General features: G+C 68.4%; 44 protein-coding genes, 2 tRNA genes and 1 pseudogene (1 of these 47 running past the window's edge). 29 read left to right on the forward strand and 18 right to left on the reverse strand.

Annotated features, from left to right (window positions below; all coding sequences use genetic code 11):
• The first annotated feature begins 139 nt into the window (after nt 1-139).
• Both EUC46_RS00005 and EUC46_RS00010 read left to right on the forward strand, forming a co-directional pair.
• Nucleotides 140-472: an HdeD family acid-resistance protein gene (locus tag EUC46_RS00005; protein ID WP_277750460.1), complete on the forward strand. Its 333-nt coding sequence runs from the start codon at nt 140-142 to the stop codon at nt 470-472.
• A 34-nt stretch (nt 473-506) separates the two neighbouring features.
• Nucleotides 507-1,364: a TrmH family RNA methyltransferase gene (locus tag EUC46_RS00010; RefSeq protein WP_128772162.1), complete on the forward strand. Its 858-nt coding sequence runs from the start codon at nt 507-509 to the stop codon at nt 1,362-1,364.
• 64 nt (nt 1,365-1,428) lie between these two features.
• Here the strand turns inward: EUC46_RS00010 and EUC46_RS00015 are convergent, their stop codons facing one another.
• Entirely contained in the window at nt 1,429-3,498 is a 2,070-nt protein-coding gene (locus tag EUC46_RS00015) for a glucose PTS transporter subunit IIA (protein WP_128772163.1), read from the reverse strand.
• A gap of 365 nt (nt 3,499-3,863) precedes the next feature.
• Between EUC46_RS00015 and EUC46_RS00020 the strand changes: the two genes are divergently transcribed.
• The 4 genes from EUC46_RS00020 (at nt 3,864) to EUC46_RS00035 (ending at nt 7,951) form a co-directional block, all read left to right on the forward strand.
• Complete coding sequence (locus EUC46_RS00020; protein ID WP_241655291.1) at nt 3,864-4,643, forward strand: hypothetical protein; 780 nt, start codon at nt 3,864-3,866, stop codon at nt 4,641-4,643.
• Between the two features lie 85 nt (nt 4,644-4,728).
• Nucleotides 4,729-6,387, forward strand: a complete 1,659-nt coding sequence (locus EUC46_RS00025; protein WP_206645839.1) for an ABC-F family ATP-binding cassette domain-containing protein — start codon at nt 4,729-4,731, stop codon at nt 6,385-6,387.
• A 156-nt stretch (nt 6,388-6,543) separates the two neighbouring features.
• Complete coding sequence (locus EUC46_RS00030; RefSeq protein ID WP_128772165.1) at nt 6,544-6,933, forward strand: HesB/IscA family protein; 390 nt, start codon at nt 6,544-6,546, stop codon at nt 6,931-6,933.
• Between the two features lie 43 nt (nt 6,934-6,976).
• On the forward strand, nt 6,977-7,951 hold the full coding sequence (locus EUC46_RS00035) for an FKBP-type peptidyl-prolyl cis-trans isomerase (protein ID WP_241655292.1): 975 nt from the start codon (nt 6,977-6,979) through the stop codon (nt 7,949-7,951).
• Nucleotides 7,952-8,091: 140 nt separating this feature from the next.
• Here the strand turns inward: EUC46_RS00035 and EUC46_RS00040 are convergent, their stop codons facing one another.
• The gene (locus EUC46_RS00040; protein WP_128772167.1) at nt 8,092-8,715 is read right to left on the reverse strand and encodes a superoxide dismutase; all 624 of its coding nucleotides are present in this window, start codon (nt 8,713-8,715) and stop codon (nt 8,092-8,094) included.
• A gap of 158 nt (nt 8,716-8,873) precedes the next feature.
• On the opposite strand from EUC46_RS00040, the gene EUC46_RS00045 reads away from it, so the two are divergent.
• Entirely contained in the window at nt 8,874-9,317 is a 444-nt protein-coding gene (locus tag EUC46_RS00045; protein ID WP_128772168.1) for a hypothetical protein, read from the forward strand.
• A 71-nt stretch (nt 9,318-9,388) separates the two neighbouring features.
• Here the strand turns inward: EUC46_RS00045 and EUC46_RS00050 are convergent, their stop codons facing one another.
• A complete protein-coding gene (locus EUC46_RS00050; RefSeq protein WP_241655322.1) occupies nt 9,389-10,999 on the reverse strand; it encodes a DEDD exonuclease domain-containing protein in 1,611 nt (536 codons plus the stop codon).
• 233 nt (nt 11,000-11,232) lie between these two features.
• On the opposite strand from EUC46_RS00050, the gene EUC46_RS00055 reads away from it, so the two are divergent.
• From EUC46_RS00055 to EUC46_RS00075, 5 genes are all read left to right on the forward strand, one after another.
• A complete protein-coding gene (locus tag EUC46_RS00055; protein WP_241655293.1) occupies nt 11,233-12,138 on the forward strand; it encodes a lysophospholipid acyltransferase family protein in 906 nt (301 codons plus the stop codon).
• An 81-nt stretch (nt 12,139-12,219) separates the two neighbouring features.
• Nucleotides 12,220-12,705 carry a hypothetical protein gene (locus EUC46_RS00060; protein WP_128772169.1) on the forward strand — a complete coding sequence of 162 codons (486 nt, stop codon included), beginning with the start codon at nt 12,220-12,222 and terminating at the stop codon, nt 12,703-12,705.
• A gap of 237 nt (nt 12,706-12,942) precedes the next feature.
• Nucleotides 12,943-14,172, forward strand: a complete 1,230-nt coding sequence (locus EUC46_RS00065; protein WP_128772170.1) for a pyrophosphate--fructose-6-phosphate 1-phosphotransferase — start codon at nt 12,943-12,945, stop codon at nt 14,170-14,172.
• 918 nt (nt 14,173-15,090) lie between these two features.
• On the forward strand, nt 15,091-16,983 hold the full coding sequence (locus EUC46_RS00070; protein WP_128772171.1) for a hypothetical protein: 1,893 nt from the start codon (nt 15,091-15,093) through the stop codon (nt 16,981-16,983).
• A gap of 86 nt (nt 16,984-17,069) precedes the next feature.
• Nucleotides 17,070-18,434 (forward strand): class II 3-deoxy-7-phosphoheptulonate synthase, encoded by a 1,365-nt coding sequence (locus tag EUC46_RS00075; RefSeq protein ID WP_128772172.1) that lies wholly within the window; start codon nt 17,070-17,072, stop codon nt 18,432-18,434.
• Nucleotides 18,435-18,498: 64 nt separating this feature from the next.
• Here EUC46_RS00075 and pknB read toward each other — a convergent pair whose 3' ends face one another.
• Nucleotides 18,499-20,493 (reverse strand): Stk1 family PASTA domain-containing Ser/Thr kinase, encoded by a 1,995-nt coding sequence (gene pknB / locus EUC46_RS00080; RefSeq protein ID WP_128772173.1) that lies wholly within the window; start codon nt 20,491-20,493, stop codon nt 18,499-18,501.
• 82 nt (nt 20,494-20,575) lie between these two features.
• Complete coding sequence (locus EUC46_RS00085; RefSeq protein WP_128772174.1) at nt 20,576-21,721, reverse strand: polyprenyl synthetase family protein; 1,146 nt, start codon at nt 21,719-21,721, stop codon at nt 20,576-20,578.
• A gap of 154 nt (nt 21,722-21,875) precedes the next feature.
• Between EUC46_RS00085 and EUC46_RS12800 the strand changes: the two genes are divergently transcribed.
• On the forward strand, nt 21,876-23,549 hold the full coding sequence (locus EUC46_RS12800) for an RNA polymerase sigma factor (RefSeq protein ID WP_128772400.1): 1,674 nt from the start codon (nt 21,876-21,878) through the stop codon (nt 23,547-23,549).
• Nucleotides 23,550-23,578: 29 nt separating this feature from the next.
• Here EUC46_RS12800 and EUC46_RS12805 read toward each other — a convergent pair whose 3' ends face one another.
• Nucleotides 23,579-23,731: a hypothetical protein gene (locus EUC46_RS12805; RefSeq protein WP_241655294.1), complete on the reverse strand. Its 153-nt coding sequence runs from the start codon at nt 23,729-23,731 to the stop codon at nt 23,579-23,581.
• Here EUC46_RS12805 and EUC46_RS00095 point away from each other — a divergent pair, their 5' ends adjacent.
• The gene (locus EUC46_RS00095; protein ID WP_241655295.1) at nt 23,732-23,944 is read left to right on the forward strand and encodes an arginase family protein; all 213 of its coding nucleotides are present in this window, start codon (nt 23,732-23,734) and stop codon (nt 23,942-23,944) included. It begins immediately after the preceding gene.
• On the opposite strand, the gene EUC46_RS00100 is transcribed toward EUC46_RS00095, so the two are convergent.
• Both EUC46_RS00100 and EUC46_RS00110 read right to left on the reverse strand, forming a co-directional pair.
• On the reverse strand, nt 23,939-24,391 hold the full coding sequence (locus EUC46_RS00100; protein WP_206645840.1) for a rhodanese-like domain-containing protein: 453 nt from the start codon (nt 24,389-24,391) through the stop codon (nt 23,939-23,941). The genes EUC46_RS00095 and EUC46_RS00100 overlap by 6 nt on opposite strands.
• 721 nt (nt 24,392-25,112) lie before the next feature.
• Nucleotides 25,113-26,177, reverse strand: a complete 1,065-nt coding sequence (locus EUC46_RS00110) for an IS630 family transposase (protein WP_128772176.1) — start codon at nt 26,175-26,177, stop codon at nt 25,113-25,115.
• Between the two features lie 158 nt (nt 26,178-26,335).
• On the opposite strand from EUC46_RS00110, the gene EUC46_RS00115 reads away from it, so the two are divergent.
• Nucleotides 26,336-26,620 carry an HAD family hydrolase gene (locus EUC46_RS00115; protein WP_241655296.1) on the forward strand — a complete coding sequence of 95 codons (285 nt, stop codon included), beginning with the start codon at nt 26,336-26,338 and terminating at the stop codon, nt 26,618-26,620.
• A gap of 161 nt (nt 26,621-26,781) precedes the next feature.
• Nucleotides 26,782-28,302: a xylulokinase gene (locus tag EUC46_RS00120; RefSeq protein ID WP_128772178.1), complete on the forward strand. Its 1,521-nt coding sequence runs from the start codon at nt 26,782-26,784 to the stop codon at nt 28,300-28,302.
• Here the strand turns inward: EUC46_RS00120 and EUC46_RS00125 are convergent.
• The 3 genes from EUC46_RS00125 to EUC46_RS00135 all read right to left on the reverse strand — a co-directional run bounded on the left by EUC46_RS00125 (nt 28,299) and on the right by EUC46_RS00135 (nt 29,698).
• Nucleotides 28,299-28,832 carry a type III secretion system chaperone family protein gene (locus EUC46_RS00125; RefSeq protein ID WP_128772179.1) on the reverse strand — a complete coding sequence of 178 codons (534 nt, stop codon included), beginning with the start codon at nt 28,830-28,832 and terminating at the stop codon, nt 28,299-28,301. The two genes, EUC46_RS00120 and EUC46_RS00125, sit on opposite strands and share 4 nt — an antisense overlap.
• A gap of 11 nt (nt 28,833-28,843) precedes the next feature.
• Nucleotides 28,844-29,323, reverse strand: coding sequence for a type III secretion system chaperone family protein (locus tag EUC46_RS00130; RefSeq protein WP_128772180.1), 480 nt, complete (start codon nt 29,321-29,323; stop codon nt 28,844-28,846).
• A gap of 120 nt (nt 29,324-29,443) precedes the next feature.
• Nucleotides 29,444-29,698: a DUF7455 domain-containing protein gene (locus EUC46_RS00135; RefSeq protein WP_128772181.1), complete on the reverse strand. Its 255-nt coding sequence runs from the start codon at nt 29,696-29,698 to the stop codon at nt 29,444-29,446.
• Between the two features lie 163 nt (nt 29,699-29,861).
• Here EUC46_RS00135 and EUC46_RS00140 point away from each other — a divergent pair, with 163 nt between their 5' ends.
• Both EUC46_RS00140 and EUC46_RS00145 read left to right on the forward strand, forming a co-directional pair.
• Entirely contained in the window at nt 29,862-32,072 is a 2,211-nt protein-coding gene (locus tag EUC46_RS00140; protein ID WP_128772182.1) for a DNA gyrase/topoisomerase IV subunit B, read from the forward strand.
• A gap of 143 nt (nt 32,073-32,215) precedes the next feature.
• Nucleotides 32,216-33,268 carry a GNAT family N-acetyltransferase gene (locus tag EUC46_RS00145; RefSeq protein WP_128772183.1) on the forward strand — a complete coding sequence of 351 codons (1,053 nt, stop codon included), beginning with the start codon at nt 32,216-32,218 and terminating at the stop codon, nt 33,266-33,268.
• 98 nt (nt 33,269-33,366) lie between these two features.
• Here the strand turns inward: EUC46_RS00145 and EUC46_RS00150 are convergent, their stop codons facing one another.
• Nucleotides 33,367-34,908 (reverse strand): leucyl aminopeptidase, encoded by a 1,542-nt coding sequence (locus EUC46_RS00150; protein ID WP_128772184.1) that lies wholly within the window; start codon nt 34,906-34,908, stop codon nt 33,367-33,369.
• A 119-nt stretch (nt 34,909-35,027) separates the two neighbouring features.
• On the opposite strand from EUC46_RS00150, the gene EUC46_RS00155 reads away from it, so the two are divergent.
• Nucleotides 35,028-35,549, forward strand: a complete 522-nt coding sequence (locus EUC46_RS00155) for a hypothetical protein (RefSeq protein WP_128772185.1) — start codon at nt 35,028-35,030, stop codon at nt 35,547-35,549.
• A gap of 92 nt (nt 35,550-35,641) precedes the next feature.
• On the opposite strand, the gene EUC46_RS00160 is transcribed toward EUC46_RS00155, so the two are convergent.
• Together EUC46_RS00160 and EUC46_RS00165 are read right to left on the reverse strand one after the other, a co-directional pair.
• Nucleotides 35,642-37,558 (reverse strand): chloride channel protein, encoded by a 1,917-nt coding sequence (locus tag EUC46_RS00160; RefSeq protein ID WP_241655297.1) that lies wholly within the window; start codon nt 37,556-37,558, stop codon nt 35,642-35,644.
• A 62-nt stretch (nt 37,559-37,620) separates the two neighbouring features.
• The gene (locus EUC46_RS00165) at nt 37,621-39,627 is read right to left on the reverse strand and encodes an alpha/beta hydrolase family protein (RefSeq protein ID WP_128772187.1); all 2,007 of its coding nucleotides are present in this window, start codon (nt 39,625-39,627) and stop codon (nt 37,621-37,623) included.
• 215 nt (nt 39,628-39,842) lie between these two features.
• Here EUC46_RS00165 and dxs point away from each other — a divergent pair, with 215 nt between their 5' ends.
• From dxs to pflA, 4 genes are all read left to right on the forward strand, one after another.
• Nucleotides 39,843-41,837 carry a 1-deoxy-D-xylulose-5-phosphate synthase gene (gene dxs, locus EUC46_RS00170; RefSeq protein ID WP_128772188.1) on the forward strand — a complete coding sequence of 665 codons (1,995 nt, stop codon included), beginning with the start codon at nt 39,843-39,845 and terminating at the stop codon, nt 41,835-41,837.
• A gap of 384 nt (nt 41,838-42,221) precedes the next feature.
• Nucleotides 42,222-44,339, forward strand: a complete 2,118-nt coding sequence (locus EUC46_RS00175) for a pyruvate formate lyase family protein (protein WP_128772189.1) — start codon at nt 42,222-42,224, stop codon at nt 44,337-44,339.
• A gap of 63 nt (nt 44,340-44,402) precedes the next feature.
• On the forward strand, nt 44,403-44,648 hold the full coding sequence (grcA2, locus tag EUC46_RS00180) for an autonomous glycyl radical cofactor GrcA2 (protein WP_128772190.1): 246 nt from the start codon (nt 44,403-44,405) through the stop codon (nt 44,646-44,648).
• 23 nt (nt 44,649-44,671) lie between these two features.
• Entirely contained in the window at nt 44,672-45,550 is an 879-nt protein-coding gene (pflA, locus tag EUC46_RS00185; protein ID WP_128772191.1) for a pyruvate formate-lyase-activating protein, read from the forward strand.
• A gap of 128 nt (nt 45,551-45,678) precedes the next feature.
• Here pflA and EUC46_RS00190 read toward each other — a convergent pair whose 3' ends face one another.
• The 4 genes and pseudogenes from EUC46_RS00190 to glgX all read right to left on the reverse strand — a co-directional run.
• Entirely contained in the window at nt 45,679-46,896 is a 1,218-nt protein-coding gene (locus EUC46_RS00190) for an HRDC domain-containing protein (RefSeq protein ID WP_128772192.1), read from the reverse strand.
• 62 nt (nt 46,897-46,958) lie between these two features.
• Nucleotides 46,959-47,564 carry a DUF3000 domain-containing protein gene (locus EUC46_RS00195; protein ID WP_128772193.1) on the reverse strand — a complete coding sequence of 202 codons (606 nt, stop codon included), beginning with the start codon at nt 47,562-47,564 and terminating at the stop codon, nt 46,959-46,961.
• A gap of 80 nt (nt 47,565-47,644) precedes the next feature.
• Nucleotides 47,645-50,191, reverse strand: a complete 2,547-nt coding sequence (gene treY / locus EUC46_RS00200; protein ID WP_128772194.1) for a malto-oligosyltrehalose synthase — start codon at nt 50,189-50,191, stop codon at nt 47,645-47,647.
• A 724-nt stretch (nt 50,192-50,915) separates the two neighbouring features.
• Nucleotides 50,916-53,075: pseudogene (glgX, locus tag EUC46_RS00205) on the reverse strand (glycogen debranching protein GlgX); the annotation flags it as partial.
• Between the two features lie 179 nt (nt 53,076-53,254).
• Here glgX and EUC46_RS00210 point away from each other — a divergent pair.
• From EUC46_RS00210 to thrS, 6 genes are all read left to right on the forward strand, one after another.
• Nucleotides 53,255-53,327: transfer RNA gene (locus EUC46_RS00210), tRNA-Gly, on the forward strand.
• Between the two features lies 1 nt (nt 53,328).
• A tRNA-Val gene (locus EUC46_RS00215) sits at nt 53,329-53,400 on the forward strand.
• A gap of 165 nt (nt 53,401-53,565) precedes the next feature.
• Entirely contained in the window at nt 53,566-54,804 is a 1,239-nt protein-coding gene (locus EUC46_RS00220) for a carboxylate--amine ligase (RefSeq protein WP_241655298.1), read from the forward strand.
• 44 nt (nt 54,805-54,848) lie between these two features.
• A complete protein-coding gene (locus EUC46_RS00225; protein WP_164918714.1) occupies nt 54,849-55,871 on the forward strand; it encodes a lipid II:glycine glycyltransferase FemX in 1,023 nt (340 codons plus the stop codon).
• A gap of 4 nt (nt 55,872-55,875) precedes the next feature.
• Nucleotides 55,876-56,949, forward strand: coding sequence for a lipid II:glycine glycyltransferase FemX (locus EUC46_RS00230; RefSeq protein ID WP_241655299.1), 1,074 nt, complete (start codon nt 55,876-55,878; stop codon nt 56,947-56,949).
• A 44-nt stretch (nt 56,950-56,993) separates the two neighbouring features.
• Nucleotides 56,994-57,671: the 5' end (the start) of a threonine--tRNA ligase gene (gene thrS / locus EUC46_RS00235; RefSeq protein ID WP_128772196.1), read on the forward strand. 1,353 nt of this gene lie beyond the right edge of the window; only the first 678 of its 2,031 coding nucleotides appear in the window; the start codon lies at nt 56,994-56,996; the stop codon falls past the right edge of the window.

Here is a 57,671-nt window from a genome sequence, read left to right on the forward strand (position 1 = left end):
TCTCTTACGTCACCCACCTGGGGAGCCCGCCAGGCGGCGGGAACCACTCCATTCCGCACCCCCGGTTACCCACCGTCCTTTTCGGCCTCCTCCGACGAAATCCCGCAAACCCCTGTGAATAACCTTCGTTGCCTCTGGAATCCTCGGCGTGCTTGCCGGGATTATTGTCGTGGTGCGCCCTGGAATGGGGGTGGCGACGGTGGCCTGGATCCTGGGGATATGGCTCGTCGTCCGCGGCATCGCCGAGCTCCTGGCCGCCTGGGCGCCTGAGAGGATTCTGGACAGAATTCTTGTGGGTGCCGGCGGTGCGCTGTGGATCCTCGCCGGATTCTTCGTCATGGCCAACCCCGCCGAGGCCGCTTTGACGCTGACGTGGCTTTTCGGGGTCCTGGCCATCACCTGGGGAGTCATGCTCATCGTTGCCGGCTTTCGGCTGCGCTCGCTCATTAAGCGGACACTGGGGGCCTCCTGACCCCGGCAGCGGCGGGCCCTCCTAATTCAACCGCATGATTGTCGAAGTGCAGGGCGCCGATGACCGCCTGGCTGATTACACTCGTTTAACCGATGTGGCTTTGCGGCGCCGCCTGGAAACTGAGCGCGGCCTGTACATGGCCGAGTCCACCAAGGTCATTGCCAGGGCCGTGGCCGCGGGGCACGAGCCCCGCTCCTTCCTCATGGCTCCTCGCCATTACGCGGAGATGGCCCCGATTATCGCCTCGGCCGTGGGTTGTCAGGGGCGTGGCGACGGCGGAGCGGTGCCCGTGTTCCTGGCGCCCGAGCCGGTGCTGGAGGCGATCACTGGTTTCCATCTTCACCGCGGGGCTCTGGCGGCCATGCACCGCCCGGCGTTGGCCGGCGTCCCCGACCTGCTCGCCGCCGCCCGCCGGGGCAGGGGGGCGCGACGCGTGGCGATTCTGGAGGACCTGGTCGACCACACCAATGTGGGGGCCGTATTCCGCTCCGCGGCGGCCCTGGGCGTGGACGCCGTCCTGATCACGCCCCACTGCGCCGACCCTCTTTATCGGCGCAGCGTACGGGTGTCCATGGGCACGGTCTTCCAGGTTCCCTGGACGCGGATAGATCCGTGGCCCGCCACCGAGGAGCTGCATCGGGTCGGCTTCACCGTGGCCGCCCTGGCTCTGAGCCGGGACGCGGTGAGCCTGGACCAGTTCGCGGCGTCGCCGGCCTGCACCGGCGCCGAGTCCCGGGTGGCGTTGGTGCTGGGAACCGAGGGGGACGGCCTGAGCGCACGCACGGTGGCGAGGGCCGATGCGGTGGTGCGCATCCCCATGGCCGGGGGAGTGGACTCCCTCAATGTGGCCGCGGCCGCCGCTGTCGCCTTCTGGGCGGTGCGCACCGGGTGACGGTGCGGCGAGGGCCGGTACCCCAACGAGTGGGGTACCGGCCCTCGGTGAAGCCGGTTCAGGCTCAGGCGGTGACGCGCAGCAGCGGGTCGCCGCTCATGACGTCGCCACCGGTGGCGATGGCCTCAACGGAGGCGAACTTGGCGGTGTTGGTGACGAGCACCGGGGTGACCAGCGAGTAGCCGGCCTCCTCGACGACGGCGCGGTCAACACGCACCAGCACGTCACCGGCCTTGACTCGCTGCCCCTGGGTGACTTTGACATCAAAGCCCTTGCCCTCCAGGTTGACGGTGTCAATGCCGACGTGGACCAGGATCTCAACACCGGAGTCCAGGTTAATGCCGAAGGCGTGACCGGAGGCGGGCGCCACCGCAAGAGTGCCGTCCGCGGGAGCGGTCACGACGATCTCGCCGGTGGGGGTTACGCCGGCGCCGTCGCCAACCGCACCGGAGGAGAACACCGGGTCGGGTACCTCGCTCAGGGGCACGACGTTCCCGGCCAGCGGTGAGGTGATCTCGGTGACGGTGCCCGGAACCAGGGCGGGCTTGTCCTCAGCCGGTGCCTCCGCAGCGGCTGAGGCGGACTCTCCGCCTCCAGCGGGGGTGTCCGCGGCCGGGCCGGCCTCGACGACGCCCGCGGCGGCGAGCGCCTCGGCCCGCTCCTCCTTCGTGCGGTAGCCGAAGGTGACAATGAGGAAGAACGCCGTGCCGAAGGCCGCGGCGACGGCGATGGCGTAGAGGGCCATCGGGCTGAAGACCGGGATGGTCAGCAGCGAGGTGAAGGCGAAGGTGCCGGTCTTGACGCCGCCGCCAATGCCCTCGATGATGCCGCCGACGGCGCAGCCGACGAGCATGAACGGGTAGATGCGCTTGAAGCGCAGGTGGATACCGTAGAGGGAGGGCTCGGAGATACCGCCGAGCAGACCGGCGAAGAGCGCACCGGTGGCGGTCTGGCGCATCTCATTGTCCTTGTCGCGGAAGGACCAGACGAGGACGGCGGCCGTGGCGCCGAAGCAGGCAAAGTTCCAGGCGCCCATGGGGCCCTGGATGAAGTCGGTGTGACCAGTGGAATCCGAGGCGATGTTGGCCAGCATGAGGGCGTTGAGCGGCCAGTGCAGTCCCAGCGGCACCAGGAAGGGGTAGACCATGGGGATGATAATGGCGAAGACGATGGGGGCGTGACTATTGAGCCAGAAGAGGGCGGTGCCCAGGCCGGTACCGATCCACACGCCGAGGGGGCCGATGAGGAAGGCGGTCACGGGCATCATGACGCAGAAGGACAGGAAGGGCACGAACACCATCTGGACGTTGTCCGGGACGATCTTCGTCAGGCCCCTGTAGACCAGGGCCAGCACGGCCACCATCATGAGCGGGACGAAGACCTGGCCGCCGTAGGAGTTGAGCTGCATGGGCAGACCGGCGATGTGGGCGGTGCACAGGTCGGAGTTAATGGTCTCGTTGTGGACGCACGTGGTGCTCGGGTGGTTGCTCAGGTCCAGGAACTCCGGAGTGAGGAGGGCCGTCATAATGGCGGTCCCGACCCACGGGTCGATCTTCAGCTTCTTGGAGGCGTTGTAGGCCACCATAATGGGCAGGAAGTAGAAGACGCTGCGGAACATGGCGTCCACGAAGAGCAGCGCGGCCGGCTTGTCCGCGTTCGCCGCGCGAGTGTCGATGAGGCCGAAGGCCTCGCAGATCGCCTCGCCGGCGATAATGAGCGAGGCGCCCAGCAGGACCGGCAGCAGCGGGCGGAAGGAGTCGGAGAGGTACTCGAAGAAGGCGTCCACCAGGGCGTTCTTGCCGCGGGTCTTCGCGCGGGCCTCGGCCTTCACCTCGGCGTCCGTCTTCGCCCCTCCCCCGGAGCCGGAGCCGCCGCCGGCCTTCATGGCCGGCAGGTTGGTGATCTGCTCGTAGACGCTGGCGACCGCTCCGCCAATGACGATCTGGTAGCGGTCCCCGGCCTGGGGGACCGCGCCCATGACGCCGGGGATCGCCTCGACCGTGGCCTTATCGACGATAGAGGCGTCGTTGAGCTCGAAGCGCAGGCGGGTGGCGCAGTGCGTGAGGTGGATGATGTTTCCGGCCCCGCCGACGGCTTCAAGGATCGCCTCGGGGGTGGATGTGGTTGTAGCCATGACTGGCCTTTCCATTCGACCCTTCTCCCCGAAGGGCTGGCATAGACCTGCGGGGAGTCGGGCTGTTGGTAGTGAACTGAACACTGGATCACACTGGATCATTGCTCAAACGCTGAGCAATGGTCGAAGGGTAGCGCGATGGGACTGGGACCTTCGATCGTGCCGGGAAGTGATCCCGTCGATAGTACCGGTTCAGACTCATGTCGGGAACCACATGCCGGTTCCTGCGCTCCTGCCTTCGCCGCATTCACAACTGTGGGGCGCCAATGACACCTCGTGCCCGAGTCTGGTTGCTGTGGCGAGGCCCACTCGTCCCCGCCGTCGGAGTACTCGACGGCGACGAGCACACTCAAGGAGTCCCTGACATGAGCACCCCAGCACCCACCATGACCCCTGAGCCCGGGCGCCGACCACCGCGCCCGGCGCCCGCTGCGGGACCGGCCGCCCCGTCGAGGCCACTGCCCGCACGGCCCGAGGCGGGTCGGCCCGAGTACGCGCCCGGCCCCAATGCCGCGACATGGCGGGACACCACCGCCTACAACCCCTTCGACTCAGGGGGCATCTACGGGCCGCGCGGGTGGACCACCCTGATCCCCCTGTGGGAGCTGCTGCGCTGCTTCCCCGCCCACCGGGAGCGCGGCGAGGAGAACACTGGGGGCACCGAGAACGCTGGGGGCACTGAGGGCGCTGGGGGCACTGTGATGGCGGGATTCGACCTCGACCCTTGTGGGGGGCCCGCGCAGGACTACGTCTCCTTTGCGGGCCTGGACGCCGAGGCGGCCCTGGACCTGCTGGAGTGGTTGCCCGCCAACGCGCTGGAGGACCGGCAGAACCTCGGTCCGAGCCTGCGCCGACTGCTGCGGGCCTGCGCCACCGGCGGCGACCGTGTCCTCCTCAGCGGGTACGGCATTGGCCCCCAACGTTTTGATGAGCGATTGAGCGTGGAGGCCCTGTGGGTGCGTGACCCCGACCTGCTGGATTACCGAGTCTCCCTTGAGCACGATCAGGACTGCCAGTGCCGCCTCCTGTGGAGGACGGTCCAGGCCCGCTACCGGCTCGACGCCGAGTCCCCTCCCGACGAAATCCGGCTCCTGAGCCCTGCCTGGTGCCAGGGCGAGGTCGGATGGTGGCTGTGGTGGGACTAAAAGGGCGCGGGCGGGTGTGACCGACAGCTCACCACCGGGTCACTGCCGGGAACTCGGACGCTGAAAGCCCCGTAGCATGGCCGCCGTGATCAACGTCCAGGACCTCACCATGCGTATTGGTGCCCGCAGGCTCGTCAGCGGCGCCTCCTTCCGCGTCGACAGGGGCATGCGCATAGGGCTGGTGGGGCGCAATGGCGCCGGCAAGACAACCATGACCAAGCTCCTGGCCGCCGCCTCCGTGACGCAGGGCGCCGGCCAGGCCGCCGCCGACGCGGACTCCCGTCACGGACTGGACGCCGTTGAGCATGAGGGCAGCATTTCGTGCAACGGTTCGGTGGGGTACCTGCCGCAGGACACCAAGGTCGGTGACTTGACCGAGATCGCCCGCGACCGCATCCTGTCCGCACGCGGCATCGACACCCTCCTGACTCGAATCCGCAAGGCCGAGGAGCGCATTGCCGTCACCGAAGGCGACGCCCAGGCCAAGGCCCTGGAGCGCTACACCCGCCTGGACCACGAGTTCACCATGGCCGGAGGCTACGCGGCCGCCTCGGAGGCCGCCCGCGTGGCCGCGGCCCTGGGCCTGCCCGACCGGATCCTGGACCAGGAGATCGGCACCCTCTCCGGGGGCCAGCGCCGCCGCGTGGAGCTCGCCCGCGTCCTTTTCCAGCAGCCCGACACCCTGCTCCTGGACGAGCCCACCAACCACCTGGACCACGACTCCGTGCTCTGGCTGCGCGACCACCTGCGCTCCTACCGTGGAGGCTTCGTCGTCATTAGCCACGACGTCGAGCTCCTGCGCGACACCGTCAACTACGTCATGCACCTGGATGCGACCCGTGGCGTCCTGGACGTCTACCACCTGGGATGGGACGCCTATCTGCGCCAGCGTGCTGACGATGAGCAGCGGCGTCGGCGCGAGCGGGCCAATGCGGAGAAGAAGGCGGCGGCCCTGCGGGCCCAGGGGGAGAAGATGCGCGCCAAGGCCACCAAGGCCGTGGCCGCCCAGCAGATGCTGCGCCGTGCCGAGCGCCTTCTGGAAGGGCTGGAGGAGGAGCGCATCCAGGAAAGGGTCGCCCACCTGCGTTTCCCCGACCCCGCCCCCTGCGGCCGCATCCCCCTGCGCGCCCAGGGGCTGTCCAAGGCCTACGGCTCTCTAGAGGTTTTCGCCGGGGTCGATCTGGCCATTGACCGCGGCTCGCGCGTCGTCGTCCTGGGCCTCAATGGCGCCGGCAAGACCACATTGCTGCGCCTGCTGGGAGGAGTCGAGCAGCCCGACTCGGGTCGGGTCATGAACGGCCACGGCCTCAAGGTCGGCTACTACGCCCAGGAGCACGAGACCATTGACACCACCCGCACCGTGGTGGCGAACCTGCGCGGCGCCGCCCCCGAGATGGACGACACCCAGGTGCGCAATGTGCTCGGCTCCTTCCTCTTCTCCGGGGCCGACGCCGACAAGCCCGCCCGCGTCCTGTCCGGAGGGGAGAAAACACGCCTGGCCCTGGCCATCCTCGTGGTCTCCGGCGCCAACGTCCTGCTCCTGGATGAGCCCACCAACAACCTCGACCCGGCCAGTCGTCAGGAGATCCTGCGGGCCCTGAGCACTTTCAGCGGCGCCGTTGTCCTGGTCACTCACGACCAGGGGGCCGTCCAGGCCCTCGGACCCGACCGCGTGCTGCTCCTGCCCGACGGCGACGAGGACCTGTGGAGTGAGGACTACATGGACCTGGTCGCCCTCGCCTGAGCCGCCGCAGCCTGGCGAACAGCACCTTGCGGGGCCGCATACCGGAGGACGTAGGGTGTGGGGGAACAAGCCGGCTCGTCGGGGCGTTCGCCTCGACGTCCACCCACCACCACGGCGGGAGGCCCGCACCGGGCCGCCCGCTACGAGGAGAGAAACATGGCCGAGCCCATTGTCACCGAGACCACCACGGAGGTTCCCGAGCACGAGGTCCTTCTGACGCAGGCTGCCGCCGCCAAGGTCGCCAGCCTTCTGCTCCAGGAGGGGCGGGACGACCTGCGCCTGCGCATTGCGGTCCAGCCGGGGGGCTGTTCCGGCCTGGTCTACCAGCTCTACTTCGACGAAAGGCTCCTGGACGGCGACGCCGTGCGCGCCTTCCCCACCGGCACCGACGGCCTGACCAGTGTCGACGTCGTCGTGGACCGCATGAGTGTGCCCTATCTTTCCGGCGCCACCATCGACTTCGCCGACACCATTGAGAAGCAGGGCTTCACTATTGACAACCCCAATGCGGCCGGGACCTGTGCTTGCGGAGAGTCCTTCCACTGACCGGACCCGGTCAGGGCCACCCACCTCATCCAAGGAGAAACCTGTGCGACGCACACCCCCTGTCCTTTCAGTGCTTGTGCTGAGCGCGGCCCTGGTCCTGTCGGGCTGCTCCGACTCGAGTTCTGGCTCCAGCCCCGACGCCCCGGCGACCGTGATGCCCCAGTCAGGCGTCGAGGTGGACTGTGCGGCCCTGACCATTGATGCCGACTCCGAGAGTCTGCCCACCGTCACGGGGGACGCCGGAGCCCTGCCCACCGTGGAGTGGAGCGGCAAGGATACTCCCGCCAACCTGACGGTCAAGACCCTTGAGGAGGGCGAGGGCGCCGCCGTCGGTCAAGGCGACGTGGTCGTGGCCCACTACGCCGGATGGGAGTGGGGTTCCTCACAGCCCTTTGACTCCTCCTATTCCCGGGGCGAGTCCATCCCCTTCGGCCTGGGAAGCGTCATTGCCGGCTGGACCTGCGGCCTCGTGGGGCACAAGGTCGGTGAGCGGGTGCTCATGTCCATTCCCCCCGAGCTGGGCTACGGGCAGAACACCGGCTCTCCCGGACCGCAGGGCACACTCGTCTTCGTCGTGGAGATTATTGACGACGTCTCCTCCCAGGACCTGGATTCGGTGATCAAGGGCGCCTCATGGAGCGGCGCCGAGCAGACGCTGACGGACCGTGGAGTGGTGCTGACCGGCGAGCTCGGCCAGGAACCCACCATTACGGTGACATCCGGTGCCCCCGAACCGACCCAGGTCGAGATCATTGAGGTCGCCCGTGGCACGGGAGAACCGATCGCCGCCGATTCCCAGGTCGTTGCGAACCTGGCCGTCACCACCTGGGACAACTCCGCAACGCATTCGACCTGGCAGTCCAACTTCCTGGAGGTCATTCCCATGGCCTCCTCCCCGGCGCTGTCGGACCTGGTTGGCGTGCCCGTCGGTTCACGGGTGGTGATCCTCCTGCCCGGGAACCCAGCCGCCGGCACCAAGTCAGAGGCCTACGTCCTGGATGTGGGCGCGTCGCTGTGAGGCCCCGGTGGCACTGAAGCGGTGAGGCGCCGACCAGAGCCCAGGAGCCCCCGGAGCCGCACGGCTCCGGGGGCTCGGCATTCGAGCCGCGCGCCGGGGCGCTCACGCCCACGCACTGCCCACGTATTCGCCCGCGTGTTTCAGCGCAGGATCAGGCCCTGGGTGTGCGCGACGGCGTCGGCCAGGCGCCGGGCCACGTCCTCCCAGTTGGCGATGTTCCAGATGGCCTTGACGTAGTCGGCCTTCACATTGAGGTAGTCCAGGTAGAAGGCGTGCTCCCACATGTCGACCATGAACAGCGGAATGGTGCCCACCGGGACATTGGCCTGCTGATCGAAGAGCTGGAAGACCACGAGCCCCCCGGAGATCGAGTCGTAGGCCAGCACCGCCCAGCCCGAGCCCTGGATGCCCAGGGCGGTGGCCGTGAAGTGGGCCTGGAAGGCGGCGAAGGAGCCGAAGGAGTCCTTAATGGCCTCAGCCAGCTCGCCCTCGGGCTCACCGCCGCCACCGGGGGCGAGGTTGGTCCAGAAAACCGAGTGATTGGTGTGGCCGCCCAGGTTGAAGGCGAGGTTCTTCTCCCACAGGTTGATCGCGGCCAGATCCCCGCCGGCGCGGGCCGCCGCCAGGGCCTCCAGGGCGCCGTTGGCCCCGGTCACGTAGGCGGCGTGGTGACGGTCGTGGTGGAGCTCCATAATGCGCCCTGAGATGTGGGGCTCCAGGGCGGCGTAGTCATAGGGGAGCTCGGGGAGGGTGTAGACGGCCATGGCGTCCTGCCTTTCGTCGAGGGATATGACTCCAGCCCAAGGCGTAGGACAGAAGTCCCAACGACGTCATCGTAGGCTCCCCTCCCACGAGCCGCCCAGAAGCGGGCGTGCGATTACACTGACCGCAGAACACCTCGCCACGCCCCATGGAGGACCGTATGACTGACCAGGCAGCTCCCGCGCGACTTGAGCTCCTCGTCTTCTCCGACGACTCCAGTGTGCGCCGCCAGGTCATTGAAGGCGTGGGCCGCCGCCCCGCCAAAGGCCTTCCCCTGGTGAACTGGAAGGAGGCCGCCACTGCCGAGGGCGTGCGCCTGGCCATGAAGGATCGCCGAGAGGAGGGCCTGGCCCCCTTCGACCTGCTGGTCCTGGATGCCGAGGCCAAGAAGTTCGGCGGTATGGGCTTGGCCCACGAGCTCTACACCGAGCTGGACGAGCGGCCCCCGGTGCTGCTGCTCACCGCCCGCCCCCAGGACAACTGGCTCTCGGCGTGGGCCAAGGCGGAGGCGGTCGTGCCCCGGCCCCTGGACCCGCTCAGCCTCCAGGAGGGTGTGGCCGCCGCCCTGCGCGCCCGCCCCGGCACCGTCGCGCCCGCCGGCTAGGAGCGCGAGGACAGAGGAGACTAGGCACGGCTCCTTACTGCTCCTTGACTCCGCTCCTCGGGACTTGCTCCTCAGGGCCGGGCGTCTATGACCTTCTGGTGGCGGGCGGCCGCACCCACCGGCCAGGACAGCACCGAGGCGTCCCCCTCGACTTCCACCAGGCGCGCTCCAGCGTCGAGCACCCAGTTCGCCAACAGAAGCGTCTCTTCCACGCTCGCGGCCTGCCCCACGCGGTCGGGGCGCTCAACCACCTCCGCGCTGGCGCGCAGCGCCGCCACGGCCGGGCGCGGGTCCGCGCCCGGCGGCGTTAGGGCACTGCCGGCCAGGCGCCCCCAGCGCACCGCCACCAGCTCCCAGCCCCCGGCCTCACGGCGCCGGGCGGCAATGAGGTGGGGGCAGGCCAGTAGGGGGCGCGCCTTCTCCGCCCGCCTGACCCCCAGCAGCAGGGAGCGCAGGCGGCGCGTCCACACGCCGGCCTCCTCGAAGCGCTCCTGGGCGGCCAGGGTCTCGATTCGCTCCAGCAGCGGGGAGGCGACCAGGTCGATTTGCCCCGACAGGGCCAGACGAGCCAGCTGCGGGTCAGCAGGTTCGGGCCCACCAGCGGCCGCCCGCAGGCCGTGGCCGTCCCAGGTGCGCAGTCTCAGCACCGACTCCACGGCCCGCGCCGCCTCCTGGGCGGCCGAGCGCGAGGGGAAGGGGCCGATCGCTTCTGGGATCCGCTTGGTCTCCAGCACCGTGGTCAGGGCCAGGCGCGCCTGGGGGGAGGTGAGCAGTCGCAGCCAGGGCTGGCGGCGCGGGCTGCGTGAGCGGCGGTTGACCGGCGGATCCAGCTCGGCAATGAGTCGCAGCTCGCGCACGCGCGCCTCCAACTCGGTGGGGGTGGGGATAGCCCGCACGTGGACGGCCACATCGAGCATCTGGGCCACCTTGGTGCGGGTTTCGGCGGCGGTGAAGTAGGAGCGCACCCGGCGCCTGAGGTCCACGGCGGAGCCCACATAGAGCACCTGGCCCGTGGGGGAGAGGAACTGGTAGACCCCCGGGCTGCGCGGCAACCCCTCGGCCAGGCGGCTCTTGGCGCGCCTCTTGGCGGGTACCGGGTCGCAGGCGGTGGCGAGGTCCTCTAAATGCGTCACCCCTAGGGGGGCCGCAGCCTCCAGGAGGGCGTGAAGAAGGTCGACGGTGGCGCGGGCGTCGTCCAGGGCGCGGTGGGTGGGGCGTCTGGGCGAACCAATGAAGGAGACGAGTGTGTCCAGGCGGTGGTTGGGGACGTCGCTGCGCGACCAGGTCTTGCGCGCCAACGCCAGGGTGTCCAGAACCCGGGGCTCAACCCACCCCAGGTCCAGGGCCCTGGCGGCCCCGCGCAGATGGCCGACGTCGAAGCGCGCATTGTGGGCGACCAGGACCGTGTCCTGACGGCTCAGGTGCGCCCATTGGAGGAAGGAGGTCAGGGCCTCGCCCACGGGCGGGGCGTCGACCACCATGGCATTGGTAATGCCGGTGAGCACCGTGATCTGCGCGGGTATGGCGATGCCGGGGTTGACCAGGGTGGTGAACTCGGCGTCGACCACCCCGCCGCGCACGCGCACCGCCCCGATTTCCGTCATGGCTTGAGCCCCGGGGGGCCCGCCGGTGGTCTCCAGATCGACGACGACGAACTCCACCTGGCCCAAGGGCGTGCCCATGTCCTCGAAGGTCGCCTGCACTCCCGGTGGAGGGCAGGGGCCCCTGGTCTCGGAGGGCGGCTGAAGCGCAGGAGGAACCACGGGTGCGAGGCTAGACTTCTAGGAGCAGCCCTTCCAGCACACCCTCGGGGAGGGCGACCGCCCCAGCGCCCCTCCAGCAGGGGCATTCCCCGCGTCGAGTGCGGGTGCCGGGTCGGTACTATGAGCCGTCGCCGAGTCAGCAGGAGGCCCCCGTGGGATACCGAGGCATTAAGACCGCCGTCGGCCCGGCCCTGGAGATCCTCTACCAGCCCTGGATCCGCGGGGAGGAGAACATTCCCGCAGAGGGGGCGGCGATCCTGGCCTCCAACCACCTGGCGGTGATCGACTCCTTCTTCCTGCCACTGCTGGTGGACCGGGAGGTCGCCTTCATCGGTAAGTCCGACTACTTCACCGGCAAGGGCGTCAAGGGCTGGGCGGTGAAGAACTTCATGAAGACCGTCGGCACCATCCCCGTGGACCGCTCCGGCGGCAAGGCCTCCCAGGCCGCCCTTCAGGCCGGTATTGACCGTCTGCGGGCCGGGGAACTCTTCGGCATCTACCCCGAGGGCACGCGCAGCCCCGACGGGCGCCTCTACCGGGGCAAGACCGGGGTGGCCCGCATCGCCCTGGCCACCAGTGCCCCAGTCATCCCCGTGGCCATGATCGACTCCAACCTGGCCCAGCCCATTGGCCAGGTCATCCCCTCCACTCGCCACCGCGTGGGCATTGTGGTCGGTGAGCCCCTGGACTTCTCCCGCTACAAGGGCTTGGAGAACGACCGCTTCGTGCTGCGCTCCATCACCGACGAGATCATGTACGCCCTCATGTCCCTGTCCGGCCAGGAGTACGTGGACCTATATGCGGCGGACGTCAAGAAGGCCATGAGCGCGGAGAAGAAGAGCGCCGACGAGGTCGTCACCGAGATGCTGGCGGCCCAGGCGCTGCGCCGGCCCGCCGCCGCCCCCGTGGCGGCACCCGGCGGCCGGCCCGTCCCCGACGTGACCGTCCCCGAGCCGCCCGAGATTGACGAGCCGGTCGGTGAGGCTGACGGGGAGCTGGCCGGGGGCGACGGCGAGCCGCTGGCGGGTTCCGGCGGGGCTTCCTCGGCGGAGTCCTGAGCCCGTCGGGGGGCGGGCATAGGTCATCAAACCCCGCTGACCAGCCTTGATCGGTCAGTGCCGGTGCGCGACCATGACCGCATGGACCTGCCCAGCCTCCTGTACGCGGCCACGATCGTTTACACCGCGGTGCTCGCCGGATTCATGATCTCCTACGTCGTGACCATGGGCGCCTTCTTCACCCATACCCTGAGCCACGGCAAGCGCGCCGAACTGCAGCATCTCCTCCTGCCCTTCAACGACGATGAGCGGGCCTCGACCAAGTACGCCGCGTGGGTTCTGGGGCAGGTGGTGGTCGCGGCGGCATCCCTCATCGCCGGGCTGCTCTCCGACGCCGCCGACCGGCCCTTGGGCGCGCAGATCTTCGCCGTCGCCGCCATGCCCCTGTGGTACGCGATTCACGTCGGCTCGGGCTTCGCCCGCACCGAGCACCTGGCCGAAGGCGGCCCATCGGAGGTGCCCGATGAGGTCATCCGGCGCTTCATCCGCCTCAACCTCCCCATACACGGCGTTTACGCGGCCGTTTACCTCGTGGCGGCCGGCTGGCTGCTCGCAGGCGTACTGTGAGGGGAAGCGCAGTCGACCGTGCGCACGTGCACTCCCCGGCCTCGACCAGCAGGACATATCGACTTGAGCGCTCATGCGCGCGGCGAAGCGCGCCCCCGCCCCCGGCCGTCTGAAAACGATCCCCCAGTCCCTGCCCGCGGCGAGCGATGGCACGTAGACTGACGCCCAATGCGGCGCGCGCCGCACAATTCCGGCTGGGGCCCACGCCCCGCGAGTCCACAACCTGAAAGGTTCCCGATGTCGATCCGTCGCGTCGCCCTTCTCACCGCGGGCGGTTTCGCCCCTTGCCTGTCCGCCGCCGTCGGCGACCTCATCGAGCGCTACACCGAGGTCGCTCCCGACGTCGAGATCATCGCCTACCAGTACGGCTACCACGGCCTGCTGACCGGAAACTATATTGTCATTGACGCCGAGGCCCGCAAGAACGCCGGCGTTCTGCGCTCCTACGGCGGCTCGCCGATCGGCAACTCCCGCGTCAAGCTCACCAACGCCAAGAACCTGGTGGAGCGCGGACTCGTCGCCGAGGGCGTCAACCCCCTGGAATTCGCCGCCGAGCAGTTGCGCAAAGACGGCGTGGACGTCCTGCACACCATTGGCGGGGATGACACCAACACCACCGCCGCCGACCTGGCCGCCTACCTCCACGAGAACAACTACGAGCTCACCGTTGTGGGCCTGCCCAAGACCATTGACAACGACGTCGTCCCCATCCGCCAGTCCCTGGGCGCCTGGACCGCCGCGGAGGAGGGCGCCCGCTTCGCCTTCAACGTCATTGGTGAGCACCGCTCCAACCCGCGCATGCTCATCGTCCACGAGTGCATGGGCCGCAACTGCGGCTACCTCACCGCCGAGACCGCCCGCCGCTACCACGAACTGCTCAAGACTAAGCAGTGGGCGCCCTCGCTGGGCCTGACCAGGGAGCGCTGGGACGTCCACGCCGTCTTCGTCCCGGAGGCCAAGCTGGACATCGCCGCCGAGGCCGAGCGCCTTAAGGCCATTATGGACGAGCAGGGCAACGTCAACATCTTCCTGTCCGAGGGCGCCGGCGTCCCCGAGATCATTGCGGAGATGGAGGCGGCCGGCCAGGAGGTTCAGCGCGACCCCTTCGGCCACGTCAAGCTCGACACCATCAACCCCGGCCAGTGGTTCGCCAAGCAGTTCGCCGAGCTCATTGGCGCCGAGAAGGTCATGGTGCAGAAGTCCGGCTACTACTCGCGCGCCGCGGCCGCCAATGCCGAGGACCTCGACCTCATTAAGCAGATGTGCGACCTGGCCGTCGAGTGCGCTCAGCGCGGCGAGTCCGGTGTCATCGGCCAGGACGAGGAGAACAACGACGAGCTGACCGCCATCGCCTTCCCGCGCATTGCCGGCGCCAAGCCCTTCGACATCACCCAGCCCTGGTTCGCCGCTCTCATGACCGAGATCGGCCAGAGCGTCGAGCCGGCGGACACCCCCGCCGAGCACTGAGACCGAGCCGGTAAACCGGCACGGCCCATCACCTGCTGGGGCCGATGGCGCAGCGAAAGCCACGCCATCGGCCCCAAGGCATGCTTTAACGGGCCGCGAATACCGGCGCGCTGGAGTGAATGGCGATTCTCGAGCGGCCCCAAAAGGACAGGAAGTAACCCTTGTGTAAGGTCGATTCGCGCCCGATCGGAATGCTTGGATGGGCTCGTGAGCCACAGCCCCGCCGAGAGTGCCCCTGAACCGTCTGCCGAATCGCCCAATAGTCCGTCGTCTGCCGCGCCGGACAACGGTAGTGCCTCTGACCCTGAGGTGTCGTCATCAAATCGTCCGGTACTGACGGCGGACCAGGTGCCGTCACCGTCCACTCCGGACACTGCCGCGAATACCACTGCGGCCAGCCCTGAACCATCTGCCGGCAGTCCTGAACCGGCTGCGGCCAGCCCTGAAGCGTCTGCCGGCAGTCCTGAACCGGCTGCGGTCGGTTCTGAAGCGTCTGCCGGCAGTCCTGAACCGGCTGCGGCCAGTCCGGAACCGTCTGCCGGCAGTCCAGATAATGGCCCCGGGCCGGCTGCGGGCAGTGGCGATGAAGGTGACGTTGAGGATGCCACTGTGGTTGATCCTCTACGCGCCACCGCAAGTGGCGGCGTTGCTGATGAGGCGGCGCAGGTTCCTGCTGACGGGGTAGCGGCACCGGCTCCTCCTGGTTCGGTGTCGGCTGCTGATCAAGTGCCGGTGTCTCCCGGGTCGGGTGCCGTGCCGGCCGGTTCGGTGACTGGTTCTCCCTATATTGCGGTGTCGCCCTCCACCCCCGCGCCCGCTCCTTCCACCCCCACGCCCGCCCCGGCACCATTGCCGTCCGCTGGTGCGGCTTCTGGGGGTGTGCCGCGTCGTCGGCGCCCCAGGGCGCTGGCTGTTGTGATGACTTTTGTGCTTGTCATTGCCGCCGGTGTGGGTGTTGGTTGGTGGGCGGGTAATCGTGGTGGTCTGGGTGATTTTCGGCGGCCGCCGACCGTGGTTTCTATTGTTGACTTTTCCATGGTGGCGGGCAGTGAGCAGGTTCAGGCTACTAGTGCTCCGGTGCTGCGTTCGGGTGATACCTCGATTATGCGTATGCGCGCCGGCGACCAGGAGTTGCTCAGCGCGGTCGATGTAGCGGGTTCGAGTAGTTATCCTTTATGGACGATTCCTTTGCCGTCGGGCACTGATCCTTGCTGGGTGGATGGTGACATTGTGCACTGCGGTGACGGTGTTGCTGTTGATGCCGGTAGTGGTCATCCGCGAGGGGATGCGGCTTCGGCGGGGGCGGGCGCCGCTCCCGAGCCGGGTTTTACGAGTGCGCTGTTGACGGAAACTGCTAGCGCGCAGGTTCCTTATGCTCTTAGCGGCAGTGGTTCGGTGGTGGATGCGGCCGGTAATGCGGTGGAGGGCCTGGCATTGGGGTCTTCGGTGTGGGGCGTTCCGGCTCGGGTCTCGCGGAGCGTGGCGGGGATTGAGGTGCCTGGGAAGCGCGATATTTGGGTCCTGTGCGATGGGGCTGTGGTGGCTGCCGTTGAGGGTACCGGGGTCCTGTGGTCGGTTGATTTGGTTGAGGGCAGTGCGGAGATTAATGGGTTCGTTGATGGGGGCAGTCCGCGTTGGCTGGTGGGTGATGCCCTGGTCATGGGGACTCCTTCGGGTGTGGTGGCCTGGGATCTTGATGATGGCCGGGAGTCGTGGCGGATTGATGTTCCTTTGAATTCGTGGACCTCTGATGATCAGTATCTTTATTTGTGGTCGAATGATTCGTTGAGTGTGGCTGATCTTGCTCAACCGGTGGATGATTCGGTTACTGAGGTCACTGCTGTTGCTCAGCACCGGGAGGTGGCCCCGGGCGAGGACGAGCTCATGAACGCCACCTTGGAGGTCCCCGAGCGCTGCGGCCTGGAAGTACCGCCCAGGGAGGCTTCCAGGCAGGGGCGGGCGACAATCGCCTTTGTAGACGGGACGGCCACCGGCGCTCCTCCGCTCTACGCCTCGACGCTCATTAAGGACGTCAGCTCCACGGTCTTTAACGGCCGACCCGCGGCCGTCGTCATTATCAACTGCGCTTACGGGACTCCCTACAGCGATGATGCGGTGATGGTTTATAACCCTGATCTGGAGCTTGTCGCCGTCCTCGAACCGCTGTGGCAAAAGGCCTCGCTTGGCGGGCGGATCGATGATTTTAATATTACTTCTTTGACCGCTTTCGGGGAGTCCTTCCACCTGACCTGGGACGGTATTGGCCTGTACGGGGATGAGCCCAGCCACTTCGGCTACAAGTCCGGTAGTGCGGATGGGGACTTCGTCTGGGATGGCCAGGACTTCGTGGTCACTGATGTCTTGTTCCACACCCCTCAGGGGGATGTGCGCATGCCGGAGGTTTCCGCCGTGCAGGACTTCGCCACGGCGATCAGTATTGGGGATGACGCGACTGCTTCACAGAGCGCCACACCGGAGGCCATGGCCTCACTGTCCGATAAGATACATACCGTGGCGGCTGTTCGAGAGACGGTGCGCGAGTTCGTGTTCGCCCCGGGCGTGACTGTTGAGGAATGCGCGTTCGTGCCGCCCACCTGGTCAGAATCGAATACCGTCTACTTCCCTTCGGGAAAGAAAATCATTTTAAACCCTCCCTCCGAGACGCAGGGCGGTGATGTTATTTGCGCCACCACGGGCAGTTCCCACGACATCCCCGGATCAGACGGATACCAGGCGTGGATCCTCTTGCACCCTCACGAGGACGGCACCTTTGAGGCTTATAAGTTCAACTCCTACGCCGTGTTCTGTTGAAGGCCACCGGGCCCGCCCCCGGGCACGCCGGCGGTGAGTCGGGTCCGTCATATGGCGGGCCTGGGGTCGTGGCGGGCCCGTGACCTATGCTGACGGGTGTGATGAGTGAGCTCGGAACCCCGCACGCGACCGCCCGCGCTTCGGCCTGGCGGGCCCGGCCCGCCGCCCAACAGCCCGCATACCCCGATGCCGGTGAGCTTGCGGCCGTCAGTGCCGATCTGCGCTCCCGACCGCCACTGGTCTTCGCCGGTGAGGTGGACTCCCTGCGCAAGCTCATGGCCAAGGCCTCCAAGGGTGAGGCCTTCGTCCTCATGGGCGGGGACTGCGCCGAATCCTTCGCGGACAATACCGCCCTCAATATTCGCCTTAAGGTCCAGACCATCCTCCAGATGGCGGCCGTCCTCACCTACGGCGCCTCCACGCCCGTGGTCAAGATCGGGCGCATGGCCGGCCAATACGCCAAACCGCGCAGCGCCGACACCGAGACCCGCGACGGCCTGACCCTGCCCTCCTATCGGGGCGACTCGGTCAATAGACACGAGTTCACCCTCCAGGCGCGCGTCCCCGACCCGCACCGCATGCTCGACGCCTACCTGCGCTCAGGCACGACCCTCAACCTCATTCGCGCCTTCACCATGGGTGGTTACGCCGACCTGCGTGAAGTCCACTCCTGGAACCGCGGCTTCACCGCCAACCCCGCCTACAGCCGTTTCGAGTCTCTGGCGGAGGAGATCGACCGGGCCATGCGCTTCATGGAGGCGGCCGGGGTGGACTTCGACGCCCTGCGCCAAGTGGACTTCTACGCCGCTCACGAGGCCCTGCTGCTGGAGTACGAGGACGCCATGATTCGTGAGGACTCCCGCTCCGGGCGCCTCTACGACACCAGTGCGCACCTGCTGTGGGTCGGTGAGCGCACCCGCGGCGCCGAGGACGCCCACGTGGCTCTTCTGGAAGGCGTGCACAACCCTGCGGGCGTCAAGATCGGTCCGACGACGACTCCCGCTCAACTCATTGCTCTCATTGACCACCTCAACCCCGACGGCGACCCGGGGCGCCTGTGCATAATCACCCGCATGGGGGCGGGCCGCATCCGCCAGCTGCTTCCCCCACTGGTCGAGGCCGTACAGGCCGACGGGCGCCCCGTCACCTGGATTACCGACCCCATGCACGGCAATACCATTACCGCCGACAATGGCTTTAAAACCCGCCGCTTTGAGGAGATTATGGATGAAGTGCGCGGCTTCTTCGAGGTGCATCGTGCCCTGGGCACGGTCCCCGGAGGCATCCACGTCGAGCTCACCGGCGACGACGTCACCGAGTGCCTGGGCGGCGGAGAGCATATTGACGAGGCCGGGCTCGCTGAGCGCTACGAGACCCTCGTGGACCCGCGCCTGAACCACCAGCAGTCCCTGGAGATGGCCTTCGAGGTCGCCGAAATGCTCCGCAGCTGAAGTCTCACAATGCCCCGGCTCCGGACTGCGGGGCAGTCACGGGCCACCGGCGTCGGGGCGCGGCTCAGAGCACCGTTAAGGTGACGGTTGAGCCGACCTTCACCTTCGTTCCCGCTGGCGGATCAGTAGAGCGGACGGTACCGAAGAGCCCGCCCAGGACATTGGAGACCTGGACAACCAGGCCCAGCGCCTCCAGGGCGGCCTTGGCCTCATCCTTGTTCATGGAGCTCACGTCCGGGATGGTCACCGTCTCCGGGCCCTTGGAGATCACCAGGTTGACGGCGTCGCCCTTGAAGTAGCCGGTGGCGTTGGCCGCCGGATCCTGAGAGATCACCGTACCGGAGGCCACGGTGTCGGAGAACTCCTCGGTGACGGTACCCACTGCTAGGCCCTTCTCCTTCAGGGCGGTGGTGGCCTCCGCCTCGGTTTTGCCCGTGACATTGGGGACGGTAGCCGGCTCACGACCCTTGGAGACCACCATGGCGACCGCCGAGGAGTGGTTAACAACCTCCCCGGCCTTGGGATCCGTGGAGAGCACCAGGCCGGCCTCCACGGAATCCGAGTAGGTGCGGGTGACGGCCCCAACATTGAGACCCGCCTGCTGGATCTTCAAACGGGCGTCGTCCTCCTTGGAGCCCACAACGTCGGGGACGGTCTTTTGCTCCACGCCCAGCGAGATGACAGCCGTAACCGTGGCGCCCCGGTCGACCCGGCTGCCCGGGGCGGGGTCGGCGGAGATCACCGAGCCCGGCGCAATGGTGTCGGAGTGGGCCTCGGTGGGCGGCGCCCACTCCAGATCCGCGGCCTTCACGGCCGCTTGGGCCTCGTCGCTGGTCATCCCCTCGATCTGGGGGACCTCCACCCGGTTCCCAGGACCGGCCAGGAAGTACCAGACGCCCGAGCCGCCGACAGCGGTCAGGGCCAGGATCCCCGCCCCGATCAGTGCCCGACGGGGCACGGCGGGCATGGACCGGGAGCGAGCCAGCGCGGTCGTCGGCTGGTCATCGGCAGCAGACCGCGGGGCCTGCCGGCCGGACCCGTCACCGCCGTTGGGCCCGACGGCGCCAATGGGCAACGACACGGTCCGCATCCCGGCGTTCGGAGTCGTGGCGAGCGTATCGGTCGGCTCGCCATCCTCCTCCGGGGAGACGAGGTTCGGCGCCGGCTCCAGGACACTCGTTGACGCCTCATTCCCGTCTCGGCGCACGGCCAGCTGGCTGCGGCTCAGGGGGCGCTGGGCCTCACGCAGCAGATTGAGTGCCGCATCGGCGTCGGCCGGCCGCTTGTCCGGGTCGCGCTGGGTCATGGCGGCGACAAGGTCGTCGATCTCAGATGGTAGGTCGGGGATGAGTCGAGAGGGGGCGGGGACGTCGTTATGGACATTGTGGACGGCGATCTCGACAGGGGAATCGCCGGTGAAGGGCTGCTCGCCGGTGAGCAGTTCATAGAAGAGGATGCCCACGGCGTAGACGTCGGCGCGGGGGGTGGTTTCGCCCTTGGTCAAGAGCTCTGGGGACAGGTAGGCGACCGTCCCCAGAATATTGCCCGTGGTGGTCTGGGTAGCCTCCGTGACAGCGCGGGCCAACCCGAAATCAGCCACCTTGGCCACTGAGCCGTCAGCAGGCAGGAGCACGTTCTCAGGCTTGACATCGCGGTGGACCATGCCGGCGCGGTGCGCGGCCCCCAAGGGGCGCAGCACCTGGGCGGTCAGGCGCAGGGCGTCACCGACCGACAGGGACTCGGTGACAATGAGGTCGCGCAGATTGCGGCCCTCAACAAGCTCCATGACCAGGTAGGCGACGCCATCAATGCTGCCCTGGTCGTAGACGGCGACCACTCCAGGGTTGGACAAGCGCGCGGCGGCACGGGCCTCACGGCGGAAGCGGGCAACGAAATCAGGGGAGTCCGCCAGGTGGGGGTGCATGAGCTTGAGCGCCACCACACGGTCCAGACGCCGGTCATGCGCCCGGTAGACGGTCGCCATGCCTCCACGGGCAACACGGTCGAGGACCTCATACCGAGAGTCCACGAGACGACCGATGAGCGGATCCTTGATCACGGGGGGAGTCTACGGCCCTCACGGCCCTCCAGTCTTCCCCCGCCGCGCCTGGGGGGTAGAACGCCCCAATACCCGCCCGCACTCAGGAGTTACGTGTGGTGAGCATCTCAGCCACGGCAGTCAGATCCCTGTAGGTGGAGGCGCTCACCTCCCCACCCAGATGGGTCAAGGAGCCCAACCCCGTGCGGGTGTGATTGACGATCTCCTGCTCATGGGCCTCACGAGCCCCGCAGGATTCAATGAGGGCCACCACCCGCGCAATCGCCTCAGCAGACGCTTTCGGGCGGGCCAACACCTCACGCAGCAGGTCACGGCCCGCCTCATTGCTCCGCCGCCAGGTCATGGCCAACAGCGCCGTCCGCTTGCCCTCGCGCAGGTCGTCCCCAGCAGGCTTGCCGGTCAGGGCCGGATCCCCAAACACCCCGAGGACGTCGTCGCGCAGTTGGAAGGCGATCCCGATCTCCTCCCCGAAGGTCGCCAGGCCCTGGTAGAGGGGGGTATTCGGGCGGGCACCCGCCAGGAGGGCGCCAATGAGCAGGGGGTGCATCACCGAGTAGCGGGCCGCCTTGCGCCGCACCACGGCCAAGGCGTCATCGAGCATGGCCGACCCGGCGCTGACGGGGTCCTGGTCGGGACCGGGCAGGGGGAGCACCTCGGAGCGCACATCGAGGAACTGTCCCAGGGCCACCTCCTGGGTCATGGCGTCAAAGGCGTCCCGGGAGGCCAGGCGAGCGCCGTCGTTGACGGCGGCGGCCCGTGCGGCTGCCCCCATCTCCATACCCGCTGCGGACAGAAGAAGGTCGCCCAGGAGAATGGCGGCGCTGACGCCGTAGGCTTGGGGGTCCCCGCGCCAGGAGCGCTCGGTGTGCAGTTGTGAGTGGCGGTGGTGCGCCGTCGGGATGCCGCGACGGGTCAAGGCGGCGTCAATGACGTCGTCATGGACCAGGGCACTGGCCTGATAGAGCTCCAGGGCGGCGCCCAGGTGCGCCGCCACCGGCGAGGAGAGCAGCTGGAGGCGGGATTCGCCGTCGGCCCGGTAAGCCAGGGCGACGGCGCCCAAGACGGCGCGCATGCGCTTGCCGCCGGTGAGCAGGTCCGAGGCGGTCTGGAGCAGTTCACGTGAGGGGGCAAGATCACTCCACTGCTCGCGGCGCTCGGCAACGATCGCCGACAGGCGCGCGTCGACGCTCCTGCGGACTGTGTCCACGGTGACCCGCAACTCGTTCATGAATCCAGCGTAGCGGCCCGTGGAGAAGACGGCGGAGCAGGGTACGGGAATACAGGCTACAATTCCACGGTTGCCTGCTGTGTCGGCGCAGGCCGCCATCTCCCTGCCCGGCCTGTCCCCACCCGAGCATGTCCTCTCAGACGAAAGGAACTCCGTGGCTTCTTCCACTGCCACCGCTACGCGCACGCGAGCCGACGTCGACGAGACCGATGAGGACTTCGACCTCGACGACATCGGTGAGGACGAGGAGCCCTCGGACCCCGAGGACGACTACGACGAGGATGACCCCGACGACGAGGATTCCGACGACGAGACCGATGATGAGGACTCCGATGACGAGGAGGACGACGAGGAAGAGGAAGAGGAGGATTCTGACGACGAGAAGGAGGACGCCGAGGAGGAGCCCGCCCCCGAGCTGCGCGACTACTACCTCGACGTGGCCCTGGAGGTCAACGGCGACGGCACCAAGCGCCGCCCCTTCAACACCCCGCAGGCCCTCAAGGGCATCCGCTTAGCCCCCGGCGCCACGCTGTTCGTGCGCTCCCACACCGTGGTCAAGGATCTTGAGCTGGCCGGCAATGGCACCCTGGAGGAGCCCATCACCCTGGCCGCCTACGGCCACGGCCCCGTGCCGCGCTTCACCGTAGGCGACTCGGGCCCCATGGTGGCCCGCGAGTTCCTGGCCCAGAACGGCTTCGTTTTCCGCGGCTGGATCATTAAGGGCATTAAGATGAAGCCCTCCATTGCCGCCCTGACCGGTGAACTGGAGCGCATGCAGCGGGAGGAGGCTGAACGCGCAGCCTCCCGCAAATCCGGTCGGCGCTCGAAGGGCTCGGGCCAGCGCAAAGACGGTTCTTTCACGGTCTCGGACTCCGATGAGGCCGACGAGCCCGCCCAGAAGGTCGTCACCGCCGGCGCCACCGCCGACCCGGTTAAGGACTACCTCAAGCAGATCGGCAAGGTGGCCCTGCTCAACGCCGCCCAGGAGGTCGAGCTCGCCAAGCGCATTGAGGCGGGCCTGTACGCTGAGCACCTGTTGTCGACAGAGGGCAACGAGATGCCCGCCAAGCGCCGCCGGGACCTGCACTGGATCGCTCGGGACGGCCAGCGTGCCAAGAACCACCTGCTGGAGGCCAACCTGCGGCTCGTGGTCTCCCTGGCTAAGCGCTACACCGGCCGCGGCATGCTCTTCCTGGACCTCATTCAGGAGGGCAACCTGGGCCTCATTCGCGCGGTGGAGAAGTTCGACTACACCAAGGGGTACAAGTTCTCCACCTACGCCACCTGGTGGATTCGCCAGGCCATTACCCGCGCCATGGCCGACCAGGCCCGCACCATCCGCATCCCGGTGCACATGGTTGAGGTCATTAATAAGCTGGCCCGCGTCCAGCGCCAGATGCTTCAGGACCTGGGCCGCGAGCCCACTCCCGAGGAGCTGGCCGTCGAGCTGGACATGACCCCGGAGAAGGTTGTTGAGGTCCAGAAGTACGGGCGTGAGCCCATTAGCCTTCACACCCCCCTGGGTGAGGACGGGGACTCCGAGTTCGGTGACCTCATTGAGGACTCGGAGGCCGTGGTTCCCGCCGACGCCGTCAGCTTCACCCTGCTTCAGGAACAGCTGCACGCCGTGCTCGACACGCTCTCGGAGCGGGAGGCCGGCGTGGTGTCCATGCGCTTCGGCCTGACCGATGGCCAGCCCAAGACCCTTGACGAGATCGGGAAGGTCTATGGGGTGACGCGCGAGCGCATTCGCCAGATCGAGTCCAAGACCATGTCCAAGCTGCGCCACCCCTCGCGCAGCCAGGTCCTGCGCGACTACCTGGACTGACATTCACCTGGACTGTCATTCGCAACGACTCAAACGCGGCGGCGCCGCGCCACTCCCACGGGGAGGGCGCGGCGCCGCACCCGAAGATCCGCGCCCAGGGGCTGACCGCCTTCAGCCCCCAGGAGCTGCGCGACTCCAGTGGGCCCCTGCTCCAGTGGCTGGCCCAAACCGGTTGCAGCCACGTGGCCATCCACCTGGATGTGGACACCGTCGATGCCGACGAGGTCGTTCTGGGGCTGGGGAAGGACACTGGCGGGCTCAGCCTGGCCCAGACCAACCGGCTGCTGCGGGACCTGGGGCGGGCCGCCGACGTCGTCGGACTCACGATCGCCGAGTACATCCCCCGGCAAGTCATCGCCCTCACCGACCTGCTGCACGGACTGCCGCTGCTATGAACTGACGATCTTCAGACCAGTGGTCTGAGAGGCGTCCTGGATGCCGCCAAGGTCAGAGACATTGGTGAACCCGGCCGCCTGCATGGCTGCAACGGCCTGGGCGGAGCGGTTCCCCGAGCGGCAATAGACCTGGTAGGTGGCCGCGGGGTCCAGGGCGCTGATCTGCTCGGTGAAGTCCGAGGCGCTGAAGTCGATATTGACCGCACCCTCCAGATGACCCTCGTCGTACTCGCCGGGCGTGCGCACATCAATAATGGTGGCGGAGGCGGTGCCATCCGAAGCGGCGGGATTACCAGGATTACTCGGCGTGGCGGCAGGACCGTGCGGGGTGCTGGAGGCCCTGGTTCCAGTGTCCTGGGAGGAGGGGGAGCTGGAGCAGCCCGCAAGAAGCAGGCCCCCGCCGACCATGGCGACCAGGGAACGGCGGGAAGGATGGATAGCGACCACTGGGGCTCCTCGGAAGACTCGAATCGGGTCAAGCTGACCTGAGACAGCCTATGCCGCAGGTGCGCCCGGTCGGCCCAGGTGCTCCGTGCGTGGCGGCGAGAAGACCCCGCCGACCATGAGCCCATGACCCCATGACCCCGGCCAGGTCATGTCACGCCGGGGGTCCTCGCCAGGGGGCGCCCGCAGGCCCGCCCCGGGCGGGCCGCCCCGGCAGCACCCATATTTGAAACCCGGAAAACCCTGCCAACAACTTGACGCGGGACAATGGGGCCTCGTAGCATGTCGGCAACAAATTTCTCGGCATCGCCGACTTCTCCGGGATTAGTCGGGCAATTTTTATTTGCAAGAACTATGAGGGTCCTCGCAATGTTGACGTGCGGAACGGTTATCGCGGCATGGTTCCGCATGACAGGAACTCGGGGCAGGAAGATACCGGAGCCGGTGTTATGATGCTGAATTTGCCGGATACAGTTCGCCAGGAGTTAGCGCGGGCTCGGGCGCTGATTTTCGATCTCGATGGTACGCTCGTTCAGACGCACGACGCCCACGAGCGGTCATGGCGACAGGCGTTTAATACGGTCGGCTTGCACATGCCGACGTCCTGGTATCGCGAAAGGACCGGTTTAACGGCGGTACAGCTCGTTGACGATATGGGGAAGTTGCATGGAACGGCGCTCGACGCATCGGCGATAAGGGCCGTGGAATTAAGATATGGCCGGCCTTAAACAAGATCGTTGTCGAGGGGTGTTGTTGGTAGGTGTTCGAAGTCGTAGTCGAAGGTGCGGCTGGTGACGTAGTCAAGGAACGCGTCGTATGTTTGTTCGGGGGTGTCGCGCTGGATATTGGCGATGCTTCCTTTGGCCGTGTTCCAGACATGCTCGGTGGGATTGTGGTCCGGCGCGTATGGCGGGAGATAGATCGGCGTGATTCTCTCTAATGCTTCACCGGGCTCGTACAGGCTGGTGAGGGCTTTGGCGTGGTGGAATCTGGCGTTATCCAAAACGACGGCTATCTTGGTGTTGTCTATTTCGCGTGCCAGGCGGCTCATAGCCAGGATAATCTGCTCGGTGTTCTGGCTGCCCTCAATGGGGTAGATGCGCATCTTCTTGGTGGTCAGGCTCAGGGCACCGAAGAACGAGCATGAAGAACGGTTCCGGTCGACGTAGATCCTGGTGCGCTTGCCCTTGGGCAGCCACATGCGGCGAGTCTCGGCCTCATGCTCGACACGGACCTCGTCGACGGTGTAGACCTCCCAGCCGCCGGCCATGAGATCAGCGACTTCCTGGCGGATCTGCGCCATCCGCTCGGTGATGGCCTTCTCATCGCGGCGCTTGTCGAAGGGGTCGGGCAGCTTGAAGCTCATCCCCAGGAAGCGCAGGAGCAACTGGTAGGAGGAGTCCGACTCATACTCCACACCGAACCTCGCCTTCACCACATCGCGTAGGGCGGGTACGTCCCAGAAGTCAGCCCTGATGCCGGACTGCGATGGTGGCAGGCTCAGGACTTCCTTGAGCTGTTCCTTTTGGACGCGGGTGAGTTTCGCGGCGTTCTCATTGCCGGCATGACCGGTCACCACCGAATGCAGCCTGGTCCGCCGCCATTCCGCCAGCCACTCCCGCACGGTTCTTCCGGTGCGGTCAACCATCTTCGCGATGATGTCCACGTCAACGCCGTGCGAAGCATAAAGAACCGCCTCCGCCTTCAGCCTCACTAGAACAAGAGTGTCACTGCGCTTCTTCCACCTCAAAAGAACATCGTGTTCCTTCTGCGTCACATCCACTTGCATGCAGGTATTCTACAGGGGGTGGCACATGATTTCCAGACTACTAAACCACAGAATACGGTTTTGTTTCATTTCGGCCATATTTTCTCGAGGAGGCGCGGACGCTGGCGCCGTTCGATCCTGTCAGTTCCATCGCTGAAGGCTTCGGGGACGCGAGCCATATGGCGGTCGCGTCTAATGGCGATGCGAGAACTGTTCATGCGACGCTCGAGGGCGCGGGAATCGCTCCACTATTCTCGGTGATCATCACTGCGGATGATGGATTACGGCCCAAACCGTTTCCCGATGCGTTCCTGCTGGCGGCCGAGCGCATGGCGGTTGAAACAGATCGGTGCCTGGTCTTCGAGGACACCGAGGGCGGAATAGCTGCTGCGCATGCCGCCGGAATGAGGGTCGTGGATGTTCGCACGTGGGACTTGCCCCAATACGTGCGGGCGCATCGTTAATGAGACGGTGCGCGATCGGCTGGACGCAGAGGGGTGCGGGGGCAAGGCGGTCGAGTATCCGGGCTCGGCTCATAGTGGCGCCGCGTGGAGGGAATACCGCGAGGCGGTCCAGCACCTCATTGGCTGAGGTGCCGACAGGGGCGACAGGAAGGAGAGAACCCGTGACCCTCGTAGCCGGCGTCGACTCCTCGACGCAGTCCTGCAAGATCGTTATCCGCGACGCCGACACCGGCGCGCTCATCCGCCAGGCCCGAGCAGCACACCCCGAGGGCACCGAGGTTCACCCCGAGCATTGGTGGACTGCGCTCAATGAGGCCATTGACGCCGTCGGCGGACTCGACGACGTCTCCGCCCTGTCCGTGGGCGGTCAACAACACGGCATGGTCGTTCTCGACGCGAAGGGCCGAGTCATCCGCCCGGCCCTGCTGTGGAATGACACCCGCAGCGCCGAGGCCGCCCGTGAACTCATCGGCGAGCTCGGAGCCGCCGCCCAGAGCACCGGCCGGGCCGCCGGTGAGGAATCGAGCGCGCCCGGCACCGACCCGCCGGCGGCGGGCCGGGCGGCCTGGGCCGAGGCCGTTGGCTCGGTGCCGGTGGCGTCCCTGACCGTTGCGAAACTGCGGTGGCTGGCGGACCACGAGCCCGAGGCCGCCTCCCGCATAGCCGCCGTCTGCCTGCCCCACGACTGGCTCACCTGGCGCCTATCGGGGGCCACTAGTCTTACCGCACTGGTCACCGACCGCTCCGACGCCTCGGGCACCGGCTACTTCGACTCCGTGGCCAACGCCTACCGGCGGGATCTCCTGGCCCTGGCCTTGCGCCGCAGCCAGGAGGAGGCCGCCGGAATCATCCTGCCCCGCGTGGCCGGCCTCCAGGAGGCGGCCGCCCGCGGGGGCGCGGATGTGGAGGGGCGCGACCTGTCCCACCTCGTCCTGGGGCCCGGCTGCGGCGACAACGCCGGGGCCGCCCTGGGGCTGGGCCTGCGCCCCGGGCAGACGAGCGTGTCCTTGGGCACCAGCGGGGTCGTGGCCGCAGTGTCGGCCACGCCCACCCACGACGCCTCCGGGCTGGTCACCGGATTCGCCGACGCCACCGGCGCCTACCTGCCGCTGGCCTGCACTCTCAACGGGGCGCGGGTCCTCGATGCGGCCAAGACGGTGCTGGGAGTGGACTACGACGAACTTGACGCCCTGGCACTCGCGGCCGAACCCGGGGCCGGCGGCCTGATCCACGTGCCCTACCTCGAGGGTGAGCGCACCCCGAACCTGCCCGGGGCCACCGGCGTGCTCGCCGGTATGACTCTGGGGTCGCTCACGCCGGAGAACTACGCGCGCGCCGCCGTGGAAGGGCTGCTGTGCCTCATGGGGGCCTGCATTGACGCCGTGCGCGCCCAGGGTGTTGAGATCGACGGCGTCTCCCTGGTGGGCGGCGGCGGGCGGTCGGCGGCCGTGCGGGCCCTGGCCCCGGCGGTGTGGGGCGTTCCCGTCGATGCGCCCGAGCCGGGGGAGTACGTCGCCAATGGCGCCGCCCGGCAGGCCGCCTGGGTCCTGGCCGGCGGCGAGGCGCCCCCGGTGTGGGAGCTGTCGGGCGGTGCGCACCTGCGGGCGGATCCGCAGCCGCGGGTGCGCGCCGCCTACGACGCCGTGGCCGCAGTAGTGGCGGCTCAGGAGATCAAGGATTAGGCGGTGCCGTCGTCCTCGGTGATTCCTGTCGGGAGCCCCAGGCGGGCGCGCATATCGTCGAATGCCTGCATGCAGGTCGACAGGGCGCAGTCGATCTGCTGAGCGAGCTGATCATCCGTCACGCCGTGCTCCCAGTCGACGGCCACCGACGCCCCCACGGAGAACGTCAGCCCGGCATCCTCGTTCTCCCTCCAGAAGCATGTTGGCCACAGATGCGAGTGATGCCATTCCTCGAGCGCGAACCGCGCCTCCTCCAAGCGGCTCATAGGGATGTCCTCGCACATATAGCCCATGATGTTGAGAATGTCCCTGTCCGGGCCGCGCAGCATGAAGGTGAAAATCTCGTTGTCCCAGCGGCCGGTGAGGTCACCGTCCTCATCGAGGCGGTAATACCAGGACTTGTGCTCGAAAATGCGCTCCAGCCGCTCGACGCTCAGCGGCTCGGTGCGCTGGGGCTCGGCCGCGGCCCATTGCGACCAGGCAGCACTGGGCGTCGATGCGGGGTCTGTTTTGCGGGAGAACCAGGACATAATCGTCTCCTTCAGCGCCCAAGGGCCTTATTGACGGACTCGAAGAAAGACAGGCTTGCGGAGATGGCGGTGCGCACATGCTGGAGGAACTGCGCGTCGGTGGCGCCGTACTCGCAGCACACGGCGAACAAAGTGTGGATGCGGAGGCGGCCGTCGTCGTCGATCCGGTACCAGGCCATGGGCCAGGGGCGCTGCCGGTGGGAGGCCTCCAGCGCATTGCGGACGGTCTCCACGTAGGCGGAGTCCACCGTGCCCGGGTACTGCGAGCGGACGGCCAGGGTCTCCTTGTGCTCACCGGAGAAGAAGAAGTAGAAGGTGGCGTCGCTCCATTGGCCGCCGAGATCGCCCTCGGAGTCAATGAAGTAGAGCCAGCCCTCGGCCTTGAACAGGGCGGCCAGGCGCTCCTGGTTAATCGGCGTGGGCACCCGAGGGTCGCTCGCGAGTTGGTGCGGAGCCTCAGGGTCGCGCCCGGGCGGGAAGAACAGGGGCATCCGTCTACCTTTCACTGGTGCTGGAGTCCACTGATGGATGCTCCCTATCGTAGGCGGTGCCTGTGACACGCGGAATGAGCGGCGGCGCCCTGGGCGCCGCCCCGAAAGTGTGAAAGCGTGTCAGTCGGCCATGAGGCGCGCCGTCTCATCCTGGTACAGCAGGGCGGCGTCCTTGAGTCTTTGGCCGTGCTCACGGGCGTGATGGGCGCAGAAGAACAGTTCGCCACTGGCCAGGACAACGCGCACAAATGCCTGGGCTTCGCAGACATCGCAGCGGTCCGCCGTCGTCAGGGGGCGTTCGGAGGAGGAGAGCGCAGCGGGCGCGGACAGGTTGGCCGGGGCCGCCGTTTGAGGAAGGGTGCTCATGGTGCGCATGCCTCGATTCGATCACGACGCCGTCCGCAGATGAACCCGGCGGCACCCTATTCCGCCCCGGGCGCACGCCGGTTCGCCTAGGGCGCATCGGGGAATGAGGGCCGCGGGGGCTCCAACGGCGTGCCAGAACACGCGTTCGAGCCGTATCCGCTAGTTTTTCGCCGTGCCCTCTAACCCCGCTCCCGGCGCCTACTCCGCCCGCCACCTCTCCGTCCTGGAGGGGCTTGAGGCCGTGCGCAAGCGTCCCGGCATGTACATTGGCTCCACCGACCAGCGCGGACTCATGCACTGCGTGTGGGAGATCGTTGACAACGCCGTGGATGAGGCCCTTGAGGGCTACGGGGATCACATCACCGTCACCGTCCACACCGACGGCTCCATTGAGGTGTGCGACAACGGGCGCGGTGTGCCGGTGGATGTCGAGCCATCGAGCGGGTTGACCGGTGTTGAGCTCGTCTACACCAAGCTTCACGCCGGCGGGAAGTTCGGCGGCGGCTCCTACGGGGCGGCCGGCGGCCTGCACGGCGTGGGCGCCTCGGTGGTCAACGCCCTGGCGGCCCGCATGGATGTTGAGGTCGACCGGGCGGGCAAGACCTACACCATGAGTTTCCGCCGTGGCGAGCCCGGCGTCTTCGACGACTCCGCCGGCCGTAGCCCCGACTCCCCCTTCACCGAGTTCACCGACTCTTCCGAACTGCGTGTCATTGGCAAGGTCAAGCGCTCGGTGACCGGTACCCGGGTGCGCTACTGGGCTGATCCCCAGATCTTCCCCCGGCCCACCGAGTACGACGCGGCGGCCCTGCGCGCCCGTCTGCGCCAGACCAGCTTCCTGGTCCCCGGACTGACCCTGAGCCTGGAGGACCAGCGCCCCGCCGATGACGCCGAAGGTGCCGAGAGCACTGCCGCAACTGACGCCGGGCGGGGCGCCGCCCTGCGCGCGGCTGCCAAGAACGCGGCAGGGGCCCCCGAGCCCTCCCCTGTGGGCGCCGAGGTCTTCTACGCCAAGGGCGGCACCGCTGACTTCGTGGACTTCCTGGCCTCCGACGGCTCAGTGACCGATACCTTCCGCCTCACCGGCCAGGGCACCTACACCGAGACCGTCCAGCAGCTGGACAAGAGCAGCGGCCACCTGCGCCCGGTGGAGGTGGCGCGCACCTGCACTGTGGACATCGCCCTGCGCTGGGGCATTGGCTACGACACCGTCGAGCGCTCCTTCGTCAACATTATTGCCACCCCCATGGGCGGCACCCACCTGGCCGGATTCGAGCAGGCCGTCACCAAGGTGTTGCGCAAGCAGATCGAGTCCAACGCCCGGGCCCTCAAGGTCACCGCCAAGGACGGCAGGATCGAGAAGGACGACATTCTGGCGGGCATGACCGCCGTGGTCACCGTGCGCGTGCCCGAGCCCCAGTTCGAGGGCCAGACCAAAGAGGTCCTGGGCACCGCACCCGTGCGCGCCATTGTCGCCAAGGTCGTGGACACCGAGCTCACCTCCCTGCTGACCTCCACCAAGCGGGACCTCAAGACTCAGTCCCGTGCCCTGCAGGAGAAGATCGTCGGGGAAATGCGGGCGCGCGTCTCCGCCCGCATGCACAAGGAGATCACTCGCCGCAAGACGGCCCTTGAGACCTCCACCCTGCCCGCTAAACTCGCCGACTGCCGCTCCGACGACGTGGCCGCCTCCGAGCTGTTCATTGTCGAGGGCGACTCGGCGCTGGGCACCGCTAAGAACGCCCGCAATTCCGAGTTCCAGGCCCTGCTGCCCATCCGCGGAAAGATCCTCAACGTTCAGAAGGCATCCCAGGCGGACATGCTGCGCAATGTCGAGTGCTCCGCGATTATCCAAGTGGTGGGAGCCGGCTCCGGGCGGACCTTCGATCTGAGCTCGGCCCGCTACGGCAAGGTCATTCTCATGACGGACGCCGACGTCGATGGCGCCCACATCCGCACCCTGCTGCTCACACTCTTCTTCCGCTACATGCGGCCCATGATTGAGGCCGGGCGCGTTTTCGCCGCGGTCCCCCCACTGCACCGTATTGAGGTGGCCGCCTCCGGGCGGCGCAAGAAGGAGGTCATCTACACCTATTCCGACGACGAGCTGGTCGCCACCCTGCGGCGCCTGGAGAAGCGGGGACGCAGCTTTAAAGAGCCCCAGCGCTACAAGGGCCTGGGCGAGATGGACGCCCACCAGCTGGCCGAAACCACTATGGAGCCCGAGCATCGCACTCTGCGGCGCATTACCCTGGGGGACGAGGCTGAACTCCTGGAGGCCGAGAGCGTCTTCGAGCTCCTTATGGGTTCGGCGGTGGAACCGCGCCGCGACTTCATTATCGCCGGCGCCGCCCAGGTGGACCGTGAGCGCATTGATGCGTGAACGCCTCCCGGGCGGCGGGGCGCATTGGCGGCGCGGGCCCGTACGCCGTCATCGTTCTGCTTTGTTCTGGGCACTGCTGTGCGGTAGCGTCGAGGACAAGCCCTCCCTATAAGAATTCCCTCACCCTGAATAAGGAGGTGCCTATGGCTCCTGTGTACGGAGAACCCCAGCGCGGCGCCGCCACCGCCTGGTCAATGCTCCGCCCCGGCCCTCGGTCGGCCCTGTCCCGGCTCCTGACCTGGCGCCCACTGGGCCCGGCGGACAACCGTGAACTCGCCGCGCTCATCGCCCGCTCCGAGGAGATCGACGACCCCCCCTACCGCACCAGCGAGGAGGAGACCGCCGAGTACTTCCTGGACCCCACCTACTCGGGCGTGGCCGGGCGCGACCACGAGGGCATCATGAGGGCCTTCGGGCTGGTGCGCGTGCGCCCCGCCTCAGAGATCTTCGCCTCCATGACCGGTGTCGTGGATCCGGCCTGGCGTCAACGCGGGATTGGTGTGGCCCTGCTGCACTGGCAGACGGAGCGCGCCCGCCACCTGGTGGGCGCCGAGCGGGCCGGCCAGGCCTCCACCGCCCGCGGCGACAAGGTGCCGGGTCACATTGTCACCACCGTCCTGGAGGACGACGAGCGGATGATGCGGCACCTGGCCGACCTGCACTTCGAGCCCAGGCGCTGGCACCGGGAACTGCGCCGACCCCTGACCCAGGAGATCCCCGAGATAGATATTGACGGCTTTTTGCGCATTGTGCCCTGGTCCCCTGAACTCGACGAGGCCGTGCTGCGCGCCCACAACCAGGCCATTGGCGGGGCCTGGGGCTCCTATCCGCTGAGCCAGGAGGAGTGGGCGGCCGGGCGCACCTACTTCGTCCCGGAGTGGAGCTTTGTCGCCATGGATCACTCCGGGGATCGCCCTCGCGTGGCCGGTTACCTGCGATCAGGCCGCTACGAGCAGGACTGGAAGGCCCTGGGCTGGCGGGAGGGCTACACCGACATGCTCGGCATCCTCGCCGACTACCGCAGTCGCTCCATTGGTTCCGCGCTGCTGACCGCGGCCATGCGCGCCTACGCCGCCGACGGCATGGACTACGCCGCGGCCGGCACCGACTCCGACAGCCCCGATGGCGCCGAGCTCTATGAGCGCCTCGGCTACCAGCCCACCCGGGGCACCGTCCTGTACGGCCTGGATGTTTAAGCCGCGAAGAACGGTGCCCGGGCGGGCCCGCCGCCCCGGGCGCGGGCCCAGCGGGGGAGGCGGCACGGGCGCGACTCCGGCTCAAGCCCCCGGCGACCCTAAGCCCCCTGGCGGCGCAGCAGCTCCACGAGCGTGGCCACACCGGCGCCGGTGCCGCCGGTCGGCGTCAGCCCCCACGGCGAGCCGTCATTGTAGGAGGGGCCGGCGATGTCCAAGTGCGCCCACGGCGTGGAGCCCACGAACTCGCGTAAGAACAGCCCGGCGCTGAGCATCCCGCCGATGGACTTGCCCGTGGCGGCATTGCGCCGGTGGGCGTAGGGGGAGTCCAGTCCCTGACGCAGGTCCTCGGGCAGGGGCATGGCCCAGAAGGACTCCCCGGCGGCCACGGCGGCCTGGACCACGGCGTCGCGCAGGGCCGGAGTGCCCATAACGCCGGCGACCCGCTCACCCAGGGCCACAATCTGGGCGCCGGTCAGCGTGGCCACGTCCACGACGGCGTCGGGCCCCTCCTGGACGGCGCGCGCCAAGGCATCGGCCATGACCAGGCGGCCCTCGGCATCGGTGTTCGTGATCTCCACCGTGGTGCCGTCGTACATGGTGACAATGTCGCTGGGCCGCTGCGCGCCCCCGCCGGGCATGTTCTCGGCCATGGCCAGCCAGGCCGTCACCCGCACCGGCAAGTTCAGGCGGGCGGCGGCGAGCACCGCCCCCAGGACGGTCGCCGCCCCGGCCATGTCCGACTTCATCTCCGGCATGGAAGCCGGCGGCTTGAGGGATAGGCCGCCGGAGTCGAAGGTGATGCCCTTGCCGATCATCGCCACATGACGGGCGGCCCCGGGCGGGGCCCACTCCAGGCGCACCAGGCGCGGCGGATGCGCCGACCCCTGCCCGACCCCGAGGATTCCGCCGAAGCCCTGCGCGGATAGAGCCCGCTCATCAAGCACCTCGGCGTCCAGGCCCGCCCGGCGCGCCTGAGCAAGCGCCTGCTCGGCGAACGTCGCCGGTGGAAGCCGGTTCGGCGGCTCGTTGACCAGGTCCCGCACCAGGGCAGTGGCCTCACCCAGCACGCGGGCGCCCTCCAGCGCCGTCCGCCCGGCCTCCTGCGCCTCACACCCGGCCACAATCACGGCGCGGCCCAGCGGCGCCGTCGGGGCCGGGCGGCGAGCGGACCAGGAGTAGGCGCCCAACATGACGCCCTGCGCCACCGCCTCAAGGTCCTGCGGATCGCCGGCGGGCAGCAGGAAGGCCGCCGATCCGGTGCCCGCCAGGGCTCGGGCCGCCCGGCCCGCCGCCCGGCGCAGCACCCCGGGGATCGTTGCCCCCAGCGCGGCGACATCATTGTCCGCAGTGGCGCGGGCGCGCGCCATCTGGTCGCCCGTTCCCACCACCAGCACAGTCCCCGCCCGTGGCCCAGATGGGAGAACCGCCGCGGGAAGACGCACCACCTCGTCCAATGCGGCGTCAAAGCCGACGGTGGGCAGCAGGGCGGCCAGGGCCTCCAGATCCAAGCCGGGGCAGTGCACTCCCTCGGTGAGGACAGTGGGTGTGGACCCGTCGGGGCCGGTGCGGAAGGCGGCCAGGACCAGGACCTCAACATCGAGGAGTCCCGGTTCTTGGGAAGTCATCTCAATAGTGGTCATAAGACTCAATGGTAACGTCAGGGCCAACTCCGCTTAGGTGCGTCCTCGCCGGCCAGTGGCTTGCGCGCACTGTTGCCGGGGTAGCCCACCGCGCTGTGAGGAGAGGTGCCTTTCCGGTCATGGACAACCGACCCCCGGTCCGCTCTGTGGAAGACCATCGTCGGCCCGCCTACGGGTGGGGTCGGCTCCTGGTCCCCCTGTTCGGGATCTTCGGCATCGTCGTACTCGGACCCGCTCTCGTCACCATGGTGCGCTACCCCACCGCGGCTCCAGTGGTCGGCTCCTTCAACATTGCCGCGGGCCTGCTCTACCTGCTCCTGGCCGTGTGCGTGGCCCACAATGGGCGCAGAATGCGAATGATCGGGTGGATGTCGCTGACCTCCCTGCTCACCGGCGCCCTCATTGTCGGTGTGCTCACCCTCACCGGCACCGCGCCGCTGCTCAGCGCCTCCATTTGGGCCGACGCCGGGCGCGCCCACGGCTTCCTGCCCCTGGTGCTGCCCGTAGTTGCCGCGGTGTGGATGTGGCTGAGCGACCCGCGGCGCATAGTGGTCAATGCCGAGCGCATGAGCGAACTCTCCGGGTCCCTCAGCGAGCGCGTTCGGGGGCATGAAGAGCACGGGGAGGGCGAGAAGGACTAGGAGGCCCCGGGAATCCGGCAGTGCGGCCGTGAGAGAAGGCAGCCGCAAGAGGCCGTCGGGGCAGGGGCGGGGGAGGAGCCGCCAGGGCCCGCCTACCGGGGTCGATGAGCGGCCCGGCCCCGCCGGCGCCAGGCCGCCTGCACCTGCGCCCCCAGCGACGTCCTGGTGCGCGAAGCCTCAGCGGCGGCCCGCTGGTGGCGGTAAAGGCGGCGCACCATATCGTTTTCATCCACCCAGCCCACCAGTAGCCGCACGCCCCCGGGGCCCAGGGTTACCACGGGCAGGCCCACGGCGTGGGTGGTCGACAGAACCTCCAGCACCCCGGCGGCGCCCTCGCCGGCCGCCACCCACGTGTCGGTCAAGGGCACGTCAGCCAGGCGCCGGGCGGACGAGGGGGCCAGGCGGGCCTCAGCGACGCTCACCGCACTCGCGCTCCCCAGGAGCTCGCCGAGAACCCGCGGCCCCGGGCCTGCGGCGCCCTCACCCGCTGCATCGACGGCGGCTCCGGCCCGTGCGCCATCATTGCCCCGGCTGCCCCGGCTGCCCCGGCTGCCCCGGCGCACCACCGGCAGCACGCTGGATCCGCTGGAACGCAATGCCTCGGCGGCCTCACGCAGGTCCATGTCCTCATAAAGGATCCCAGGAGGATCCTTCATGAGGGTCAGTGCCGTCGCCGGCCCCACTAAAGAGGCGCGCAACGGGTCGTCAATGTCCTCCCCGCGCCGACGCAGCTCCTCGGTGTAGATCGTCGTCCGGGTGAGGAAGCGGCTGACCAGAGTCGCCAAGACCACCGCCAACATGACGGGCACGAGCAGGTCGTACTGGCCGGTCATCTCAATAATGAGCACCACCCCCGTCATTGGGGCCCTGGCGGCGCCGGCGAACACCGCCCCCATGCCGAGCACGCCATAGACCGCAGCCGCCTCGGGGTGGCCGGGGGCCGCCAGGGCCCCGAACGCCGCCCCCAGGGCACCGCCGACGAAGAGCGAGGGGGCGAAGACGCCGCCGGCGAAACCCACGGCCAGGGTCGTGGCGGTCGCCACCGTCTTGGCCACCACGAGAGCCAGCAGCACCAGCACCGGGTAACGGCCGTCCAGAATGCGTCCGAGCACCGCGGTGGATTCCCCATAGGTCTGCGGCACCACCATGAGCATGGCGCCCACCAGCACGCCGCCCACGGCCGGACGGCACCAGGCCGGCACGCGCCCCCGCGTCCACACCCGCGCCGCGGCGTCGGCCGCCAGGAAACGGCACCGGGAGAAACCCACGCCAACGGCGCCGCCAAGCACCCCCAGCACGGCCACCCACCCCAGCTGCGCGTCGGAGCCAAGACCCAGCGGCGGCAGCGTCACGGACAAGGTGGTGCCCAGCAGGTGGTGGGAGACCACAGTGGCCGACACGCAGGAGACCACCACGAAGGCGAAGGCGTCGGCGGTGAAGTCCAGGAGGATGACCTCCATGGCGAAGAAGGCGCCCGCCAGCGGCGCGTTAAAGGCCGCGGCGATCCCGGCCGCCGTGCCCCCGGCCGCCAGGATCCGCACTGAACGGGCCGGCAGCCCCAGGTGTCGGCCGAACACGGAGGCCGTCGAGGCCCCCAATTCAGCGATCGGCCCTTCGGGCCCCACTGACCCTCCGCCCCCAATGGTCAGCGCTGCGGCCACGGTGGTGGCCACGGCGGGACGAGGACTCATGGCGCCGTCGCCGCGGCGCGTCGCCCAGATGGCGCCGCCCACCCCATGGCCCGTCGAGGTGGCCCCCAGCCGGGTCATGAGCGGCCCCACCGCCAGGCCCGAGAGCACCGGGGCGAGCAGCACGAACCAGCGCCCCGCCCAGGACAGAATCCCCCGGGAGGGGCCCAGGGCGGCGGTGTAGTCCTGGGCGCCGGTCAGCAGCGAGGTCCACGAGTCAATGCCCAGGCGGAAGAGGACCGCACCCGCACCCGAGACCGCTCCCGCCGAGGCGGCCAGGAGCAGCATCCCCGAGCGGTGGAAGCGCAACAAGCGCATCATCCGCCGCGGTCGAGGCGCAGTGATCCCCATGTCGTCAACCCGCCTGTGCGCCGCCGGGCCGGTCAGCCCCGAAGGTTCTCCACCTGAAGCTGGCCGCGCTCCTCCTCGCCGCCCTCAAGCCCCCACACCTGGGAGTAGAAGCTCAACTCGAACTCCAGGGCGCGGTGGATATTGGCCGCCAGCCGGAAACCGTGGCCCTCGCCGGGGAAGACCTTCAGGGCCACCGGCAGTCCACGATCGCGCACCGCCTCGTACATGGCGGTGGCCTGCTCCGCCGGCACAATCGAGTCCTCCGAGCCCTGTAGCAGCAGCAGCGGGGCGTGGATGTCCTCAACATGGTGGATGGGGGAGCGCTCGGCCATGAGCGGGTCGTCGGCGCCCTCAGCGCCCACGAGTCGGTTAATGTAGCCGGACTCGAACTTGTGGGTGGTGCGCGCCAGCTGGGACAGATCGGCCACCCCGAAGACGGAGGTCGCCGCGGAGAACACCTCCGAGCGCACCAGGGCGTTCAGGGCCGTGAACCCGCCCGCAGAGGAACCGCGAACCGCCACCCGGGCCCCGTCCACGCGCCCGGTGTCAATGAGGTGCCGGGCCCCGGAGATGACGTCGTCGGCGTCGTACAGGCCCCACTTGCCGTTCAGAGCCGTGCGGTAGGTGCTGCCATAGCCGGAGGAACCGCGATAATTGACATCCAGGTAGGCGAAGCCGCGACTGGTCCAGTACTGGATGCCCAGGTCGTAGCCCGCGTGGTTGGCCGAGGTGGGACCGCCGTGGACATTGACGATCAGCGGCGGCAGCTCGCCATCGGGCCCCCGGTGCGTGACCGAGGCCGGCGGGTAGAAGAAGCCGTGGGCGCGGTCCCCATCACTGGTCTCCCAGCTGACGGGGTCGGCGAAGGACACGCCAATGTCCTCCGGGGCGAACTCTCCCGAGCCGCGCAGCACCTGGACCGTGCCGTTCCTGACCTCCACAATGCTGGGCAACTCCAGTTCATTGCCGGCCAACATGACGACCCGCCCAGAGTTAGAGGCCACATTGCCCACGGGCTGCCAGCCCACATTCCACTCCTCCATCTCACCGTTGGCCAGGCGGATGGTGCCCAGGTGCCTGACGCCCTCACGGGCCCAGGAGGCGATGAGGTGCTCCCCGTCGAGAATATCGAAGGAGTGCGGGCCCAGCTGCCAGGCCGGGTAGGTGAAGGTGGCCTGGGCCGGGTGCAGGGGGCGGGTGCGCAGGGCGCCGGTCCAATCCTCGCGGCGACTGCCCAGCGGGGGGAAGCCCTCGGTGCGGTAAAGGTTCCAGAAGCCCGAGGCGTTCGAGGCGTGCACCAACTCGCCCTCCTGGGTCCAGCGCGGCTCACTGACCGAGTACCCCTGGCCGCCGTCCAACTCGGCACGGGCGCCCAAGGTGGCGTCGGGCAGCAGGTCCCCCACGTGGAGGACCGCGTTGTCCCAGGGCATGTCGGGCAGGTTCCAGGTGATCCAGGCCAGGCGCTCGCCGTCAGGGGACAGGGTCGGGGAGGTCACGAAGTCCGTGCCCTCCACCAGGGTTCGCACCAGAGCGTCGTCCCGGGCGGCCGAGCCGTCCAGGGGGATGGCCACCAGGGAGTTGACCGGGGCGCCGGGGCCGCGGTGATCCTCGCGGACGGCGTAGACCACGCCACGGGCGGTATCGATCTCCAGGTCGCCGTGGCGCACGTCCCCATAGATGGTCAGCGGCACCAGGCCGCGCATGCGGTGGGCGACGTCGTAGCGGTACAGGCGCCCGTCACCGGCATGGGAGATGACAATAATGCCCGCCTCCACGGCGTAGGCGCGCCCGCCGTACTCGTGGACGCGGGTGCGCACGTCCGCTAGTTCGTCGGCGGGAGTCAGCGGCAGCACCTCCCCGATCTGGCCGTCGCCGTCACGACGCAGCAGCACCTGGCGCCCGGACTGGGAAGCCCGCTGCTCCACCCAGTAGGTGTCCGCCCCATCAACCCGCACCTGCACCAGGTGCACCGTGCGGGTGGTAATGGTGCCCGGAGTAATGGGCGAGGGCCAGGTGCCGAAGGGCGCGATGGTGCTCATGGTGCCTCCTGAGGACTGTGGAGTGCCGGGACGCGCCTGCTCACCAGGCGCGTGGCTGCCAGCACCACCCTACTGGTCGTCACCGCCGGCGGTGGCAGGTAGATGACAGGTGGGGGTCCGGGCCCCGGAGTGCCTATGCTGGAGTGCCGTGGCCCGGACCCAGTGCCGGCCCGCCCGGCGAGCCGCAGCCAACTGACCCGCGAAGGACAGCGTCCATGACCGACAAGACAGCCTCAGCGAGCACCCTCGACGTCTCGCTGGCGCTCCCGGAGACGCCACTGCTGTCCTCGGTTCGCCGCCCCGGCGACCTGCGCCGCTTCACCAGCGAGGAGCTTGTGGCCCTGGCCGCCGAGATCCGCCGCTACCTGGTGGCCACAGTGGCCCGCACCGGTGGGCACCTGGGCCCCAACCTCGGGGTCGTCGAGCTGACGGTGGCCCTGCACCGCACGTTCCGCTCCCCCCGCGACACCATCATTTTCGACACCGGCCACCAGGCCTACGTCCACAAGCTCCTCACCGGCCGCCAGGACTTCTCCCGCCTGCGCGAGAGCGGCGGCGTGTCGGGCTATCCCGATCGCGGCGAATCCATCCACGACGTGGTGGAGAACTCCCACGCCTCCACCTCCCTGTCCTGGGCCGACGGCGTGGCCCGCGCCAACCGCCTCAATGGGCGCTCCAACCGCCACGTGGTGGCCGTCATCGGTGACGGCGCCCTGACCGGGGGCATGGCCTGGGAGGCGCTGGACAACATTGCCGACTCCGACGACAAGCACCTGGTCATCGTGGTCAATGACAATGGCCGCTCCTACGCCCCCACCATTGGGGGACTGGCCCACCACCTCGACGCCCTGCGCACCAACCCGGGCTACGAGCGCATGCTCTCGGGCATTAAGCGGGGCCTGCTGGCGCAGGGCGCTCCCGGGCGGGCGGCCTTCGACGCCCTCCACGGTCTGAAGGCCGGCATTAAGGATGTGCTCGTGCCCTCAGCCTTCTTCGAGGACCTGGGGATTAAGTACACCGGGCCGGTCGACGGCCATGACATTACCGCCCTGGAGTTCGCCCTGACTCGCGCCCGCCAGTACGCCGAGCCGGTCATTGTCCACGTCATCACCCAGAAGGGCCGCGGCTTCACCCCGGCCGAGGAGGATGTGGCCGACCGCTTCCACGCCGTGGGCCGCATCCACCCCGAGACGGGGCTGCCGGTGGTTCCCTCCCGTTTCGGGTGGACCGCCGTTTTTGCCGAGGAGATCCTGAGCATGGCCCGCGACGACGCGAGGATTGTGGGGGTCACTGCCGCCATGCAGGCGCCTGTGGGCCTCCAGCCCATGGCCGACGCCATGCCCGAGCGGGTCATTGACGTCGGCATTGCCGAGCAGCACGCCCTGACCGCCTCGGCCGGCATGGCCTTTGCCGGCCTGCACCCGGTGGTGGCCCTCTACGCCACCTTCCTCAACCGCGCCTTCGACCAGGTTCTCATGGACGTGGGCCTGCACCGGGCCGGGGTCACCATTGTCCTGGACCGGGCGGGGGTCACCGGCACCGACGGCGCCAGCCACAACGGCATGTGGGATATGGCCCTGCTCGCCCACGTGCCCGGACTGCGCCTGGCGGCGCCCCGTGATGAGGCCGGCTTGCGCGACGCTCTGCGCCAGGCCCTGACCGTCGACGACGCCCCCACCGTGGTGCGCTACCCCAAGGGGGCCCTGCCCGAGCCCATGCCCGCGCTGCGGGTGGAGGGGGAGGAGCCCTTCGGAGCCGTTGACATCCTCCTGGATTCGGGGCGGCAGGCCGGCGAACAGGAGCTCTTTGAGCAGCGGGCGCCGCTCCTGCTCGTGGGCGTGGGCGCCATGGCCCCCGCCGCCCTGGAGGCCGGTAGGGCCCTGGCCGCTGAGGGCGCGGCCGTGCAGGTGGTCTCACCGCGCTGGGCGGTGCCCGTGCCGGACGCCCTCGTTGAGCTGGCCCTGGGGGCCAGGGGCGTCCTGGTGGTTGAGGACGGCCTGGTCGATGGCGGCATTGGTTCTCAGCTGCGCGACGCCATGGATGACCGGGTCGAGGGCGGAGGGCCCGCCTGCGCCCCGCCGGTCGTGCGCGTGGGCGTGCCCCGGCGATTCTTGGCCACCGCCTCCCGGGAGGAGATCCTCCAGGAGTGCGCCATGGACGCCCCCGGCGTCCTGGCGGCCGCACGGCGCCTGGCCGAGCGCTGTCAGTAGCGCGCCGAGCCCGCCTCACAGCCGGGACTGAATACCTATGCGATACCCGTGCGGCGCTCCGCCGAGGATGGACGAGCATCTGGGGCGCAGGTCCTAAACGATGAAGGCCGTGCGGGGGAGACTGACGGCGATCTGGCCGGCAGTCTGGGAAATCATGGTGCCGTGTCATTGACAGACGATCGACATCATGTGGGACTTCAGTCCTCGGTATAATGGATTCCAGATGATCCTGTGAGTGATCACACCAAGGGACTTCTGGCCCGCTATCCTCTTCGCCGGGGCGTCCGCCTAGGCTTGGGGCGACGGCGCAAGGAGTACCGCCACGCCCCACAAGGGCGATCACCACCGGGCGGCCCACCGGCCGCCCACAACAGGAGGGCACGGATGACCACCGACGTCACAGCATCCGCCGCGGCGGAGAAGACCGTTACCGACGCGTGGGAGGGTTTCGCCACCGGACCGTGGACGGAGGGCATTGACGTTCGCGATTTCATTCAGCGCAACTACACCCCCTACGAGGGGGACGCCTCGTTCCTGGCCGGCCCCACGGACAAGACCCTGCGCCTGTGGGAGACCCTGGAGACGAAGTTCCTCGCCGAGGAGCGCAAGGTTCGCATCCTGGACGTCGACACTCATACCCCGGCCGATATTGACGCCTTCCCCGCCGGCTACATTAGCGAGGACGATGACGTCATTGTCGGACTGCAGACCGACTCCCCGCTCAAGCGGGCCATGATGCCCAACGGCGGTTGGCGCATGGTGGAGACCGCGATCAAGGAGGCCGGCAAGGAAGTCGACCCCGAGGTCAAGAAGATCTTCACCAAGTACCGCAAGACCCACAACGACGCCGTCTTCGACATCTACACCCCGCGCATCCGCGCCGCCCGCTCCTCTCACATTATTACCGGCCTGCCCGACGCCTACGGCCGGGGCCGCATTATTGGCGACTACCGCCGTGTGGCCCTCTACGGCGTGGACCGCCTCATCGAGGACAAGCAGCGGGCCAAGGACGCCGTGGCCGACGAGCCCTTCTCCGAGCACTGGGCCCGCTTCCGTGAGGAGCACTCCGAGCAGATCAAGGCCCTCAAGAAGCTCAAGGTCATGGCCTCCTTCTACGGCTATGACATCTCCGGGCCGGCCAAGGACGCCCACGAGGCGGTCCAGTGGACCTACTTCGCCTACCTGGCCTCGGTGAAGTCCCAGGACGGCGCCGCCATGAGCATTGGTCGCCTGTCCGCCTTCCTGGACATCTACATCGAACGGGACCTGGCCGCCGGTGTTATTGACGAGTCCCGCGCCCAGGAGCTCATTGACAACATTGTCATGAAGCTGCGCATTACCCGCTTCCTGCGCACCATTGACTACGACCAGATCTTCTCCGGCGACCCCTACTGGGCCACCTGGTCCGACGCAGGATTCTCTGAGGACGGTCGCTCCCAGGTCACCAAGACCTCCTTCCGCCTGCTGCAGACCCTGCGCAACCTGGGTCCGGCCCCCGAGCCGAACATCACCATCTTCTGGGACGAGAACCTGCCCCAGGGCTACAAGGACTTCTGCGCGCTCATCTCCATCACCACCTCCTCCATCCAATACGAGGCCGACGATCAGATCCGCGAGCACTGGGGCGACGACGCCGCCATCGCCTGCTGCGTGTCCCCCATGCGCGTGGGCAAGCAGATGCAGTTCTTCGGCGCCCGCGTCAACTCCGCCAAGGCGCTGCTGTACGCCATTAACGGCGGCCGCGACGAGATGACCGGCAAGCGGGTCGTGCCCGGGCTGCCCGGCATTGAGGGCGACGGCCCACTGGACTTCGACGAGGTCTGGGACAAGTACGAGAAGATGCTCGACTGGGTCGTGGCCACCTACGTCGAGGCCCTCAACATTATCCACTACTGCCATGACCGCTACGCCTACGAGTCCATTGAAATGGCGCTGCACGACTCCGATATTGTGCGCACCATGGGCTGCGGCATCGCCGGGCTGTCCATTGTGGCCGACTCCCTGGCCGCCATTAAGTACGCCACGGTGACCCCTGTGCGCGACGAGACCGGCCTGGTGGTCGACTACATTACCGAGGGCGATTTCCCGATCTACGGCAACGACGATGACCGTGCCGACGACATTGCCGCCACCGTGGTTCACACGATCATGTCCAAGATCAAGGCCCAGCCCTTCTACCGCGACGCCATTCCCACCCAGTCCGTGCTCACCATTACCTCCAACGTCGTCTACGGCAAGGCCACCGGGAACTTCCCCTCCGGGCACCGCAAGGGCACGCCCTTCTCCCCGGGGGCCAACCCGGAGAACGGTATGGACACCCACGGCATGGTCGCCTCCATGCTCAGTGTGGGCAAGCTCGACTACAACGACGCCCTGGACGGCATCTCGCTCACCAACACCATCACCCCCCAGGGCCTGGGGCGCACCATGGACGAGCGCGTCGCCAACCTTGTGGGCATCCTCGACGCGGGCTTCGTCCCCGACGACTGCGCCGAGGTCTGAGCCGGACCGTCCCGGCACAACCAGCTTCCACTCATCGACGAACAACCACGAAAGGGGCCGAGCATGGCCACGTATGAGGAGCGCCTGGCCTCCATGAAGGCACAGCGTCAGGACAATGGCGGCGTCAAGGGCCTGTACCACGCCAACATTAACGTCCTGGACCGCAACACCCTCGAGGACGCAATGGAGCACCCGGAGAACTACCCGAACCTCACGGTCCGCGTCTCCGGCTACGCCGTTAACTTCGTCAAGCTCACCCGTGAGCAGCAGCTCGACGTCCTCAACCGCACCTTCCACTCCCAGGCCTGAGCCGGGAGCGGGGCGATGCTCAGATGACTGAGACCATCACCCCCGCGGTTACGGGCGGCCGGGACCAGGACTTCCTGGCCCCGGCCGCCCGCTTGCGCGGGGCGGGCATTGGCGGGCTCGAGGAGCTCACCGACCTTGAGCGCTCCGAGCGCTTAGCGCGCATGCGCGAGGGCTCCCTGGGGTCTATTCACTCCTGGGAACTCGTCACGGCCGTGGACGGGCCGGGCACGCGCATGACCATCTTCCTCAACGGCTGCCCGCTGCGCTGCCTGTACTGCCACAACCCCGACACTTTTCTCATGAGGGACGGGGAGCCGGTGACCGCCGAGGAGCTGCTGCGCCGCATGAGGCGCTACCGTCGAGTCTTCAAGGCCTCTAAGGGCGGGATCACGCTCTCGGGCGGGGAGGCACTCATGCAGCCCGCCTTCGTGGACCGCCTGCTGGCGGGCGCCAAGAAGATGGGCATTCACACCTGCCTGGACACCTCCGGCTACCTGGGGGCCAACGCCAGCGACGAGATGCTGGCCAATGTCGACCTAGTGCTCCTGGATGTGAAAAGCGGGGATGAGGAGACCTACAAGCGGGTCACCGGACGCTCCCTGGCCCCCACCATCGCCTTCGGCGACCGCCTGGCCGCCAAGGGCATTGAGATCTGGGCCCGTTTCGTCCTGGTCCCGGGCCTGACCGACGACCCCGCCAATGTGGAGAACGTCGCCAGGATCATTGAGCGCTGGGGCCCGGCGGTCAGCCGGGTCGAAGTACTGCCCTTCCACCAGATGGGCGCCGATAAGTGGGCGGCCCTGGGCTTGGACTACCAGCTGGCCGACGTGCGCCCCCCCGAGCCCGAGCTCGTCGAGTCCACCCGGGCCATCTTCCGATCCCACGGCTTCGAGGTGCACTAATCAGATCCGGTTCCACCGTCAACGCCCGGTTGGAACTCGAGATCGAGAAGGCGTGGTGATAGAGGCGCCCGGAGGACGACGCCGCCGCCCCGGGCGCGGTGCGCGCTCGATGGTGCCGGGCGGGTTGCTCAGGACAGGGCGGCGGCGAGGGCCGGGGCGACCTGCTCAATCTGCCAGGGCCGGGCCTCGAGCTCGACCAAGCGCGCGGCTATGGCGTCGGTGGAGGTTCTCGCCCGCCCACAGCGGGCCTGCTCCTCACCCAGCTCCCAGGCCAGGTGCCGCTGAGCGTCCGGGGCCAACAGGATCTCCTGGGGCAGCCGAAGCTCCTCAGCGCGCGTGCGCACCGCCGCGCGCACCGTCTCCAACGCGCTGGCGGCCTCTTCATGGTTGCGGTGCCAGGACCTGGGCTGGGGCAACTCCCCAGGGCCCAAGGGCGCGTGCATGGGCGGCAGCGCCTCCTCGGGGAGGGCCAGGGCCCGCTCCACAGCCTGCCACCACAGCTCATGGTGCTGGCGGGCCTGCCGGGAGGAGAACTCCCGCAGTGATGTCAGTTTGCGTCGCGACGTCGGCCGGGCCACTGCCGCAGCCACCATTGCCTGATGGGGAAGCACCTTCGAGGGGGTGCGGTCCAATTCGCGGGCAAGGTCCTCGCGGGCGGTCCACAGTTCACGCAGAATCGCCAGGGAGCGCTGGGATTGCACCACGCGCCCGGCCCGCGGGGTCCGGCGCCACGGGTCGGTTTTGACCGGGCGGGGGCCCCGGGTGCGCACGTACTCGAACTCCTGGGCGGCCCACTGGTCCTTGCCGGCATCCTCCAGTTCGGCGGCGAGGGCCGCGCGCAGCGGAATGAGGAGTTCGACGTCCAAGGCGGCGTAGACCAGCCATGACTCGGGCAGGGGGCGGGTGGACCAGTCCGCGGCCGCATGGTCCTTGGCCAGACGCAGCCCCAGGGTCTCCTCAATGACGGCGGCCAGGCCCACGTGCGTGCGCCCCAGGATCCGGGCAGCCAGTTCAGTGTCGAATAAGGAGCGGGGTCGCAGCCCCAGGGCCTCCAGGCAGGGCAGGTCCTGGTCCGCGGCGTGCAGGATCCATTCGGGCCCGTCCAGGGCCAGAGCCAGGGCCTTCAGGCTCCCAGCGCCCACCGGGTCCACGAGCACGGTGCCGGTGTTGGTGCGCCGTAGCTGGACGAGGTAGGCGTCCTGCCCGTAACGGAAACCCGACGCCCGCTCAGCGTCCACCGCCACCGGGCCCGTGCCCCGCCCCAAGGCCCGGGCGGCCCGCCGCAGGGCGGCCGGGCAGTCCGTTACCGGGGGCAGCCCGTCCTTGGGCCGGGGGTAGGGGCGCACCTCCTGCGCCGGAACCGGGGCGTCTGTCGTGCCAGGGGTCCGGGCCGGACGCGGCGCGGGTCTCACCGGGACGCCCCCATGAGGGCCAAGGGATAGACCAGTTCGGGCTCATGGCCGGCGGCAATGTGAATGAGCTCGTACCAGGCGGCCAGGTGAGGGCCCAGGTCCGGGGTGGTCGGACTCCAGGAGGCGCGGACCTCGGCATGGGCGCAGGAGTCGGTCAACTCCAGGCCCCCGAAGGTCTCGGACAGGACCCGGGTCACTGTCCCCACCAGCGCGGAGTAGCCGGCGCCGGCGTCGTCGAGGGCCTGAGTGAGCCACGACCAGGCTGCTGAGCCCAGGAAGGGATCAATGCCAACCTCGTCGTCAAGCCGGGTCCGGGCCATGACGACGAGGCGGAAATCTCCGTCCCAGGCGTCCTGGCCACGCGGGTCGTGGAGAAGCACGAAGCGCCCCGAGGCGATCGGGGTGCCGGACTCGGTTTCAAGGGTTTCAGCGGTCAGGGCGGCTGTGTATGGGGCGAGTTTGCGCGGGCCGGGAACCTCATCGAGGAGAAGCCCCCGAGGACGGGGCGCTGCCTTCATGCTCAGCAGCGCCGCCTCGAAACGCTCGGGGATTCCAAGGGATGGGAAGTCCTGGTGCGACACATATGTCGAGGAGTCGGTCACGCTATCAGGCTACCGGCGAGCCGGTGACCATGGGGCTGCCACGCCGAAAATATCTCAGCCAGGTCTCAGCCGGGTCGGGCTCAGGCGCCCCCGTGCTCGCGGGCCAGCACCACCACCGGGGCCTGAGCCATAACCGTCGCCAGTGCCTGAACGCCACCGGGCATGCTCCGTCCCGAGAGCACGTCTACCCACTGCCCCTGCGGCAGGACCACGCTCTCCTGGCGCCATCCCCCCAGGGACTCCAGCTGCCGGGTCAGGCGCTGAGCGATCACGACCACCTCGGGCTCGCCGTCCAGGAGCCTGGAGAAGGCGAAGGCCAGGGGAGTCGTCACCGGCACCGCCCGATAACCCGAGCGGGGGCCCACGAAGGCCTCCGGGCGCTGCGCGCGCAGACGCGCCAGACGAGAGGTCACAACGAGCTTGTCGTCGTCCAGGCATCGGGGGCGGCCGCCCGAGTCCAGGCGCGCCAGAGCGGGGCGCAAACCGCTGTCGGAGTGGTAGTCCACGGGGCGCCGGTTGTCGGGGTCCACCAGGGAGGTGCGTGTGACCTCGGTGCCCTGGTAGACGTCGGCCACACCGAGCCAGGTCATGGTCAGAGCCTTGTTGACCAGCACCGCGGCCCGCACCGCCGGCGCCGTCAGAGTCGCGAAGGAGTCCATTTCGGCGCGCACCCCCGGATCGGCCAGAAGGTGGGCGGCGTAGTCGCGCAGCGCCTGCTCCCCGGCGGCGTTCGGATCGGTCCAGGTGGTCCAGGTCTTCTGCTCACGGCAGGCCTTGACCAGGTAGTCGCCCAAGCGCTCGGCGTCCATGGGGTCGCCCGACTCGGGCGCCCAGGTGCCCCACAGGGTCTGCCACAGCAGGTTCTCGCTGCGCCCGTCCAGGCCCGGGGGTCGGCTCGCGGCCGTGGCGGTGCGCAAGCGGTGGACCAGGTCCCGCCACTGCTGCGCGTAGGAGGCCAGCACATCCAACCGTGCCCGCACATCCTCCCCGCGCTTGGTGTCGTGGGTGGTGGAGGCCACCATGGTGGCGGGCCACGTCCTCTGCATGCGCTCGGCCCAGGCGTGGGCCTGTTCGGGGCCGAAGGCGAAGACCTCCGGCGCGCCCCCGACCTCGGTCAGGGAGGTCAACTGGGTCCACCGGTAGAAGGTGGTGTCCTCCACGCCCTTGGCCGTCACCGCGCCGCAGACCTGCTGGAAACGAACCGCGATCTCCGCCAGCTCGGGACAGTCGTCAGGATCCAGGGAGCCGATCGGCCCGCCCAGAAGAACGGCCAGGACCAGGTCGAGGGTTTCACCCTGATCCGCCGTGAGGCGGCTGCGGGCTCGGGCGGCGTCGGCGTGGAGGACCGCCACGGTCTGCGCACTCGGCTCACGGCCCGGGACCGCGTAGGCCCGGTAGCGTTCGGCCGCCACCAGCATCTCAACCACGCAGGCGCGCAGGTCCCCCAGGGTGTGATCCCTGAAGCGCACGTCCTTAAGACTCACGGACTTGAGCAGGCGGGCCAGGCGGTCGACCTCGGAGGTGAAGGAGACGGCGATGATCTCGCGCTTCGCCTCCTCGACCACACGCGGGTAGTCCGCGCCCCCATCCCCGGTGAGCTCCTGCATGAGCGCTCCGAGCTGGGCGGCCCCCGCGGCGTCGACCTGAAGCTGATCAATGCGCCAGGCGGCGTCGTACCCGGTGGTGCCGGCCACCGGCCAGGAGGAGGGGAGCGCCTCATGGGGGGCGAGGATCTTCTCCGCGGCGACCCAAACCCCACCGCTGGCCTCCCAAAGCCGCTCCAGATAGCCGCCGGGGTCGGCCAGCCCGTCGGGATGATCCACTCGCAGCGCGTCAATGACGCCCTCGTTGAGCAGGTCGAGGATGAGGGCGTGGGAGGCGGCGAAGACCTCCGAGTCCTCGACCCGAATGGCGGCCAGGGTGTTGATGTCGAAGAAGCGGCGGTAGTTCGTCTCCTCTTTGCCGACCCGCCAGTAGGCCAGGCGGTAGTGCTGGCGGTCAAGGAGGTCGGGCAGGGGCAGCGTCTCGGTGCCCTCGGCGACGGGGAGCACCTGCTCGTAGTACCGCAGCACCCACTGCTCGCCGCACTCGGGCTCGGCGGGTACCACCATGGTCTCCAGGCTGAGCTCGCCGGCGTCCAGGACCGCTCCGATGCGCTGCCCCAGCACGGGCAGGAGGATCGGCTGGTCCGCGGGCGCGTCGAACCAGGGCGCGTAGGGGGAGTTCGCGCCCTCGCGCAGCACGGACCACAGGGGCCGATTGAGCCAGGCGGGCGTGGGCACCGCCATGTGGTTGGGCACAATGTCCAGGACCAGGCCCAGGCCCGCCGCGTGAGCCGCGGCGGCCAGGCGCTCCAGGCCCTCGCGCCCGCCCATGACCGCGCTGACGGAGTCGTGGTCGACGACGTCGTAGCCGTGAGTGGACCCGGGGGCGGCGGTCAGGATGGGGGAGAGGTAGAGGTCCGTGACGCCCAGGTCCACCAGGTAGGGCACCAGGGCCGCGGCGTCGTCGAAGGTGAGTCGCTCCCCGAGCTGGAGCCGGTAAGTGGTCACCGGTGTGCGGCGGCCGGCGGCAGGCATATGCACTGACTCGGGGGCGGGGCGCAGGGGCGCGGTCGTCTCAGTCATGGTCTTGGGCCTTCTCGCCGCGGTCGGGGCCGGTGGCCTTACTGATCGGGTCATTGAGTGAGTCATTGAGTGGGTCCGGGGCCGGGCGCGGATTGGCCTGCGGGGCGGCGCCCGGGCCGTCCTGGGCCTGCTCCGGCTGTTCATCCTGCTCCGGCTGCTCCGGCTGCTCATCCTGCTCCGCCCCGGTGCCCCGGGGCGGGGCGGCGTCCGGGGTTCGGGTGCGTGCCGAAGCGTTGTCCGGGGCCGGGGCCTGCGGTGCCGGGGGCGGCTCAGGAGTAGGGGCGCTCATGACATCGGTGACGCTCGCCGCCCGGGCCGGTGCGGGCGGCGGCGTGCTGGGCCGCCCCGGGTCGGTGTCCTGAGGGGCGGAGTCGTCCTGAGGGGCGGCGTCCTGAGGCTGCTCAGCCTCACTCGGATCAGCGGCCGGCAGGGCCTCCGGCGAGTCTGGTGAGTCCGGCGAGGCCGGCGGTTCGGGGCTGGGCGCGCTCACAGCGTCGGTGACGCTTGCCGCCCGGGCCGGTGCGGGGGGCGGCGTGCTGGGCCGCCCCGGGTCGGTGTCCTGAGGGGCGGAGTCGTCCTGAGGGGCGGCGTCCTGAGGCTGCTCAGCCCGGTCCTTCCGGGCGGGCTGAGCCGCAGCGGCGCCCTCGACTGCCGCATCCGCCTGAGGGGGCGGGGTAGGAGCGGGTTCCGGGCTCGGCGCCGTCGCCGCAGCCGGGGAGGGGACGCTGGTAATCGCATTGCGCGGGTCGGCCACCAGGAAGAGCATGGAGCGGGCCTCGACCATGACCTCATGGTCGGCGCCGAGCTTGGGGTCGGAGTCCCCATCCACGGCGGGGGCCGTGTCCAGGGCCACTGACCAGGAGGTGCCGTGGACCGGTCCGGGCAGGGTGAAGGGGATGTCCGAGTCTGAGGCGTTAATGAGGACCAGGAAGGACTCGTCCACAATCCGCTCACCGCGCCGGCCGGGCTCCGCAATGGCCTCACCATTGAGGAAAACCATCATGGCCCGCGCGTACCAGGTCGACCAGTCCTCGTCGGTCATGCGCTCGCCGCTGGGGCGCAGCCAGGCGATCTCGCCCAACTCCGACTCGCCCCCGTGGGCGGCCAAACCTCCGAAGAAGCGGCGCCGGCGCAGCACCGGGTGGTCGCGCCGCAGCCACACCATGGCCCGGGTGAACTCCAGGATCTCCTTCTGGGACTCGCTCAGCTCCCAGTTGACCCAGGAGATCTCATTGTCCTGGCAGTAGACATTGTTGTTGCCGCCCTGTGTGCGGCCCATCTCATCGCCGTGGGAGATCATGGGCACGCCCTGACTGAACAGGATTGTGGCCAGGAAGTTGCGGATCTGACGGTTGCGCAGGCTCACCACTGCCGGGTCGCTGGTGGGGCCCTCGGCCCCGCAGTTCCAGGAGCGGTTGTTGGAGTCGCCGTCGGCGCCGTTCTCGCCGTTGGCCTCATTGTGCTTCTCGTTGTAGGAGACCAGGTCGGCCATGGTGAAGCCGTCGTGGGCGGTGACGAAGTTGACACTGGCCACCGGGGTGCGCCCGGTGTGCTGATAGAGGTCGGAGGAGCCGGTAATGCGGGAGGCGAACTCGCCCAGGGTCGAGGGCTCGCCGCGCCAGAAGTCCCGCACCGTGTCCCGGTACTTGCCGTTCCACTCGCTCCACAGGGGCGGGAAGCCGCCGACGTTGTAGCCGCCGTCGCCCACGTCCCAGGGCTCGGCGATGAGCTTGACCCGCGAAATGATCGGGTCCTGGTGGATGATGTCGAAGAACGCGGAAAGGCGGTCCACCTCATGGAACTGGCGGGCCAAGGTCGAGGCCAGGTCGAAGCGGAAGCCGTCCACGTGCATCTCGGTGACCCAGTAGCGCAGCGAGTCCATAATGAGCTGAAGCACCGCCGGGGAGCGCATGAGCAGGGAGTTGCCCGTGCCCGTGGTGTCGAAGTAGTGGGCCTGTGAGCCGTCGACGAGCCGGTAGTAGGCGGCATTGTCGATCCCGCGGAAGGACAGGGTGGGGCCCATGTGGTTGCCCTCGGCGGTGTGGTTGTAGACCACGTCCAAGATGACCTCCATGTCGGCCTCATGGAAGGCCTTGACCATGGCCTTGAACTCCTGGACCTGCTGGCCGCCGTCGCTGCCGTAGGCGGCGTAGGCGTTGTGCGGGGCGAAGAAGCCAATGGTGTTGTAGCCCCAGTAGTTCGACAGGCCCCGCTCCTGGAGGTGGGTGTCGTTGACGAACTGGTGGACGGGCATGAGCTCAATGGCGGTCACCCCGAGCTTCTTGAGGTGGTCGATGACCGCCGGCTGGGCCAGCCCGGCATAGGTGCCGCGCAGCTCCTCGGGCACCTCGGGGTGAAGTTTGGTCAGGCCCTTCACGTGGGCCTCGTAGATGATCATGTCGTGGTAGGGGTGCGCCGGCGGGTGGTCGTGGCCCCAGTCGAAGAAGGGTGAGATCACCACCGAGCGCATGGTGTGCTTCGCGGAATCCTGCTCATTGCGCTTCGAGGGGTCCAGGAAGTCGTAGGAGTACAGCGACGGGGAGGCGCTGACCTGCCCGGAGATCGCCTTGGCGTAGGGGTCCAGCAGGAGCTTGGAGGCGTCGCAGCGGTGCCCGCGCTCGGGCTCGTACGGGCCGTGGACGCGGTAGGCGTAGACCTGGCCGGGGCGGACCGTGGGAAGGTAGCCGTGCCAGACGTCGGCGTCGACCTCTGTGAGCGGGACGCGGGTCTCCGTGCCGTCGTCGTCGAAAAGGCACAGCTCCACCGCCGTGGCGACGGAGGAGTACAGGGCGAAGTTGGTGCCGGAGCCGTCGAAGGTGGCTCCCAGGGGCTGGGGCTGGCCCGGCCAGACGGTCACGGGGGCGCCGGAGGCTGAGTGCTGCATGGGGAAACAATGCCATGGATAGGGCGCTACGGGGCGGTGGACGTCGGACAGGACTCACCGTGCCCCGCACTCGCCCCGGCGGGTGCTGCCGCCCCAGTGAGACAGGTCATGCTCAGCATGGTTTTGCGCCCGTGCGGATGCTCTGCTAGTTTTCATCCCGCACCCATGAGGTGTGGTGCGCGGATGTGGCTCAGTTGGTAGAGCATCACCTTGCCAAGGTGAGGGTCGCGGGTTCGAGTCCCGTCATCCGCTCGGGCGATTGGCGCAGCGGGAGCGCGCTTCCCTGACACGGAAGAGGTCACTGGTTCGATCCCAGTATCGCCCACCGTAGGCAGGTCCCATCCTGACGCGGTAACCCGCAGAAATGCAAGCGTTACCAAGGATTGGGGCCGCTTTTGCATCTGGGGTAAGGTCGTGGCCTGCACAGCGCGGCTGCGCCCTTGAGCGGCCGGGAACGCTCCGTGCCCCCACACGCTTTTGGAGGATTTGAGTGGATCGCAGCATCCTTCCTGTCATCGTCGGCGGCGACACGAGCACCTACGCCCTCGGGCGGGCCATGAACGAGGCCTTCGACTGCGAGGTCATCTGCGTCAGCCCGGCCCCCATCACCGCCATTACCCGGTCGCGCTTCTTCCGCATCTGGCAGGTCCCCATGGACCAGGGCGACGAGGAACTGCTGGGCACGCTGGAGGAGATCTCCGCGGCGAACCCCGGCGCCCACCTGGTGCTCCTGGCCAACACCGACTGGTTCTCCCGGTTCACCGGCGAGTACCGCGATCGCCTCTCGCCCCACTTCATCATCCCCTTCCCCGAGCTGCCGGTGTGGGAGAAGGTCACCGACAAGGCGCACTTCTCCGAGCTGTGCCAGCGCGCCGGCGTGCTCACGCCCCGTGACGCCGTCGTCGACCTTCACGGTGCCGGCGCCCCCGCCTGGAGGGCGCCGGAGATCGACCTCACCTTCCCCGTGGTGGCCAAGCCCGCGGACGGTCTGGAGTACGACGCCGTCGACTTCCCCGAGAAGCGCAAGGTCTACTTCGCCAAGGACCCCGGCGAGCTGGCCCGTATCTGGGGGCCCCTGGCCGGCTCCGGCTTCCGCGGGCGCTTCCTGGTTCAGGAGATGATCCCCGGGGATGACACCTGTGGGATCTCCCTGACCTTCTACGCCGACTCCCACGGTGACGTCACCCTCAGTGGCGGGGCCCGGGTGCTGGTCGAAGACCACTTCCCCCGGCTCATTGGCAACCCGATCGCCATGATGACTCAGGACTACCCCGAGCTGGTCGAGGCCGGGGAGAGGCTCCTGAAGGAGGTGGGTTACACGGGTTTCGCGAACATGGACGTCAAGATCGACCCCAGGGACGGCCGCGCCTACTTCCTGGAGATCAACCCCCGGATTGGCCGCAACTGCTACTACATGGTGGTGGCCGGGGCGAACCCGATGGTCCCCATGGCCGCCGACCTCATTGACGGCGAGCGCCCCGCCCGGGTCGAGGGCAAGCGCACCGCCATCTACAGCCTCATCCCGAACTGGATCATTGGCCGCTACCTGCGTCAGCCGCGCCTGGGCGCGCAGGTGAAGTCCTTGCTGCGCAAGGGCGCCGTACAGGACCCAATGATCAACCCCGCTGAGCGCGATCTGCGCCGCGCCATCATTGTCAGGCTCCAGAAGCTCAACTACGTCCGCAAGCTCCGGCGCTACTATCCGCGCCCCGTCGGCCAGTACATCTGAGAAACATCTGAGAAAACGACCGCCTCGATAGGGAAACCATGCCCGTGGACTCAACCGCAGCCGCTATCCGACCGATTACGAACGACGCCTACACCGCCGTCCTCGGCACCCAGCCGTACCCCTTGGAGGAGACGGTGGCCTGGGACGCCTACGATGAGCTCCTGCCCGAGCGCGAGCTGTGGAAGGGGACCCGCTGGGCCTGGTACTCCGACCCTGAGCAGGACGCTCCGCGCGCGGTGCTGACGCTGCGCTGCTTCACGCTGCGCACCATGCACTTCCTGTGGTGCTGGAGCGGCCCGGTCTGGGTGGGGCCCGAGCCCACCCAGGACGAGGAGCAGCGCATGGTGCGCGAGCTCGCCGCGTTCGTCAAGCGCGAGGACGCCTCCATGTCCTTCATTCGGCTGGGCCTCTTGCACCCCAACCCCGAGGCGGTCATGCCCTGCCAGGACCTGTACTTCCACGACACCACCATTATGATCGACACCACCGGTGACGAAGCGGCCCTGCGCTCACGCATGAAGCCGCGCGGACGCCGCGACGTCAACAAGGGCCTGCGGGAGAGCCCCATCACCGTGGTCGACGAGACCGACATCACTCGCGAGGGCTTTGAGGAGCTCATGGGGGTGATCCGGGAGACCAGCGAAAGGCAGGGCTTCTCGGCGCTGCGCCCCGAGCAGTACTGGACCCTGTTCGACGTCATGCGCCAGCAGGGGATGGCGCGGCTCTTCGTGGGCCGCGAGGACGGCAAGGCGATCAACTGGGGCCTGTTCCTGGTCAACGGCACCTTCGCCGCCTACGAGGTCGCGGCCACCTCCGAGCGCGCTCGGCGCACGCACTCCGCCGACGTGCTGCTGTTCACCGGGCTTCTGGAGCTCCAGAAGAGTGGCGTCACCCTGGTGGACCTGGTGGCCATCGGCTCGGACTACAACCCGAAGCTCAACCCGCTCAACGAGTTCAAAACCAAGTGGACCAAACAGGTCACCCGCGTGGGGGCGCCCATGGAGATTATTCTCAACCCGACGCGCTACCGCGCCATGAACTGGCTGGCTCACAAGATGGGACGCTGAGCCCATGTCCAGAACCACCACACCCGCGCGCAGCGAGACCCTGCGCGCCGTCGATGCGCGCACCATGCGCACCGCCATTGGCTGCACGCCGGTGGGCATTGAGCAGACCGAGGCCTGGGAGGCCTTCGAGCGAACCCAGGGCCACCCCCTGTGGGGCCGCTACGTTATGGAGGACGGCGGCAAGCCCGTGGCCGCCATCGCCCTGTACTCCTACCGGGTCGCCGGACGCCGTTTCCTGTGGGCCAAGCACGGCCCCACCTGGCTCAAGGAGCAATCCCCTGAGCGCGAGGCCCACCTGCGCGCATTGCTGCGCGCCGAGGCGAGGCGCCGCGACCGCTCCATCGTCTTCATCCGCATGCACGCCCGCTACGGGGCCCCTGACCTGCGCGAACTGCTGAGCACCATTACCTACGACCGCACCTACGTCATCGACCTCACCCCGCGCAAGCCCGAGGCCATTGCCGCCGCCATGCCCAAGGACGGCCGTCGGGCCGTCAAGCGCGCCGAGCGCGTGGCCCGTGAGGCCGGTTGCACCATTAGCGAGGAGACCGGCCTGAGCCGCGCCGAGTTCGACGAGGTCTACGAGGTGCTGCGCGAGACCGCTAAGCGCGACGGCTTCCGCCCCCACCCCGCGGAGGTGTACTGGAATATGCTCACCGCCCTGGGCCCTGATAGGGCGCGCCTGTTCGTGCTGCGCCGCGAGGGGGTGCCCCACGCCTGGGACTTGGTGACTGTCACCGGCAAGGACGCGGTCGCCTACTACGGCGCCTCCTCCACCGCCTCACGCGGTTTCCGCGGGGCTGAGGCCCTGGATTGGTGGGCGGCCACCACCCTGGCGGCCGAAGGCTGCCGTGGCCTGGACCTCATGGGCGCCGGCTCCACCCGGGTGCCGTCCTTGTACTCGGTGGGCCAGTACAAGAAGCGCTACGCCAAACACGTCACCGAGGTTGACGGCGCCTGGGACGTGCCGGTGCGCACCGTGCTTTACGGCGCGCTGGTGACCGCCAAACGCGTCCGCAGCCGGGTGCGGGGGCTGCGGGCCCGGGCCTCGCGCAAGGACCGCGGCGGCTCCGAGTAGACTCCCGGGGGAAGGGCGCACCCGTACAGCGCCCGCAACCCCCGATGAAGGAGCCTGCCGTGTCCCCACAGACCATTGACGTGACGATTGACGCCCACGAGCGCACCGTGGAGGCGGGCACGACCGGCACCACCCTCTTCAAGGACGTCAAGGACGTCATCGCCATGCGCGTGGACGGCGAGCCCTGGGACCTGGGGCGCGCCGTCCACGCGGGGGCCATTGTTGAGCCGATCACCATTGATTCCCCCGATGGCCTGAACATTCTGCGCCACAGCACCACTCACGTCATGGCCCAGGCCGTTCAGGAGATCTTCCCCGAGGTCAACCTGGGTATCGGCCCCTTCATCACCGACGGCTTCTACTACGACTTCGGCAATATTGATGCCGTCACCCCCGAGCTGCTGCGTGAGATCGACAAGCGCATGCGGCGCATTATTAAGGAGGGGCAGCTCTTCGTGCGCCGCGACATTACTGAGGCCGAGGGCCGCGTCGAACTCGCCGACCAGCCCTACAAGCTCGAGCTCGTGGACACCAAGGGGGCGGGCGCCGAGGGCGCCTCGGTGGAGGTCGGCGCCGGGGGGCTGACGATGTACGACAATGTCCGCCGCGACGGCACCGTGGCCTGGACCGACCTGTGCCGGGGCCCGCACCTGCCCTCCACCCGGCACATCGGGCAGGGCTTCGCCCTGACCAAGTTCTCCTCCGCCTACTGGAAGGGCGAC

This window comes from Actinomyces oricola (assembly GCF_004104015.1).
GTDB lineage: Bacteria > Actinomycetota > Actinomycetes > Actinomycetales > Actinomycetaceae > Actinomyces > Actinomyces oricola.

Bases quoted from the DNA above. Each gene is read 5' to 3' on its own strand.
- dxs (WP_128772188.1), top strand. From the start codon at position 39,843: ATGACCGACAAGACAGCCTCAGCGAGCACCCTCGACGTCTCGCTGGCG.
- EUC46_RS00085 (WP_128772174.1), bottom strand. From the start codon at position 21,721: ATGAACGAGTTGCGGGTCACCGTGGACACAGTCCGCAGGAGCGTCGAC.
- EUC46_RS00065 (WP_128772170.1), top strand. From the start codon at position 12,943: ATGTCGATCCGTCGCGTCGCCCTTCTCACCGCGGGCGGTTTCGCCCCT.
- EUC46_RS00030 (WP_128772165.1), top strand. From the start codon at position 6,544: ATGGCCGAGCCCATTGTCACCGAGACCACCACGGAGGTTCCCGAGCAC.
- EUC46_RS00015 (WP_128772163.1), bottom strand. From the start codon at position 3,498: ATGGCTACAACCACATCCACCCCCGAGGCGATCCTTGAAGCCGTCGGC.
- EUC46_RS00130 (WP_128772180.1), bottom strand. From the start codon at position 29,323: ATGCCCCTGTTCTTCCCGCCCGGGCGCGACCCTGAGGCTCCGCACCAA.
- EUC46_RS00230 (WP_241655299.1), top strand. From the start codon at position 55,876: ATGTCCAGAACCACCACACCCGCGCGCAGCGAGACCCTGCGCGCCGTC.
- EUC46_RS00150 (WP_128772184.1), bottom strand. From the start codon at position 34,908: ATGACCACTATTGAGATGACTTCCCAAGAACCGGGACTCCTCGATGTT.
- EUC46_RS00045 (WP_128772168.1), top strand. From the start codon at position 8,874: ATGACTGACCAGGCAGCTCCCGCGCGACTTGAGCTCCTCGTCTTCTCC.
- EUC46_RS00110 (WP_128772176.1), bottom strand. From the start codon at position 26,177: ATGCAAGTGGATGTGACGCAGAAGGAACACGATGTTCTTTTGAGGTGG.
- EUC46_RS00070 (WP_128772171.1), top strand. From the start codon at position 15,091: ATGACTTTTGTGCTTGTCATTGCCGCCGGTGTGGGTGTTGGTTGGTGG.
- EUC46_RS00165 (WP_128772187.1), bottom strand. From the start codon at position 39,627: ATGAGCACCATCGCGCCCTTCGGCACCTGGCCCTCGCCCATTACTCCG.
- EUC46_RS00145 (WP_128772183.1), top strand. From the start codon at position 32,216: ATGGCTCCTGTGTACGGAGAACCCCAGCGCGGCGCCGCCACCGCCTGG.
- EUC46_RS00040 (WP_128772167.1), bottom strand. From the start codon at position 8,715: ATGGCCGTCTACACCCTCCCCGAGCTCCCCTATGACTACGCCGCCCTG.
- EUC46_RS00115 (WP_241655296.1), top strand. From the start codon at position 26,336: ATGGCGGTCGCGTCTAATGGCGATGCGAGAACTGTTCATGCGACGCTC.
- grcA2 (WP_128772190.1), top strand. From the start codon at position 44,403: ATGGCCACGTATGAGGAGCGCCTGGCCTCCATGAAGGCACAGCGTCAG.
- EUC46_RS00125 (WP_128772179.1), bottom strand. From the start codon at position 28,832: ATGTCCTGGTTCTCCCGCAAAACAGACCCCGCATCGACGCCCAGTGCT.
- EUC46_RS00175 (WP_128772189.1), top strand. From the start codon at position 42,222: ATGACCACCGACGTCACAGCATCCGCCGCGGCGGAGAAGACCGTTACC.
- EUC46_RS00155 (WP_128772185.1), top strand. From the start codon at position 35,028: ATGGACAACCGACCCCCGGTCCGCTCTGTGGAAGACCATCGTCGGCCC.
- EUC46_RS00050 (WP_241655322.1), bottom strand. From the start codon at position 10,999: ATGGGCACGCCCTTGGGCCAGGTGGAGTTCGTCGTCGTCGATCTGGAG.
- EUC46_RS00060 (WP_128772169.1), top strand. From the start codon at position 12,220: ATGGACCTGCCCAGCCTCCTGTACGCGGCCACGATCGTTTACACCGCG.
- pflA (WP_128772191.1), top strand. From the start codon at position 44,672: ATGACTGAGACCATCACCCCCGCGGTTACGGGCGGCCGGGACCAGGAC.
- EUC46_RS00020 (WP_241655291.1), top strand. From the start codon at position 3,864: ATGAGCACCCCAGCACCCACCATGACCCCTGAGCCCGGGCGCCGACCA.
- EUC46_RS00075 (WP_128772172.1), top strand. From the start codon at position 17,070: ATGCTGACGGGTGTGATGAGTGAGCTCGGAACCCCGCACGCGACCGCC.
- EUC46_RS00010 (WP_128772162.1), top strand. From the start codon at position 507: ATGATTGTCGAAGTGCAGGGCGCCGATGACCGCCTGGCTGATTACACT.
- EUC46_RS00160 (WP_241655297.1), bottom strand. From the start codon at position 37,558: ATGATGCGCTTGTTGCGCTTCCACCGCTCGGGGATGCTGCTCCTGGCC.
- treY (WP_128772194.1), bottom strand. From the start codon at position 50,191: ATGACTGAGACGACCGCGCCCCTGCGCCCCGCCCCCGAGTCAGTGCAT.
- EUC46_RS00135 (WP_128772181.1), bottom strand. From the start codon at position 29,698: ATGCGCACCATGAGCACCCTTCCTCAAACGGCGGCCCCGGCCAACCTG.